61 protein-coding genes, 1 pseudogene and 1 riboswitch (2 of these 63 only partly in view) are annotated in these 54,102 nt (G+C 72.0%); of the genes and pseudogenes, 39 read left to right on the top strand and 23 right to left on the bottom strand.

From position 1 onward, the window contains the following. Positions 1–224 (top strand): annotated as a pseudogene (locus ACFOX0_RS21310) (pirin family protein) (its annotated part extends 254 nt beyond the left edge of the window); the annotation flags it as partial. 61 nt (positions 225–285) lie between these two features. Here the strand turns inward: ACFOX0_RS21310 and ACFOX0_RS21305 are convergent. Further along, positions 286–714 carry a nuclear transport factor 2 family protein gene (locus tag ACFOX0_RS21305; protein WP_377548731.1) on the bottom strand — a complete coding sequence of 143 codons (429 nt, stop codon included), beginning with the start codon at positions 712–714 and terminating at the stop codon, positions 286–288. 135 nt (positions 715–849) lie between these two features. Between ACFOX0_RS21305 and ACFOX0_RS21300 the strand changes: the two genes are divergently transcribed. Beyond that, positions 850–1,449: a TetR/AcrR family transcriptional regulator gene (locus tag ACFOX0_RS21300; protein ID WP_377548728.1), complete on the top strand. Its 600-nt coding sequence runs from the start codon at positions 850–852 to the stop codon at positions 1,447–1,449. Between the two features lie 18 nt (positions 1,450–1,467). On the opposite strand, the gene ACFOX0_RS21295 is transcribed toward ACFOX0_RS21300, so the two are convergent. After that, the gene (locus tag ACFOX0_RS21295) at positions 1,468–1,764 is read right to left on the bottom strand and encodes an MTH1187 family thiamine-binding protein (protein ID WP_377548725.1); all 297 of its coding nucleotides are present in this window, start codon (positions 1,762–1,764) and stop codon (positions 1,468–1,470) included. A 276-nt stretch (positions 1,765–2,040) separates the two neighbouring features. Here ACFOX0_RS21295 and ACFOX0_RS21290 point away from each other — a divergent pair, with 276 nt between their 5' ends. Then, positions 2,041–2,310, top strand: a complete 270-nt coding sequence (locus ACFOX0_RS21290; RefSeq protein WP_377548723.1) for a hypothetical protein — start codon at positions 2,041–2,043, stop codon at positions 2,308–2,310. A gap of 65 nt (positions 2,311–2,375) precedes the next feature. Here ACFOX0_RS21290 and ACFOX0_RS21285 read toward each other — a convergent pair whose 3' ends face one another. Beyond that, complete coding sequence (locus tag ACFOX0_RS21285) at positions 2,376–2,612, bottom strand: winged helix-turn-helix domain-containing protein (protein WP_377548763.1); 237 nt, start codon at positions 2,610–2,612, stop codon at positions 2,376–2,378. Positions 2,613–2,792: 180 nt separating this feature from the next. Here ACFOX0_RS21285 and ACFOX0_RS21280 point away from each other — a divergent pair, with 180 nt between their 5' ends. Beyond that, positions 2,793–3,041: a hypothetical protein gene (locus ACFOX0_RS21280; protein ID WP_377548721.1), complete on the top strand. Its 249-nt coding sequence runs from the start codon at positions 2,793–2,795 to the stop codon at positions 3,039–3,041. 415 nt (positions 3,042–3,456) lie between these two features. Here ACFOX0_RS21280 and ACFOX0_RS21275 read toward each other — a convergent pair whose 3' ends face one another. Beyond that, positions 3,457–3,744: a hypothetical protein gene (locus ACFOX0_RS21275; protein ID WP_377548718.1), complete on the bottom strand. Its 288-nt coding sequence runs from the start codon at positions 3,742–3,744 to the stop codon at positions 3,457–3,459. Positions 3,745–3,765: 21 nt separating this feature from the next. Beyond that, complete coding sequence (locus ACFOX0_RS21270) at positions 3,766–4,221, bottom strand: hypothetical protein (RefSeq protein ID WP_377548715.1); 456 nt, start codon at positions 4,219–4,221, stop codon at positions 3,766–3,768. Between the two features lie 456 nt (positions 4,222–4,677). Here ACFOX0_RS21270 and ACFOX0_RS21265 point away from each other — a divergent pair, with 456 nt between their 5' ends. Then, positions 4,678–4,965: a hypothetical protein gene (locus ACFOX0_RS21265; RefSeq protein ID WP_377548713.1), complete on the top strand. Its 288-nt coding sequence runs from the start codon at positions 4,678–4,680 to the stop codon at positions 4,963–4,965. Between the two features lie 159 nt (positions 4,966–5,124). Here ACFOX0_RS21265 and ACFOX0_RS21260 read toward each other — a convergent pair whose 3' ends face one another. The 3 genes from ACFOX0_RS21260 to ACFOX0_RS21250 are packed head-to-tail and all read right to left on the bottom strand — an operon-like array spanning position 5,125 to position 8,189. Then, the gene (locus ACFOX0_RS21260) at positions 5,125–5,925 is read right to left on the bottom strand and encodes an energy-coupling factor transporter transmembrane component T family protein (protein WP_377548711.1); all 801 of its coding nucleotides are present in this window, start codon (positions 5,923–5,925) and stop codon (positions 5,125–5,127) included. Beyond that, positions 5,922–7,562, bottom strand: a complete 1,641-nt coding sequence (locus ACFOX0_RS21255; protein ID WP_377548760.1) for an ABC transporter ATP-binding protein — start codon at positions 7,560–7,562, stop codon at positions 5,922–5,924. Before ACFOX0_RS21255 ends, ACFOX0_RS21260 begins: the two co-directional genes overlap by 4 nt. A gap of 54 nt (positions 7,563–7,616) precedes the next feature. After that, positions 7,617–8,189: an ECF transporter S component gene (locus ACFOX0_RS21250; RefSeq protein WP_377548708.1), complete on the bottom strand. Its 573-nt coding sequence runs from the start codon at positions 8,187–8,189 to the stop codon at positions 7,617–7,619. 75 nt (positions 8,190–8,264) lie between these two features. Next, positions 8,265–8,370: riboswitch (TPP riboswitch) on the bottom strand. 76 nt (positions 8,371–8,446) lie between these two features. On the opposite strand from ACFOX0_RS21250, the gene ACFOX0_RS21245 reads away from it, so the two are divergent. From ACFOX0_RS21245 to ACFOX0_RS21195, 11 genes are all read left to right on the top strand, one after another. Next, a complete protein-coding gene (locus ACFOX0_RS21245) occupies positions 8,447–9,283 on the top strand; it encodes an alpha/beta fold hydrolase (RefSeq protein WP_377548705.1) in 837 nt (278 codons plus the stop codon). An 81-nt stretch (positions 9,284–9,364) separates the two neighbouring features. Further along, on the top strand, positions 9,365–10,114 hold the full coding sequence (locus tag ACFOX0_RS21240) for a sugar isomerase domain-containing protein (protein ID WP_377548702.1): 750 nt from the start codon (positions 9,365–9,367) through the stop codon (positions 10,112–10,114). 235 nt (positions 10,115–10,349) lie between these two features. Further along, a complete protein-coding gene (locus ACFOX0_RS21235) occupies positions 10,350–11,489 on the top strand; it encodes a hypothetical protein (protein WP_377548699.1) in 1,140 nt (379 codons plus the stop codon). Positions 11,490–11,509: 20 nt separating this feature from the next. Beyond that, the gene (locus ACFOX0_RS21230) at positions 11,510–12,487 is read left to right on the top strand and encodes a radical SAM protein (protein WP_377548696.1); all 978 of its coding nucleotides are present in this window, start codon (positions 11,510–11,512) and stop codon (positions 12,485–12,487) included. Continuing rightward, positions 12,484–13,293, top strand: coding sequence for an inositol monophosphatase family protein (locus ACFOX0_RS21225; protein ID WP_377548694.1), 810 nt, complete (start codon positions 12,484–12,486; stop codon positions 13,291–13,293). The genes ACFOX0_RS21230 and ACFOX0_RS21225 overlap by 4 nt, the downstream gene beginning before the upstream one ends. Further along, positions 13,290–13,907 carry a nucleotidyltransferase domain-containing protein gene (locus ACFOX0_RS21220; protein ID WP_377548757.1) on the top strand — a complete coding sequence of 206 codons (618 nt, stop codon included), beginning with the start codon at positions 13,290–13,292 and terminating at the stop codon, positions 13,905–13,907. Before ACFOX0_RS21225 ends, ACFOX0_RS21220 begins: the two co-directional genes overlap by 4 nt. A gap of 2 nt (positions 13,908–13,909) precedes the next feature. Further along, positions 13,910–15,094 carry a phosphotransferase family protein gene (locus tag ACFOX0_RS21215; RefSeq protein WP_377548691.1) on the top strand — a complete coding sequence of 395 codons (1,185 nt, stop codon included), beginning with the start codon at positions 13,910–13,912 and terminating at the stop codon, positions 15,092–15,094. Beyond that, entirely contained in the window at positions 15,094–15,549 is a 456-nt protein-coding gene (locus ACFOX0_RS21210) for a pyridoxamine 5'-phosphate oxidase family protein (RefSeq protein WP_377548688.1), read from the top strand. The genes ACFOX0_RS21215 and ACFOX0_RS21210 overlap by 1 nt, the downstream gene beginning before the upstream one ends. Positions 15,550–15,639: 90 nt before the next feature. Further along, on the top strand, positions 15,640–16,206 hold the full coding sequence (locus ACFOX0_RS21205) for a DUF6328 family protein (protein WP_377548685.1): 567 nt from the start codon (positions 15,640–15,642) through the stop codon (positions 16,204–16,206). Between the two features lie 130 nt (positions 16,207–16,336). Further along, positions 16,337–17,725 carry an IS607 family element RNA-guided endonuclease TnpB gene (tnpB, locus tag ACFOX0_RS21200; protein ID WP_377548682.1) on the top strand — a complete coding sequence of 463 codons (1,389 nt, stop codon included), beginning with the start codon at positions 16,337–16,339 and terminating at the stop codon, positions 17,723–17,725. 14 nt (positions 17,726–17,739) lie between these two features. Further along, positions 17,740–19,716: an acyl-CoA dehydrogenase family protein gene (locus tag ACFOX0_RS21195; protein ID WP_377548679.1), complete on the top strand. Its 1,977-nt coding sequence runs from the start codon at positions 17,740–17,742 to the stop codon at positions 19,714–19,716. 51 nt (positions 19,717–19,767) lie between these two features. Here ACFOX0_RS21195 and ACFOX0_RS21190 read toward each other — a convergent pair whose 3' ends face one another. The 8 genes from ACFOX0_RS21190 to ACFOX0_RS21155 all read right to left on the bottom strand — a co-directional run bounded on the left by ACFOX0_RS21190 (position 19,768) and on the right by ACFOX0_RS21155 (position 24,295). Further along, positions 19,768–19,938 carry a hypothetical protein gene (locus ACFOX0_RS21190; RefSeq protein ID WP_377548676.1) on the bottom strand — a complete coding sequence of 57 codons (171 nt, stop codon included), beginning with the start codon at positions 19,936–19,938 and terminating at the stop codon, positions 19,768–19,770. Between the two features lie 27 nt (positions 19,939–19,965). Next, positions 19,966–20,571, bottom strand: a complete 606-nt coding sequence (locus ACFOX0_RS21185; protein WP_377548673.1) for a hypothetical protein — start codon at positions 20,569–20,571, stop codon at positions 19,966–19,968. A gap of 64 nt (positions 20,572–20,635) precedes the next feature. Next, entirely contained in the window at positions 20,636–21,037 is a 402-nt protein-coding gene (locus ACFOX0_RS21180) for a Fur family transcriptional regulator (protein WP_377548671.1), read from the bottom strand. Further along, entirely contained in the window at positions 21,034–21,336 is a 303-nt protein-coding gene (locus tag ACFOX0_RS21175; RefSeq protein WP_377548669.1) for an ArsR/SmtB family transcription factor, read from the bottom strand. Before ACFOX0_RS21175 ends, ACFOX0_RS21180 begins: the two co-directional genes overlap by 4 nt. A 28-nt stretch (positions 21,337–21,364) precedes the next feature. Beyond that, positions 21,365–22,240: a metal ABC transporter permease gene (locus tag ACFOX0_RS21170; protein ID WP_377548667.1), complete on the bottom strand. Its 876-nt coding sequence runs from the start codon at positions 22,238–22,240 to the stop codon at positions 21,365–21,367. After that, positions 22,240–22,998 (bottom strand): metal ABC transporter ATP-binding protein, encoded by a 759-nt coding sequence (locus ACFOX0_RS21165; protein ID WP_377548665.1) that lies wholly within the window; start codon positions 22,996–22,998, stop codon positions 22,240–22,242. Before ACFOX0_RS21165 ends, ACFOX0_RS21170 begins: the two co-directional genes overlap by 1 nt. Continuing rightward, positions 22,995–23,939, bottom strand: coding sequence for a metal ABC transporter substrate-binding protein (locus ACFOX0_RS21160; RefSeq protein ID WP_377548663.1), 945 nt, complete (start codon positions 23,937–23,939; stop codon positions 22,995–22,997). The genes ACFOX0_RS21165 and ACFOX0_RS21160 overlap by 4 nt, the downstream gene beginning before the upstream one ends. 95 nt (positions 23,940–24,034) lie before the next feature. After that, positions 24,035–24,295 (bottom strand): hypothetical protein, encoded by a 261-nt coding sequence (locus ACFOX0_RS21155; protein ID WP_377548661.1) that lies wholly within the window; start codon positions 24,293–24,295, stop codon positions 24,035–24,037. Positions 24,296–24,360: 65 nt separating this feature from the next. Between ACFOX0_RS21155 and ACFOX0_RS21150 the strand changes: the two genes are divergently transcribed. The 3 genes from ACFOX0_RS21150 (at position 24,361) to ACFOX0_RS21140 (ending at position 26,818) form a co-directional block, all read left to right on the top strand. Continuing rightward, complete coding sequence (locus ACFOX0_RS21150; RefSeq protein ID WP_377548659.1) at positions 24,361–24,702, top strand: antibiotic biosynthesis monooxygenase family protein; 342 nt, start codon at positions 24,361–24,363, stop codon at positions 24,700–24,702. 25 nt (positions 24,703–24,727) lie between these two features. After that, positions 24,728–25,321, top strand: a complete 594-nt coding sequence (locus ACFOX0_RS21145; protein WP_377548657.1) for an Rv0361 family membrane protein — start codon at positions 24,728–24,730, stop codon at positions 25,319–25,321. Positions 25,322–25,438: 117 nt separating this feature from the next. Continuing rightward, positions 25,439–26,818, top strand: a complete 1,380-nt coding sequence (locus tag ACFOX0_RS21140; RefSeq protein WP_377548655.1) for a glycine--tRNA ligase — start codon at positions 25,439–25,441, stop codon at positions 26,816–26,818. A 39-nt stretch (positions 26,819–26,857) separates the two neighbouring features. On the opposite strand, the gene ACFOX0_RS21135 is transcribed toward ACFOX0_RS21140, so the two are convergent. Then, a complete protein-coding gene (locus tag ACFOX0_RS21135) occupies positions 26,858–27,208 on the bottom strand; it encodes a hypothetical protein (protein WP_377548653.1) in 351 nt (116 codons plus the stop codon). Positions 27,209–27,386: 178 nt separating this feature from the next. Between ACFOX0_RS21135 and ACFOX0_RS21130 the strand changes: the two genes are divergently transcribed. The 8 genes from ACFOX0_RS21130 to ACFOX0_RS21095 all read left to right on the top strand — a co-directional run bounded on the left by ACFOX0_RS21130 (position 27,387) and on the right by ACFOX0_RS21095 (position 36,518). Further along, positions 27,387–27,776, top strand: a complete 390-nt coding sequence (locus ACFOX0_RS21130) for a hypothetical protein (RefSeq protein WP_377548650.1) — start codon at positions 27,387–27,389, stop codon at positions 27,774–27,776. A 12-nt stretch (positions 27,777–27,788) separates the two neighbouring features. Further along, positions 27,789–29,321, top strand: coding sequence for a WXG100 family type VII secretion target (locus ACFOX0_RS21125; RefSeq protein ID WP_377548648.1), 1,533 nt, complete (start codon positions 27,789–27,791; stop codon positions 29,319–29,321). Then, complete coding sequence (locus ACFOX0_RS21120) at positions 29,318–30,058, top strand: hypothetical protein (protein ID WP_377548645.1); 741 nt, start codon at positions 29,318–29,320, stop codon at positions 30,056–30,058. Before ACFOX0_RS21125 ends, ACFOX0_RS21120 begins: the two co-directional genes overlap by 4 nt. A gap of 158 nt (positions 30,059–30,216) precedes the next feature. After that, positions 30,217–31,344: a tRNA dihydrouridine synthase DusB gene (dusB, locus tag ACFOX0_RS21115; RefSeq protein WP_449288864.1), complete on the top strand. Its 1,128-nt coding sequence runs from the start codon at positions 30,217–30,219 to the stop codon at positions 31,342–31,344. Between the two features lie 277 nt (positions 31,345–31,621). Further along, positions 31,622–31,882 (top strand): acyl carrier protein, encoded by a 261-nt coding sequence (locus ACFOX0_RS21110; RefSeq protein ID WP_377548642.1) that lies wholly within the window; start codon positions 31,622–31,624, stop codon positions 31,880–31,882. Beyond that, a complete protein-coding gene (locus ACFOX0_RS21105; RefSeq protein ID WP_377548639.1) occupies positions 31,872–33,227 on the top strand; it encodes a beta-ketoacyl synthase N-terminal-like domain-containing protein in 1,356 nt (451 codons plus the stop codon). The genes ACFOX0_RS21110 and ACFOX0_RS21105 overlap by 11 nt, the downstream gene beginning before the upstream one ends. Further along, entirely contained in the window at positions 33,217–34,251 is a 1,035-nt protein-coding gene (locus tag ACFOX0_RS21100; RefSeq protein ID WP_377548636.1) for a beta-ketoacyl synthase N-terminal-like domain-containing protein, read from the top strand. The genes ACFOX0_RS21105 and ACFOX0_RS21100 overlap by 11 nt, the downstream gene beginning before the upstream one ends. Then, entirely contained in the window at positions 34,221–36,518 is a 2,298-nt protein-coding gene (locus ACFOX0_RS21095) for an AMP-binding protein (protein ID WP_377548633.1), read from the top strand. The genes ACFOX0_RS21100 and ACFOX0_RS21095 overlap by 31 nt, the downstream gene beginning before the upstream one ends. Positions 36,519–36,573: 55 nt before the next feature. Here ACFOX0_RS21095 and ACFOX0_RS21090 read toward each other — a convergent pair whose 3' ends face one another. Continuing rightward, positions 36,574–38,454, bottom strand: coding sequence for a beta-N-acetylhexosaminidase (locus ACFOX0_RS21090; protein ID WP_449288863.1), 1,881 nt, complete (start codon positions 38,452–38,454; stop codon positions 36,574–36,576). A 249-nt stretch (positions 38,455–38,703) separates the two neighbouring features. Between ACFOX0_RS21090 and ppdK the strand changes: the two genes are divergently transcribed. Continuing rightward, positions 38,704–41,361 (top strand): pyruvate, phosphate dikinase, encoded by a 2,658-nt coding sequence (ppdK, locus tag ACFOX0_RS21085; RefSeq protein WP_377548751.1) that lies wholly within the window; start codon positions 38,704–38,706, stop codon positions 41,359–41,361. A gap of 39 nt (positions 41,362–41,400) precedes the next feature. Here ppdK and ACFOX0_RS21080 read toward each other — a convergent pair whose 3' ends face one another. Beyond that, complete coding sequence (locus tag ACFOX0_RS21080) at positions 41,401–41,922, bottom strand: roadblock/LC7 domain-containing protein (protein WP_377548629.1); 522 nt, start codon at positions 41,920–41,922, stop codon at positions 41,401–41,403. Between the two features lie 194 nt (positions 41,923–42,116). On the opposite strand from ACFOX0_RS21080, the gene ACFOX0_RS21075 reads away from it, so the two are divergent. From ACFOX0_RS21075 to ACFOX0_RS21065, 3 genes are all read left to right on the top strand, one after another. After that, positions 42,117–42,470 (top strand): VOC family protein, encoded by a 354-nt coding sequence (locus ACFOX0_RS21075; RefSeq protein ID WP_377548627.1) that lies wholly within the window; start codon positions 42,117–42,119, stop codon positions 42,468–42,470. A gap of 37 nt (positions 42,471–42,507) precedes the next feature. Continuing rightward, positions 42,508–43,740: a deoxyguanosinetriphosphate triphosphohydrolase gene (locus ACFOX0_RS21070; protein WP_377548624.1), complete on the top strand. Its 1,233-nt coding sequence runs from the start codon at positions 42,508–42,510 to the stop codon at positions 43,738–43,740. A 103-nt stretch (positions 43,741–43,843) separates the two neighbouring features. Further along, the gene (locus tag ACFOX0_RS21065; RefSeq protein WP_377548622.1) at positions 43,844–45,109 is read left to right on the top strand and encodes an NAD(P)/FAD-dependent oxidoreductase; all 1,266 of its coding nucleotides are present in this window, start codon (positions 43,844–43,846) and stop codon (positions 45,107–45,109) included. Positions 45,110–45,212: 103 nt separating this feature from the next. Here ACFOX0_RS21065 and ACFOX0_RS21060 read toward each other — a convergent pair whose 3' ends face one another. Then, complete coding sequence (locus tag ACFOX0_RS21060; RefSeq protein ID WP_377548620.1) at positions 45,213–46,067, bottom strand: PaaX family transcriptional regulator C-terminal domain-containing protein; 855 nt, start codon at positions 46,065–46,067, stop codon at positions 45,213–45,215. A 38-nt stretch (positions 46,068–46,105) separates the two neighbouring features. Between ACFOX0_RS21060 and ACFOX0_RS21055 the strand changes: the two genes are divergently transcribed. Together ACFOX0_RS21055 and ACFOX0_RS21050 are read left to right on the top strand one after the other, a co-directional pair. Next, entirely contained in the window at positions 46,106–46,849 is a 744-nt protein-coding gene (locus ACFOX0_RS21055) for a VC0807 family protein (protein WP_377548618.1), read from the top strand. A 10-nt stretch (positions 46,850–46,859) separates the two neighbouring features. Next, positions 46,860–47,699, top strand: coding sequence for a siderophore-interacting protein (locus ACFOX0_RS21050; protein ID WP_377548616.1), 840 nt, complete (start codon positions 46,860–46,862; stop codon positions 47,697–47,699). A gap of 58 nt (positions 47,700–47,757) precedes the next feature. On the opposite strand, the gene ACFOX0_RS21045 is transcribed toward ACFOX0_RS21050, so the two are convergent. Both ACFOX0_RS21045 and ACFOX0_RS21040 read right to left on the bottom strand, forming a co-directional pair. Beyond that, complete coding sequence (locus tag ACFOX0_RS21045; protein ID WP_377548614.1) at positions 47,758–48,441, bottom strand: hypothetical protein; 684 nt, start codon at positions 48,439–48,441, stop codon at positions 47,758–47,760. Positions 48,442–48,505: 64 nt separating this feature from the next. Then, positions 48,506–48,631 carry a hypothetical protein gene (locus tag ACFOX0_RS21040; RefSeq protein WP_377548612.1) on the bottom strand — a complete coding sequence of 42 codons (126 nt, stop codon included), beginning with the start codon at positions 48,629–48,631 and terminating at the stop codon, positions 48,506–48,508. Positions 48,632–49,155: 524 nt separating this feature from the next. On the opposite strand from ACFOX0_RS21040, the gene ACFOX0_RS21035 reads away from it, so the two are divergent. From ACFOX0_RS21035 to ACFOX0_RS21020, 4 genes are all read left to right on the top strand, one after another. Beyond that, a complete protein-coding gene (locus ACFOX0_RS21035) occupies positions 49,156–49,362 on the top strand; it encodes a hypothetical protein (protein ID WP_377548610.1) in 207 nt (68 codons plus the stop codon). Positions 49,363–49,775: 413 nt separating this feature from the next. Further along, positions 49,776–50,663 (top strand): ABC transporter ATP-binding protein, encoded by an 888-nt coding sequence (locus tag ACFOX0_RS21030; RefSeq protein WP_377548748.1) that lies wholly within the window; start codon positions 49,776–49,778, stop codon positions 50,661–50,663. Then, positions 50,660–51,508 (top strand): ABC transporter permease, encoded by an 849-nt coding sequence (locus ACFOX0_RS21025; RefSeq protein WP_377548607.1) that lies wholly within the window; start codon positions 50,660–50,662, stop codon positions 51,506–51,508. Before ACFOX0_RS21030 ends, ACFOX0_RS21025 begins: the two co-directional genes overlap by 4 nt. Positions 51,509–51,552: 44 nt before the next feature. Beyond that, a complete protein-coding gene (locus tag ACFOX0_RS21020; RefSeq protein ID WP_377548746.1) occupies positions 51,553–51,777 on the top strand; it encodes a helix-turn-helix transcriptional regulator in 225 nt (74 codons plus the stop codon). A gap of 14 nt (positions 51,778–51,791) precedes the next feature. Here the strand turns inward: ACFOX0_RS21020 and ACFOX0_RS21015 are convergent, their stop codons facing one another. Further along, positions 51,792–52,007, bottom strand: coding sequence for a hypothetical protein (locus ACFOX0_RS21015; protein ID WP_377548604.1), 216 nt, complete (start codon positions 52,005–52,007; stop codon positions 51,792–51,794). A gap of 101 nt (positions 52,008–52,108) precedes the next feature. Here ACFOX0_RS21015 and dnaG point away from each other — a divergent pair, with 101 nt between their 5' ends. Further along, positions 52,109–53,989 (top strand): DNA primase, encoded by a 1,881-nt coding sequence (gene dnaG, locus ACFOX0_RS21010; RefSeq protein ID WP_377548602.1) that lies wholly within the window; start codon positions 52,109–52,111, stop codon positions 53,987–53,989. Positions 53,990–53,991: 2 nt separating this feature from the next. Beyond that, on the top strand, positions 53,992–54,102 hold the beginning of the coding sequence (locus ACFOX0_RS21005; RefSeq protein WP_377548743.1) for a hypothetical protein. Its footprint extends 435 nt past the window's final position; only the first 111 of its 546 coding nucleotides appear in the window; its start codon is at positions 53,992–53,994; its stop codon lies beyond the right edge, outside the window.

Below are 54,102 nucleotides of genomic sequence, written 5' to 3'. Positions count from 1 at the left end.
CGCTGCACGCCGCCCGGCTGCTGCCCGGCGCCGAGGTCACCCTCCCGGACGCGCCCTTCCTACACCTGTACGTCCCGACCGGCACCGTCGCGCTGGAGGATGCCGGCGAACTGACCGCCGGCGACGCGGCCCGGATCACCGCCGTCGGCGGTCAGCGGGTCACCGCGGTCGAGTCGGCCGAGGTCCTGGTCTGGGAGATGCACGCCGCCCTCAGCCCGGCCTAGGGCCTGGCGTCGAGTCGGTCGGCCCGGGACGTCTTTCGCGGGTGCGCAGACCGCCGCCGCCTCATGACAGCCGCGCCGCCTCAGCCTGCTGGGTCCCGGGGACGCGGGTGACCTGGTCGATCCGCCGGAGTCGGCCGTCCGGCGCCAGTTCGCCGAACATGTAGATCTCGGTGACGGTGGCCTTTCCGCCCAGCACTGCCGTCAGCGTGTAGCGGCCGGCCACCTGGGCGCCGGCCACCAGGGTCTGGTGGACGTCGACGCGGCAGTCGGTGATCTTGCCGCGCCGCACCTGCTTCCGTACCGGCCGGACATGGTCGAGCAGCCGCTGCCGGTCCAGCGGCAGTCCGTCGTTGTGCAGGACGAAGTCCGGCGTGTGGTACCTGTCCAGGATGGTTTCCGGTTCCTCCGCTCCGAACGCCATCTCCTGCGCATAGCTGGTCAGGTAGCCGGCGAGATCGTCGCCGGGGGTGAGGTCCGTCCTGGTGTCCATTCGGGTCCGTCCTTTCGTCGCCGGGTCGCTCGGGCACGTGACTGTCCCTGTAGACCCGGCACGTGACCGTCCGTAACGATGCTTAGCTCTGACAGCAGTGTCAAGGCTAAGCCTCGACACGTATCCTTGACAACCGTGTCGGACCTGACGTCACCCGGACGCTCACGCCGCCGCCGTTCCGAGGCCGGTCGCAGCATCGCCGCGATTCTCGACGCGGCGGTCCGGATCCTGGGCACGCGGCCGCAGGCCTCGGTTGACGATGTCGCCGCGGCGGCCGGGGTCTCCCGGCAGACCGTCTACGCCCACTTCGCCTCCCGCGACGCCCTGCTCGCCGCGGTGATCCGGCATCTCACCGAGGAGACGGTGGCCGCGATGGACGCCGCACGGCTCGACGAGGGCGCGGCGGCCGAGGCGGTCGTGCGGTTCTTTGACGCCAGTTGGCGCACGCTGGAGCGTTACCCGCTGCTGCTCACGATCGAGGGTCCAACGAGCCCGGAGGAGGACCGCGAGGTCCACCGCCCGGTGCTGGACCGGCTGGACCGGCTGGTCCGGCGCGGCCGGGATGCCGGCGAGTTCGATCGTGAGTTTCCCACCGAGTGGCTGGTTACCGCCGCCGTGGCCGTCGGCCATGCCGCAGGGGCAGAGGTCGCCGCCGGCCGGATGTCCACGGCCGAGGCCCGGAGCGTGGTACGGCGGAGCGTGCTGCGCCTGCTGGGTGCCGAGCCCGCCAGGTGAGTGACGAACCCCGGTGGTTCAGCCCTCGGCCAGTCGGGCCTCGACGTGCGCGACCTTGGCGGTCAACGCGTCCGTGACGCCGGGCCGGACGTCGGCCTTGAGCACCACGCTGACCCGGGGTGCCCGCTCGGCGACCACGTCGACCGCCCGTTTCACCACCGCCATCACCTCGTCCCACTCACCCTCGACCGTGGTGAACATGGCATCGGTCCGGTTCGGCAGGCCGGACTCGCGGACCACCCGTACCGCCTCGGCGACCAGGTCGCCCACCGATTCGCCGACGCCGAGCGGAGTCACCGAGAACGCGATCAGCATGCCGTCGATGGTCGCACAGGACCGGTCGGTAATTCGGCTGCGCGGGCCAGGGCCGGTGGGCTAGCCTCACCGGTATGCGTAACTGACGCCCGTTCCTCATCCGAGCCGGCCCGCCGCCTTCGACGCGCGGGGCCGAGCGCTCCGGGCGTCCGCACATCCCGTCTGCTCCTCGCATCGGCGGGTACCCGTTTCGGCGTCGCCCGGGGGAGTCCCTTTCCCATGTAGCCGCCGATCGCTGTCGCGAGGCGGTTCCCCGAGCAGCGAAGGAGGCAGCGGATGGCTGCCAAGCGCACATCCCGTAACGGCACGCGCCGTACCGGTGGCCGGCCGGCCGTGACCGTGGACCGGCAGGACCTGGATTCCATCGAACTGGCCGCGCCGGTCGACGTACCGGTGCCGGGCGCCGCCACCGCCGACGCCGGCTCGCCCGACGGCCGCAAACCGGCCGCCGGCAAGGGTCCCCGGACCGGTCGCGGCGGCCTCCCCGGCGTCGGCCGCACCCAGGCCGCGACCCAGACCCGCCGGTACGCCTTCCGCCGCAGCTGACAAACAGGTACGCCTGGGGTCGTTCCGTTCGGGGACGGCCCCAGGCGTCGTCCGCCAGGTCCAGCCTATTCAGCGACGAAGACGCCCACGCCGGGGAGTGTTTCGGTCATCCCTTTGATCCGAAGAACCTGCATGGCGCGGTCGATCACCGGCTCGGTGACCTCGTAGTGCTCGATCAACTCTCGCCGGCTGGGCAGCTTGGCGCCGGGCGAGAACTCGCCGGAAGCGATGCGTTCGGCGAGGTCGTCGGCGATCTGCTCGTAGCGGTAGCGCGGTGGCACGGTGTTCCCCTCGGTTGGCATCACGAGTAGACCACCTACACCAGCCCTTGACTACCCAACGGTACCTGTGGGGGCTTGCTCGGGAGGTCGTTCCCCTCGGTTGGCGCTGTCGGGGTCGTCCTCGTCGGGCGTGGGTGCCTGAGCGAACCCGACGTACGGGCACCCACGCCTCCGGACAACTGCGGCACAAGGGAGGAACGAATGATCCTGTCGACCAGGTCGTCCCGGCGACTGCTGTTCCGAGCGCGGTACGGCCGCCCCGCCCGGCGACTCTCCCACGACGAGTACGTCCTGGCCGTCGCCTTCAACCTCGCGCGCCTGCACCGGCCGGTCTGGTCCTTACGGCGATGGCGCCGGGTGTGTCGGTGCGGCGCGGACCTGCCGTGCCGGAGCCGCTACCTCGTACCGGTCAACCACGGCCACTGGCCCAGCCAGGGAAGCCAGCGATGATGGTCCGCCGGCCGTCGACGCCGGCCCGGACGTGAGGTGGCGGGTCACGTTGAGCGTGCTACGCCCTGGTGACGAGAAGTTCCACTACAGCGACAGCTCGCACAAGTGGATCCCGCCTGATCCCGACTATGACCAGCAGGCATGGGACGAGCAGGTTCGCCAGCACCAACAACAACACCTGCTTTTCGAGCGGCCCAGGCGAGTCCGCCGGGTGCCGGGTAACCGGCGGCGGTGTTGATCCCCTACCCGCAGTGGGTGTCGTTCCTGATGAACGGCCGAGCCGTCACGTGGGCGCAGTTGACCTACTTTCCCGCGCTGACGGTCACGCTCGCCGTCGTGGCGGCGGCCGGGGCTGGCGACCGTCGCGGCGCGGCTAGTCCGGCCGCGGTCGGGCGAGCCTGGCGAGCGCCTCGGTTCAGGCCGCGCAGCGCTCTTGCGGGATGGCCGCCGGTAGAGCGTGCGCCTCGTACTGAGGGCGCAGTTCGTTGAGGAGCGAGGCGCGGAGCACGGACTTCGAGAGTAGTGCGGTTCCCTCACCCAGCGCGTCCATGTCAGTCTCGTCAATGGCGGTGGAAGGCCGGGCAAGGATGCGATCGATAAGCTCGCGGAGCTGTGCCGCCCTGAGACGGACCTCCATGTCGTTCGGCTGAAGGTGGCGTCCGGTTGGCCGGGGTGCCGGACGAAGCTCAAACTCGATGATCATTTCATCCCCTTAGGACGCTGACTACTTGTTGCGGCACCGATGGATCAGCGGTGCGACCAGCAGGTACATAAGGCTGAAAAGCAGCACGCTGCCACCGGTGATGGCTGACAGGGTGATACGAGTGCTGTCGGAGGCTTCTGTGGTCAGCGCCAGCGGAAGCACAAAGGCGCCGACGGCTATCAGGGCGATGAGGACCACCGTGCCGGTCCTACCCGCGTCCCGGCCGGCCTCGGCCAGACCGAGGCGGAGGTCAACCCACTCCCGGATGCGTAACTTGACGGTCGTGTTGGACGAATCGGAGTGAGCGGCCGTCACGGAGGCCTCCGTCGGCACTTCGGCAGCGGCGAGAACAACTTCGTCACCTGGCGGCAACTCTATGTGCCTGGAAGAGGCCAACCTGCCTCCACCGGATGGCAGGGCCTGCTGCGGGTCGGATGATCCGGCGAGGTCCAGTTCCTGGTCGTGCTCTTTCCGCATCGTGCTCTGCTCCGCCCTCGGGTTACAGAAGGTGACGCTTGGGGGTGTCAACGTACCCTCTCGGCCCGTGTGACCGCTACATCCTGTGCAAGGAAAGTAAGCATGATTGCTGCATGAAGGTGTGGCCTTCGTTACAAGTAACGATCACATGTTACAAGGTCGCTTACCAAGGAGCTGAACCAGCGATGAATTTGATACGTGCTATCTAGCGAAGGACCGGGCTGACCTCTGGCGCCTCGTGCAACCGGATGAAAGCATGGGCTCTTACAGTACGGAGGTACTGCTTCTAGATGGCTACTGAGAGGTATATAGTCACGATGGTTAGATGCACATGTTACGTTAAGTAGTCAACTACTGAAGGTGGTTGACTACTCTACGTATCGTCGCAACGCTCACCAGGAGGGGGCGCGAGCTATGGCGAGGACGGACGTCCTTGGAACTCGGTCGGGTAATTTGGTGGCCTCGGATTCGTCGGCAAAGAAAGGTGCGGCGGTTGGCCCCCCGGCGGATACGCCGGAGGGTACGCATGGCGGAAGTGGTCTGACGAGGGTCACCGTCAACCTCAACCGCCAGGCGATCCAGGCCCTGGAGCAGATCAGTGCCGACACCGGATACAGCAAGACGGACACGATCAATCGCGCTTTGCAGGTCTACGCGATCGTGAACGAGATCATGCAGCGCGATGCGGGCGTGCTCCGGGTGAAGCATCAGGATGGCGAGTTGGAGCGAATCCACATCGTCTGATCCACGCGTAACGGGTAGCCCGGGGAGCACACCCCCGGGCTACCCGGCCCACGGAGCCAAGCCCAGGAGGACGACTCCGGGCGCTAACGGAGAGTATTTTTAACATCTCTCTAAGTCAATGGATGCGCAAAGTTCCGACAGAGCTACTTTCGGATTGTGCTATCCGGTGATCGGGCGGAAGACGTCCAGGGCGATGCTGACCGTCAGGGCGGCGCCGGCCAGTAGGGTCGCGCCGGCAATCAGGGCCGCGTCGGCGGGGGTGAATCGCTGGACCCGGGCCACGCTGCGGGGCAGGCCCGAGTCGAAGCCGCGGGCGTCCATCGCGGTGGCCAGCCGGGTGCCCCGCCGGATCGCCCCGACCAGCAAGGTGAACCCGGTGGAGACGAAGAGCCGCAGCGCGGCCACCGGGTTGCGGCCGGCGTCCACCCCGCGCGCCCGGCGGGCCATGCTGATCATCTGCCATTCCTGGCCGAGCAGCGGCACCAGCCGGAACGCGGCGAGGGTGCCGATGGCGAATCGGGCCGGCGCCTTCACGTTCTGGATCAGCGCGTCGGCCAGGTCGGTCGGGTCGGTGCCGGCGAACACGAGCACGCCCGGCAGCGCCACCGCGATGATCCGCAGGCCCAGGCCGAGCGCGGTGGTCAGCACGCCGGTGGTCACCACCACCGGACCGGCGGTGGCCAGCACGGTGCCGGACCGGTCGGCGGCGAACAGCAGCAGGCTCACCGTCACGCCGAGCGCGCTGAGCAGCAACGGCCAGGCCATCCTCCGCAGCGTCCGGTAGCGCACCCCGAACAGCGGCAGCACCGCCAGTTCCACGGCGATGGCGACGGCCGGCGTGACCGGGTCGAGCGTGGCGATCACGGCCAGCGAGAAGACCAGCGCGGCGGCGACCTTGGCGACCGGGTTGCGCCGGGCCAGCGGTGCCGTACCGCTCGGGGCGGTGGCGAGGTCGATCACGACCGCCCCCGCGCCGTACCGCCGGGGGATCGGCCACGGGCGGCGCGCGAGCCGCCGTCGGTGGCCGGCGCGGCAACCACGGTGGGCGTCGGGTCCGTGCCGGCCGGGCGGTCCAGCGTGAGGCGGCGGTCGGCCAGGGCGGCGACGAAATCGGCGTCGTGGGTGACGGTGACGATGCCGTGGCCGGCGGCGCGCAGCTCGGCGAAAAACTCGACGAGTTCCCGCCAGGTCCGCCGGTCCTGGCCGAACGTCGGCTCGTCGCAGACCAGCAGGCGGGGCGCCGTGGCCAACGCCGTCGCCACGCTCAGCCGCCGCGCCTCACCCCCGGACAGGGTGTACGGGTTGGCGCCGGCCAACCGGTCCAACCGCAGCCGGGTCAGCAACTCGTCGACGGTGGTCCGGACCGCCTCCTCGGGCCGGCCGGTGCGGCGGGGGCCGAGCGCCAACTCGTCGAAGACCGTGCCGGTGACGAACTGGTGTTCGGGATTCTGGAACACCGACCCGATCCGACGGGCCAGCGCCGGTGCCCGCCAGCGGTGCGGTGGCGTACCGGCGTCCCGACCGGCCAGGGCCGGGCTCGCCGACACCCGGCCGGTCCCGGGCCTGAGCAGGCCGCCCAGCAGCAACGCGAGAGTCGACTTGCCGGCGCCGTTCGGGCCCAGCACGGCGAGCGCCTCGCCGGCCCGTACCGTCAGATCGGTCGGCGCCAGCCGGCCCGGCAGGCCGACCCGGCCGGCGGTGATCAACACCTCGCCCGGTGCCGCCGCGATCGGGTGGGCGGCGGCCCGGCCGTCGGGGCCGGGGTGCCCGTGCTGGCCCCGGATGTCGGTGCCCGGGCGGTCCGGGACCCGGGCGCCCGGGCCGGCCCGGCGGGGAACCCGGACGCCGGTGCCTGGCTGATCAGGTACCCAGACGCCCGCGGCGGCGAGGGCGGCGCCGTGCTCGGTGAAGACGGTGTCGGGCGGGCCGTCGGCCCGGACGCCGCCGCCGGGTTCCAGCACGACCACCCGGTCGACCAGCGGCAACGCCTCGGTGACCCGGTGCTCGACCAGGATCAGCGTGGTGTCCGGGGCGAGCGCCCCGGCGATCGCCGCGCGGACCAGGGCGGCGCCGGCCGGGTCGAGGTTGGCGGTCGGTTCGTCCAGCAGCAGCAGGCCCGGTCGCGGCGCGAGCGCGCCGGCCAGCGCGAGCCGCTGCTGTTCGCCGCCGGAGAGCGCCACGGTGGGCCGGTCCCGGCGGTACGGGAAGCCGACCCGGCGCAGCGCCTCGTCCACCCGGGGCCAGATCCGCTCGGTCGACAGCCCGCGGTTCTCCAGCCCGAACGCCACGTCGTCGCCGGCCCGGCTCATCACGAGTTGGGTCTGCGGGTCCTGGAAGACGATGCCGACCCGGTCCCGGGCCGCCCGCGGGTCGAGCCCGTCGATCTCGACGGTGCCCTCCCGCTCGCCCGAGTCCTCGGCGAGCAGGCCGGCCAGTGCCGCCAGCAACGTCGACTTCCCGGCTCCGGACGGGCCCAGCAACAGCACCCGCTCCCCGGCGTCGATCCGCAGGTCGACGCCCCGGCAGGCCCAGGCCCGTCGGCGCGCGTGCCGCCAGCCGAACCCGCTGACCCGTACCCGCCCGGTGGGCCTGACCATGAGATGGGTGGCGGGTCCCGTCCCCCACCCCATGATCGACTCAGCCATCGGGGGTCAGACCGTGGGGCGGGTACGGGCGGCGGGGAAACGGTCCAGGACGCCGGTGTCGGCCAGGGCGCGGGTCAGGGCGACCCCGCCGAGACCGGCGATCACCACGGAGCTGACCACGACGATCGCGATGTACGGTATGCCGAAGCTGGTCCACGAGTTGCCGACGTACCAGACGAGCATGTCGTAGACGGCGGCGGCCAGCCCGGCCAGCGCGGCCGACAGCAGCGCCACCGGCAGCCGGTACGACCGGTACGCGAACAGGGCGAAGCCCAGCTCGGCGCCGAGCGCCTCCAGTGGCCCCTGCACCACGATGGTCCAACCCCAGCTCGTGCCCAGCGCCACCGAGACCAGGGCGGCCACGGTCAGGGTGAAGAAGGCGGCTCCCGGCTTGCGGACGACCAGCGCGCCGAGCACCCCCGGTACCAGCCACATGCCGTAGATGGCCGCCCGACCGGGCAGCGGGATCGCCTCGGCGGGGCCGTTCCACAGCACGCCCCAGGCCCAGAAGATGACGCCGAACGCGACGCCGAGCACCGCCGCCACGACGATGTCCACGGTGCGCCAACGGTTGTTCACGATGTTGCCTCCCAGTTCTCGTACGAACCAGGCAAGACGCACGCCGCGTCCGGTTTGTCACCGGAACACGGCGCGGCTGGAGGTCGACCGAACTCCCTGCGCTGGCATTACCCAGATCAGGTTCGAGGGTCTGCGGTCGTCGACCGCACTCTCAGCGCTGTGCGCTCCCCTGTCGGATGTGAAGTTGTTCCGCAGACGCTAGCACTGACCTGCGCCGGGAGACCAGCGCGGACCGGGCGTGGGTAGGGTGATGTGTCATGCCCCTCAACCTGACGCCGATCGACGCCCGTGGCCTGACGTTCGACGTGGCGGCCGCCGGCCCCGAGGACGGTCCGGCGGCGCTGCTGCTGCACGGCTTCCCGCAGCACGCCGGCGAGTGGGACGCGGTGGTCCCGGCCCTGCACGCCGCCGGGCTGCGCACCTACGCGCCGAACCAGCGGGGTTACTCGCCGGGCGCCCGACCGGCCGCGGTCGAGGACTACCGGCTGGCCGAGTGCGTGGCCGACGCGCTGGCGGTGCTGGACGCGCTGGGGGTGGACGCCGCGCACCTGGTCGGTCACGACTGGGGCGCCATCGTCGCCTGGGCCCTGGCCGCCCGGCACCCCGAGCGGGTGCGCACCCTGACCGCGGTGTCCGTGCCGCACCCGACGGCCTTCGCGCACGCCATCTCGACCGACGCCGAGCAGCGCGAACGCTCGTCGTACATGCGGTTGTTCCGGGAGCCGGGCAAGGCCGAGCACGTGCTGCTGGCCGACGACGCGGCGGCGCTGCGCGGGGTGCTGGCCGGGGTCGGCGCGGGCCGGGTCGACACGTACGCCGCGCCGCTGCGCGAGCCGGGCGCGCTCACCGCCGCCCTGAACTGGTACCGGGCGATGTCCGCCGAGGAGATGGCCGGCACCGGCCCGGTCACCGTGCCCACCACGTACGTCTGGAGCGACGGCGACGTGGCGGTCGGCCGGTTCGCCGCCGAGGCGTGCGCCGCCCACGTGACCGGCGACTACCGGTTCGTCGCGCTGGCCGGGGTGACGCACTGGATCCCGGACGAGGCGCCGGCCGCGCTCGCCGAGGCGATCCTGGCCCGGATCGCCGACTGACCGGCCACACAACCGATGAGTCCCGCGATCGATGAGCCCGGAGACTGGTGAGCCCGGAATCGACGAGCAAGGAGTCCTCAGATGACGTTGACCCCCGAGAACTACCTGGACGTGGTCACCGCGACCATGCGGCGGGTGTCGGACAGCCAGCGGGACGCGGTGCGCCGGGCCGCCGACCTGATCCTCGCCGCGCTGCGGGCCGACGGGATCGTGCACGCCTTCGGCACCGGGCACTCCGAGGCGCTGGCGATGGAGATCGCCGGCCGGGCCGGTGGCCTGGTGCCGACCAACCGGATCGCCCTGCGGGACGTGGTGCTCTTCGGCGACGAGCCGGCCAGCGTGCTCGGCGACAAACTGGAACGCGACCCGGCGGTGGCCCGCCGGGTGCTCGACCTGGCCCCGGTACGCCCGGCCGACGTGTTCGTGATCGCCTCGAACTCGGGCGTGAACGGCGCGCTCGTCGAGTTCGCCTCGCTGGTCAAGGAGCGCGACCACCCGTTGATCGCGATCACCTCCCGGGAGCACTCGGCGCGGGTGGACTCCCGCCACCCGTCCGGCCGCAAGCTCACCGACTTCGCCGACGTGGTGCTGGACAACGGCGCCCCGTACGGCGACGCCACCCTGGATCTGCCCGGCGGGGGCGCGGTGGGCGCGGTCTCCTCGATCACCGCGGCGTTGTTGGCCCAGCAGATCGTGGTGGAGGTGGTGGGCCGGCTGGTCGACGCCGGCGAGGTGCCACCGGTCTACCTGTCGGCCAACGTCCCGGCCGGCGACGAGCACAATCGGATCTTGGAGGAGCGGTACGCCGGCCGCATCCGCCGGGGCGCCTGACCGGCGCCGGATGGCTGTCATTGGCTGAACGGCCCGGCCCGGACCGCCGAACTCCGTGGCCGGGCGATCAACGTTCCGCACTCCCGCTGCGAAGCCGCGGGCGCCGTGTCTGATCGGCTGGCAGCACTGGCTCCTCGGCCACTTACCGGTGTCGGAGCACGACCGGCAGAATCGCTGCAATGTGATCATTCTTCGCGCCGATCCACTGATGGGTAGGAGGACCCAGGTGCACGCGGTGACTGCGATTCTTCTGTTGTTGGCAGGCGGTTTGCTGGCCTATTTCGGGGAACGGATCGGTGCGCTGGCGATCGAGCGGGCGGCCCGCATCCGGGCTCATCCGACAAGCTTCAGCGATCATTTCCGGGGCCTGCGTTCCAGCGGGACGGACTATTTGGCGTACACGCTCACAGCCCGTCCGCACCTGCCGTTGACGGACGTGCTGTACTTCGAGCTGATCCGCTACCTGCTTCGCGAGAACCGTGTGCAGGCCGTGCTCATCACCATCTGGTGGCCGCGTACGGTGGCGCCGAAAAAGTCGGACGAGGGCGAGCGTCGACTCGACGAGACAATTCCCTACGTGCGATATATCCGGCACCTGGAGACCGAGTTCCTGGAGCGGCTCGAGTTCCTGCACCAGTTCGCCGACGGCGAAGAGACCAGCCACACTGACAGTCGCCGGATCCCCGGAGACGCCGGATTGCCCGACATCTTCTGGTCCGCGCTGAAGCAACTCACCAGCAGGGAGTACTACTCCTGGGTGCGGAACCTCGGGGTTCCCGCCCGGCGCTTACGCCACCTCAACCGGGCTCGCCCGGGCGACCAGGTCCTCGAGGGACTCGTGGCGCACACGATCCACAATTCCCGACTGGCGCCGGTCGTCGTCGAGCGGCTTCGGCGACTCGGCCCACGATACGGCTCCGAACTCGTACTCAGCGTGCTCTTCTGGGAGTTGGAGGTGGACCGACTCGCGGTCTACTACGAGCTGTACGACGAGCAGAAGAACCAGCCGTCCGCTATCCGTTTCACCCTCAATCCGATCGCCGGTCGAACGATCCGTACGTCGCTGCGACGAGCGAGTGACAACCACACCCCGGGGGTCGCCCTGTCGCTCGCCAAGTCGTCGGCCACCCAGGTCGAGCGGCTCAGCCGGCTTACCCGCGGCGAGGCTGCCGCCTACGTCCGGGCACTGACCACGGTTCTGACCCTGAACTACGGCCTCGACGTCGGGCGGGGGCGGTGGGCCTCGGAGGCGGTCAACCGGCTCAACGAGTGGAAGACCGCGGAGCGGGTCTCCCGGTTGCCCCGGCTGAACAGAAGGCAGCTTCAGCTCATGTTCCTGATGGACGAGTGGCGGCGGCGATGGCCGACCAAGTGAACTCCTCCCGACCCGGATCCATGAGCGCTCCCGCGCGGCCGTCGGACCGTGTCGACGCCGGGCGGTGGTGGGATGTGGCGGAGGCTTCGTCCGATGCCGTGGCGTCGGAGGCTGCGTTCGTCGGCCGGTACTGCCGGGGCAAGATTTTCCTTTTCGTGCCGAACGTCTGCGACGCCGAATGCCGCTTCTGCTACGTCAGCCCGGCTCGGGTCAGCACGGCTCGACTCTCGGCGGGAGTGCTGCGGCGAACGGTGGACCTGATGGCCGAGCTCCGGCACTGCGGTCTCCGCGAGGTTCGGATAACGGGTGGCGAGCCGTTCGTCTTCGAGAATCTGGTGGATCTGGTGACCGCGCTGCGGACGGCGGACCTCGACTACACCGTACTGACGAACGGCATCCGACTGCCGAGGGCGGTGCCCTGGTTGCTCGCCACCAGGCCGTTGAAGATCACCGTCAGCGTGCACAGCCTGCGTCGCGCGGATCAGGTCTTCGGCCGTCCGGTCATGATCGAACAAACCGTCGCGGCGATTGCCGCGCTGGCGGCGGCCGGTATCGGCGTGAGTGCCACAGTCGTCTGCCTGCCCGACGTCATCGCCGAGATACCGGAGACGCTGGCCCGGCTGTACCGAGCCGGCGTGCGGGAGTACAAACTTATCCATGCGAACGACAGTCGGTACCGGGTCGGGATCGAGACGTTCCGGGCCGTCGCGGAGCGGGCCCGGGAGGCCCTGCCCCCGGACAGCCGGCTCAGGTTCTCCGACACGGCGGAAACGTCCTGTCTCCTCACCCGGCAGGGGGAGCTCTCCGTCGCACTGCCGAGATTCGAGTGGAGCTCGTGTTGCGCGACCGTGGGCGAAACCTCTCTCGGGACCGCGACGACCCGACGGGAGTTCGGCCGGGTGACCCTTGCCCTGCGTGAGCAGCTCTCCGGGATCATCGGTCTACCCTGCAGCAATCAGGGCTTCTGTCCAATTGCGTTGACGGAGTTGGAAAAGTGAGCCAGGCCCAGCCCGTGTTGTCATCGGTCGCCGATCTCATGCTTCTCGTCGGGGAACACATCCGGCGGTCGCTCGCCACCCAGCTGCACGTCAGGGGTTCCGACGGCACCGTGGTGACCAACGTCGACCTGGAAGCGGACGCGATGATCAGGCGCGGGCTGGAGGCCCTCACTCCCGCCGTCACGATCTTCACCGAGGAGGCATCGCCGCGCCTCACCGGTAGCGACTCGCGCTGGGTGGTGGATCCGGTCGATGGTACGCAGAATCTGGTTATCGGACTTCCGCTGGTCGGTTCCAGTGTGGCCCTGATGGACAAGGAGGGCCACTGCCTGCTGGCGGTCGCGGCCGATCCGGTGGGCGGCCGGGTCCTGGCGGCCGACAGCGACACCGTCTATTCGCAGTCCTGGGCTGGTGGTGGACTGAAGCCGCTCACGCCGGACGAGCTGCCCCGAGCGGAGGGAGTCCGCCGGTTGGCCCTGTTGCGGGGGAACTCCCTCGCCCGCGCTGACGCCGAGTTCTCCCGGCTCAACCAACAGCTGTCGTTACGGGTGAGCCGGGTCCTGCAGACCCGTAGTCCGATTGTCGACTTGTTCCTGTTGGCCAACGGTGGCCTGGATGCCCTGGTCTGCCTCGGTTGTGACGGCTTCGAGATGCCGGCCGTGGTGCATCTGGCCCAGCGCCTGGGTCTGCCCCTGACACCCGGCCCGATCGACGGCGAGGGCGCCTGGGGGCATCCCTTCTCCTATCTGATCTGCCATCCCGCGAACCGGAAGGAACTGGTGGAGCTCACCGGTTGGCGACCATGATCGGCGCCGTTCTCCCGTCCGAGGCCGTCGACGACCGGACGGCGCTGCTGCGGGGTGCGCTCCGCGGCGTTCGGGCGAGGTGGCGGACGCCGCATGCGATCGTGTACGGCAGCGTTCTGCGTGCGGACTTCGGTCCGGCGTCCGACGTCGACATCCTCGTCGTTGACGATGATCTGAATGAGCCGTTCCGGTCGATGTTCCACTTCGCCGGTAAGGCGGTGTCGGTCAACCTGGTCCCCACCCGCGCGATCTTCGCGGATGCCGGCCGGCTCACCTATGGCGGCTATTACGCGGCGAAGTTCGCGCTCCCCGCAGTCGCGATGTCGTACCGGTCGGCGGCGGTCGTGAGTCGAAGTCGGGATCTCCTCATGCACACCAGTACGGGCGCCACCTCGCCCGCACAGGCGGCGGTGCGGCTCTTTCCGGCCTACCGCGCGTTCCTGTCCACCAGGCTGATGCGATCGGCCCGGCGTCGGATCCAAGGAGCCCTGACCCCGGACGAACAAGTGCTCCTGGCCCGGTTCCGAGCCGAGGGGCGACGGATGCACGCCTCGGATCCGGGATGGTGGCGCCGCTACAAGACACGTACCGGGATTCCCGAGAGCTGGGACTGACGGTGTCGCGCGAGGTCAATGTCGAACTTGTCGACCGGTTCGGCACGCCGGTCGGCCGGCTGCCTCCCTTCACGGTGCGGGAGCCGTGGTGGCAGGATGTCACCGAGGTCGTTGGCCGTGCGCGGCAGAGATTTGGCCTGGAGATCACGGTCCTGCGGCTACTCCGGGCGAGTCGACCGATCCCGCCGGGTGGTTCGGTGACCTATCTCGCGGAGATCTCCGGCGGCGGGGTCGACGGGTCGGCGCAGGCCCGGTCCCCAGACGAGCCACGGCGGTTGGCCTATGCCCGGCCGGGCGGCCCGGCGGCGACCGCGCGGTGGGCGAGGGCCGCCCTTGATAGGCGCGGAATCGAGCTTCTCCGACAGCGCCAGTTCCGGACCTGGAACCTGTCCGCGATCTGGCAGCTGACGACCTCTGTCGGCGAGCTGTGGCTGAAGGAGGTGCCACCCATTCTGTCGTTCGAGTCGACGCTGGTCGTTCGGCTCGGCGCGGAACTCGACGGTCCGGTCCCGACAGCGGTCCATGGCTGCGGCACCCGGTTCATCCTGCGGCACGTTGACGGGTTCGACTGTTACGGAGCCTCGGCGGCCCGGCGGGTGGAGATCGCCAGCACCATCCACCAGATCCATGCCGGGGCTGCACGGCTCATCCCCGGTCTCCTCGACGAGGGTTTACCCGACCGGCGGGGTGAGCGGGCTCTCGCTGGCCTAGAGGAACTGTCCGCGTTGGTGCCCGCCGTCGAACGGCACCGCGAACAGTTGCGGGAGACGGCCCTTGACCGGTTGGCGTGGGCCGAACGGGACGGCCTACCGCCGGTCCTGCTCCATGGCGATCTGCACTGCGGAAACGTGCGAAGTACGGCCACCGGGCACGTGATCCTGGACTGGTCGAACGCGTTCCTCGGGCATCCCGCCTTCGACGTCGTCCGGCTCACCGAGGATCTCCCGCCGCAGCAGGCCGGTCACGTGGTGCGAGCGTGGGCCGAGCTGTGGCGTGGGGCGTCCGGGCGCCGGGAGATCGGGCGGTCGGTCGACCTTCTCCGACCCGTGCATTTCCTGTTGAGGGCGATCGTCTGTGCCGGCTACCTCACGAACTTCGAGGAGTCCGAACACAAGTATCACCGGCATAACCTCGACAACTACGTACGTCTTCTGCTGTCCTCCCAGGGATTCGGAATCAGAGACTGATGGACCTCTCACAGGCGCGGTCGATGCTCACGGACGGCCGCCAATGCGTGCTGGCTTCGCGGCGGCCCGACGGCTCGCTCCAGCTCAACCCGGTGGTGGTAATCGGCGGGCGGGGAGACGTGGCGTTGATCGCCACCCGGGCCGCGGCCTACAAGATCAAGAACATCGCCCACGATCCCAGGGTCGGTCTCTGCGTCCCGCCGCGTCGGACCTGGGGTGGGGACTGGGCGCAGATCGACGGTTACGCCACGGTCCACCGACCACCGGCCGCGACGGACGAGATAGCCGAGTACTACGAGCGGGTCGACCGGCCCGGGTTCACGCCCGAGACGGTCCGGCGGCTGTGTGCAAGGGGTGAACTGGTGCTGATCCGGATCCTCTTCGAGCGGGCTGTGCCGGACACCCCGCCCGGGATCCTTGAGGGCGGGCGGGACAGGTCCGACAGCGACCGCTGATTCGCCGTCGCGACCGCCGGTCCTCGCGTTTCACCGGTCCTGGGCCAGGGGATGTATCCGTCGGTTCATCGCTCTACGGAGGTGGCGGGCGTGTCCCACGAGACGGAGAAGAAGCGCTGGCAGCGGAACTTCGCGGACCTGCTGCAGGAGTTGCGGGTGGCGCAGACCGGTGTGCAGATCCTCTTCGCCTTCCTGCTCACCCTGCCGTTCAGCGCGCAGTTCGGGAAGACCACCGAACTGCAGAAGGACACGTACGTCGTGGCGCTGCTGGCCGCCGCCGCGGCCGCCGCGTTGATCATCTCCCCGGTGGCCTTCCACCGGGCGCTGTTCCGCCAGGGTCGCAAGCCGGAACTGGTCGTCTACTCGCACAAGATGGCCAGCGGCGGGCTGTTCTTCCTGTTGATCGCCATGGTCAGTTCGGTCTTCCTGGTCACCGACTTCGTCCTCGACCAGACGGTCGCGCTGATCCTCAGCGCCGCGACCGGGGTCTGGTTCGTCACGTTCTGGGGTGCGCTGCCGTTCCTGCGACGCAACTGGATGGACGAGGACGTCGATCAGGAGGAGTTCGCCGACGAGCAGGAGGCGGAGGCCGACGAGGCGGCCGACCGGGCCGGTCGGGTCGACCGGGCCGGGCGGACCGGGGACCCGACGGATTGACGACCCCTACCGATGGGTAGCGCCGAGGAGTAGCGTTCAGCGCAGGAGCGTTGGCGTAGCCGTACCCGGGACGAGGACCTGCTGGCGGAAGTGTCGTACCCCGGGCTGATGCTGGTGGTGTCGGCTGGGGGTGGTGGGTGTGAGGGTGGTGCAGGCGTATCGCTTCGCGCTTGATCTGTCCCCGGTTCAGGAGCGTGCCGTGTTGGCGCATGCCGGTGCTGCTCGGTTGGCGTACAACTGGGCGTTGGCGCGGGTGCGGGCGGTGTTGGACCAGCGGGCGGCTGAGCGTTCGTACGGTGTGCCTGATGACCTGCTCACTCCCGCGATCGGGTGGTCGTTGCCGGCGTTGCGTCGGGCGTGGAACGCGGCGAAGGATGTGGTGGCGCCGTGGTGGCGGCAGGTGTCGAAGGAGGCGTTCAACACCGGTCTGGACGCTCTCGCTCGCGCGCTGAGGAACTGGTCGGACTCCCGGTCCGGCAAGCGCGCTGGTCGGCGGGTGGGGTTTCCGCGGTTCAAGTCCCGCCGCCGGACTGTGCCGTCGGTGCGGTTTACCACCGGCGCGATCCGAATCGAGGCGGACCGTAAGCATGTGGTGTTGCCGCGGTTGGGGCGGTTGAAGCTGCACGAGTCCGCCCGTAAGCTCGCCCGCCGACTGGAGGCCGGCACGGCGCGGGTCATGTCCGCGACCGTGCGCCGCGACGGCGGTCGGTGGCCCGTGGCGTTCACCGTCGAGATCGACCGCACCCCACAAACCCCGTCGCAGCCGAACGCTGTGGTCGGGGTGGACGTGGGGATCCGACATCTGGCGGTGTTGTCCACCGGTGTGCTGGTCGACAACCCACGCCACCTGGTCACCGCCAGGCAGCAGCTGCGGCGGCTGAACCGGGCGTTGTCGCGTAAGACTGGGCCGGACCGGCGTATCGGACGACGCCCGTCGCGGCGGTGGCAGCGCGCGTCCGCCCGGCTTGGCCGGGCGCATGCCCGGGTCGCGAACCTGCGCCGCGACGGGCTGCACAAACTCACCACCCGCCTTGCCCGCGAACACGGCACGGTCGTGGTGGAAGACCTCAACGTCGCCGGCATGTTGCGCAACCGGCGGTTGGCCCGGCACATCGCTGATGCGGGGTTCGCCGAGATCCGCCGGCAGTTGGGATACAAGACCGGGTGGAACGGTGGCCGGCTGCTGGTGGCCGACCGCTGGTATCCGTCCTCGAAAACCTGCTCGGGTTGTGGTGCGGTGAAAACCAAACTCGCCCTGCACGAGCGTGAATACACCTGTGAAGTGTGCGGTTTGGTCGTCGACCGGGACCTCAACGCCGCACGTAACCTGGCCGCCCTGGCGGCCGAGTTCGACACCGCCGGGAGTGGTCCGGTGGCAGCACGTGGAGCCGACCAGAAGACCCGCGCCCGCGGGCAGGTGGCCGTGAAACGTGAACCCGGCACGGCAACCGCCGACAAGACCGGGACCGTCCCACCGCAAGGCGGGACTACCAACCGTCCGCTTACCACAGCGCACTGAGAGGTAACGGAGCGATGACCACGACGCAGAACAACCGACCCGCGACCGACGGATCGGACGGCGCGGGTCCGCTGCCCGCCGAGGCCGGCCAGGTCTCCGAGAAGGAGGCCCGGCAGGTCGCCGAGGCGGCCCGGGAGTCCGAGTGGGGCAAGCCGAGCTTCGGCAAGGAGTTGTTCCTCGGCCGGTTCCGGCTCGACCTGATCGACCCGTTGCCGGCCGCCGACCCGGGCCGCGCCGCCAAGGGCGAGGAGTTCCTCGGCCGGCTCGCCGACTACGTGCGTACCGAAGTGGACGGTGCCCGGATCGAGCGGGAGGCGGCCATCCCGGACGAGGTCTTCCAGGGCCTGGCCCGGCTCGGCGCGTTCGGCATGAAGATCGACGAGAAGTACGGCGGCCTCGGGCTGAGCAACCTGGACTACTGCCGGGCACTGATGCTGGTCGGCTCGGTCAACCCGGCGATCAGCGCGCTGCTGTCGGCGCACCAGTCGATCGGCGTACCGCAGCCGCTGAAGATGTTCGGCACCGACGAGCAGAAGCAGAAGTTCCTGCCCCGGCTCGCCGCCGGCGAGGTCTCCGCCTTCCTGCTCACCGAGCCGGACGTCGGCTCGGACCCGGCCCGGCTGGCCACCACCGCCGAGCCGACCGCCGACGGCGCCGGCTACCGGCTCAACGGCGTGAAACTGTGGGCCACCAACGGCACCGTGGCCAACCTGCTGGTGGTGATGGCCCGGGTGCCGAAGTCGGAGGGACGTCGCGGCGGCATCACCGCGTTCGTGGTGGAGAGCGAGACCGAGGGCATCACCGTGGAGCGTCGCAACGCGTTCCTCGGCCTGCGCGGCCTGGAGAACAGCCTCACCCGGTTCCACGACGTGTTCGTGCCGAAGGAGAACGTCATCGGCGGTGAGGGCAAGGGCCTGAAGATCGCCCTGACCACCCTCAACACCGGCCGGCTGTCGCTGCCCGCGATGTGCGTGGGCGCCGGCAAGTGGTCGCTCAACGTGGCCCGCGAGTGGGCCGCCGAACGGGTCCAGTGGGGCCGGCCGGTCGGCGAGCACGAGGCGGTGGCGGCCAAACTGTCCTACATCGCCGCCACCACGTACGGCATGGAGGCCATGCTCGACCTGTCCTGCCGGCTGGCCGACGACGACCGCAACGACATCCGGATCGAGGCGGCGCTGGTGAAGCTGTACGCCAGCGAGATGGGCTGGAAGATCGTCGACGAGCTGGTCCAGATCCGGGGCGGTCGGGGCTACGAGACGGCCGACTCGTTGGCGGCCCGGGGGGAACGCCCGGCCGCGGTCGAACAGATCCTGCGGGACATGCGGATCAACCGGATCTTCGAGGGCTCGACCGAGATCATGCATCTGCTGATCGCCCGGGAGGCGGTGGACGCCCACCTGTCGGTGGCCGGCGACATCATCGACCCGGACGCCGACCTCGGGCGCAAGGCCCGGGCCGGGGCGCGGGCCGGCGCCTTCTACGCGAAGTGGCTGCCCACCCTCACCGTCGGCAAGGGGCAGAGCCCTTCCGCGTACGCCGAGTACGGCCCGCTCGCCGGTCACCTGCGGTACGTCGAACGGGCGTCCCGCAAGCTGGCCCGGTCGACGTTCTACGCGATGTCCCGCTGGCAGGGCAAGATGGAGCGCAAGCAGGCGTTCCTGGGTCGGGTGGTGGACATCGGCGCCGAGCTGTTCGCGATGTCGGCGGTCTGCGTCCGGGCCCGCGCCGAGCGCGAGACCCGGCCCGCCGGGGTGGAACTGGCCGACCTGTTCTGCCGGCAGGCCCGGCTGCGGATCGAGCAGCTGTTCGGTTCCCTGTGGGACAACACCGACCAGCTGGACGTGACCGCCGCCAAGCGGATCCTCGCCGGCCGGTACGCCTTCCTGGAGGACGGCGTGCTCACCCCGGACCGGGACCGGGCCTGGGTGGCCGGCTGGGAACCGGGACCGTCCTCGGCACCGGACGTCCGGCGCCGCATCCCGCCGGCCTGAGCCGGCTGACGGCGGGCCCCGCCACGCTGGGCCGGCGGCCCGCCGGCCGGTTCAGCGCCTGGCGACCATCCAGGCCAGCAGGGCGGCGATCAGCACGCCGTTGAGCCCGACCAGGCCGAGATATCCCACCGGCGGGATCTTCCGACCGCGGCGGACCATGACGAGCAGGCCGACCGCGTAGGCCAACATGAGGAAACCGACGACCGCGAGAACGATGGGCACCCGCCGACCTTACCGGTCGGCGGGTGGTCACCGTCCGGGACGCAGCCCCAGTCCACGCAGCTCCAGCGCGGCCAGCGCGTCCAACGCCCGGTCGTCGCCGCGCCGCCAGGCCGCCGCCACGTCCGGGTCGATCCGGGTCAGCTTGCGCAGCGGCTGGGTGGCCAGCGCCCGCAGGGCGAGCAGGTCCCGGCCGGCCGGCGCGGCGCGCAGCGAACTGGCCGCGCTGGCCCGGCGGATCCAGCGCACCCGCAGCGGCAGCCAGCCGAACAGCACCAGACCCAGCGGAAACACCAGTACGGCCAGCGACAGCGCCAGCGCGAGCTGGGCGACCAGTTCCTGCTGGTCCCGGCCGGCCTCGGCCATCGACCGGGCGGCGTCGGCGGCCTTGGTGAACGGTGCGGTCAGGTCGTCGCCGACCACCGGCACCCGGCGTACCTTGCCGCCGGCGTCGGCCAGGTTGCCGGCCAGGGAGTTGCCCGCCCCCTCCAGCTTGCGTCCGGGTACGGCGAGCTTCTCGACCAGGTCGTACAGCCACATCGCGAAGCGGACCGACAGGTAGACCCAGGCGAGGACGAGCAGATCGGTGAGGAGTTGGCGGAGGGCGGTCGGAAAACGGTCGGCGTAAATCTTCACGCCGGACAGCGTGCCAGAACCGCGGCCACCCGGCAGCGGTCAGCGGGCAGCCGGCACGCGCCCGTCAGCCGGCGCAGCGCGGGCAGGTGCCGAAGATCTCCAGGGTGTGGCTGATGTCGGCGTACCCGTGCTGGGCGGCGATCCGGTCGGCCCAGTTCTCCACGGTCGGGCCCTCCACCTCGACGGTGCTGCCGCAGGCCCGGCAGACCAGGTGGTGGTGGTGCCCCTGGCTGCACCGGCGGTAGCGGTGCTCGCCGCCGGGCGGCCGCATGACGTCCACCTCGCCCGCGTCGGCCAGCCCTTGCAGGGTGCGGTAGACGGTGGTGAGGCCGACCCGCTCGCCCCGGTCCCGGAGCATCGCGTGCAGTTCCTGCGCGCTGTGGAAGCCGTCCACCTGGCCGAGCAGCGCGCTCACCGCGCTGCGCTGCCGGGTGTTGCGGACCGAGGTGTTGTCGCCGCCGGTCACGCGGCCTCCCGGGCGTGGCTCACCGCGTCCGCCACGATGTTCGCGACGTGCTCGTCGACCAGGGCGTAGGCGATCTCCCGGCCGCGCCGGGAGCCGTGCACCACCCCGGCTCCGCGCAGCACCCGCAGGTGCTGGGAGACCAGCGGTTGCGGAGCGCCGAGCTTGTCCACCAGCTCGTGGACGCAGCGTTCCCCGGCGGCGAGCTCGGTGACGATGGCGACCCGGATCGGGGCGGACAGCGCGCGCAGCAGCTCACCCGCGCCCTCGTACGCCTCGTAGCCGTTGCTGGTGGTAGTCACCCCGAAATGGTAACCAGTTCCACCAGGATCAGCGATTCAGTACCACCTCGGGCGGCTCGGACCCGACCGGCGGCGCGGTCGGCACCGACGGGCGGCGCAGCCGGCGGGCGATCGCGGTGCCCACGGCCACCAGCAGGAAGACGGCGATCGCCAGCACCACCACCGAGGCGCCGGGAGCGGTGTCCGCGACGCCCGCGACCCACACCCCGGCACCGGCGGCCAGCAGGCCGAGCGCCATGGCGGCGGTCATGGTGCCGCGGAAACCCCGGGTCACCTGTTGGGCGGTGGCGACCGGCACCACCATCAGGGCGCTGATCAGCAGCAGCCCGACCGCGCGCATGGCGATGGTGACGGTGACCGCGGTGGTCACCGCGAGCAGCAGGTTGAGGCCGCGCACCGGCAGGCCGGACACCCGGGCGTACTCCTCGTCGTGACAGACGGCGAACAGCGCCGGGCGCAGCGCCAGCATGGCGACCAGGACCAGCGCGCCGAGCACGGCGATGGTGACCAGGTCGGCGCCGGAGGTGGTGGTCAGCGAGCCGAACAGGTACGACATCAGGGCCGCGTTGCTGGAGTTCCCGGAGAGTCCGACCAGCACCACCCCGCCCGCGATGCCGCCGTAGAACAGCAGCGCCAGCGCCATGTCGCCGGAGGTCCGGCCGCGCTCGCGGATCAACTCGATGGCGACGGCGCCGATCGCCGACACGATCACGGCGGCGATCACCGGCGACCGGTCGAGCAGCAGGCCGACCCCGACACCGGTCAGCGCGACGTGCCCGATCCCGTCGCCGATCAGGGACATCCGGCGCTGGACCAGGTACGTCCCGAGGGCCGGCGCGGTGACGCCGATGATCAACGCGCCGATCAGCGCCCGGATCATGAACGGGTAGGTGAAGATCTCCATCAGCTCCACATCCCGGCCGGCTCGTCGGCGCAGTGCGGGTGGACGTGGTCGTGACCGGGCTCCGCGTGGTGGCCGGCCGGTTCCGGCACCGGCCCGTCGTGCGCGATCCGACCGTCGTGTACGACCAGCGCGCGGTCGATCAACGGGCGCAGCGGGCCGAGTTCGTGCGCGACCAGCAGGACGGTGCCGCCGCCGGCGACGAACCCGTCCAACGCCCCGGCGAACGCCTCCTGGCTGACCATGTCGACGCCGGCGGTCGGCTCGTCCAGGACCAGCAGCTCGGGTCGGCCGGCCAGCGCGCGGGCGATCAGGGTGCGTTGCTGCTGCCCGCCGGAGAGGGTGTGCACCGGGTCGCCGGCCCGGTCGGCGAGGCCCACCGCGCGCAGCGCCTCGGCCACCGCGGTCCGGTCGGCCGCGCCGGGCGGGCGCAGGACGCCGCGCCGGGCCAGCCGCCCGGAGCCGACCACCTCGGCCACGGTGGCCGGTACGCCGCTGCCGGCGCCGATCCGCTGCGGTACGTAGCCGATCCGGGCCCACTGCCGGAACCGCCGCAGCGGGGTGCCGAACAACTCCACCGTGCCACCGGTCAGCGGGACCAGGCCGAGCACGGCGCGGATCAGCGTCGACTTGCCCGAGCCGTTGGCGCCCAGCACGGCCACCACCTCGCCGGCGACCATGGTGAACGAGGCGTCCCGGAGCACGGCGCGGTTGTCGTAGCCGACCACGCCGTGGGTGACGGTGACGACGGGCTGGCTCACGAGCACCCCAGGGCGGTCTTGAGGGCGGCCAGGTTGCCGCGCATCACTGAAAGGTAGTCGCCGGTGCTGCCCGGCTCCAGGCCCTCGATCGGGTCGAGCACCGCGGTCGTCGCGCCCACCTGTCGGGCGATCGTCTCGGCGACCTTGGGGCTGACCAGCGTCTCGAAGAAGATCGTGGTGGCGCCGTGCTCCCGGGCCTCCTTGGTCACCTCGGCCAGCTGCCCCGGCGGCGGCTCGTTCTCCGGGGTCAGCCCGCTGATCCCGACCTGGGTCAGCCGGTAGCGCTCGGCGAGGTAGCCGAACGCCTCGTGGCTGGTCACGATCTCCCGGCGCTGGCAGGTGCGCAGCCCCTGCTCGTACTCCGTGTCCAGGGCCGTGAGGTCGGCGTGCAGGGCGGCGGCGCGGGTGGCGTAGTCGGCGGCGCGACCCGGGTCGGCCTCGCCCAGCCGCGCGGCCAGCCGGTCGGCGATGGTGGCCAGCCGGGTCGGGTCGAGCCAGACGTGCGGGTCCTTGCCACCGTGGGCCGCCGGCTCCCCGGCACCCTCGCCGGCGTGCCGGTGACCGGCCGCGCCGGCGTCCAGCAGCGGCTGCACGGTGCTCACGTCGAAGCCCCGGTGCTCGCCGTTCTGCTCGACGGCCTCGTCCACGGCGGGCTGGAAGCCCTTGAGGTAAACGATCACCTTCGCGTCGCTGATCCGGGCCACCTGGTGCGGGTTGAGTTCGAGGTCGTGCGGCTCGGCGCCCGGTTTGACCAAGTTTGTCACTCGGACGGCGTCCCCACCGATCCGCTCGGCGATGAACTGCAACGGGTAGAAGGCGGCGACCACGTCGGTCCGGGACGGGTCGGCGTCGGTCACCCGGGTCGTGCAGCCGGCCGCGCCAACGACGGCCAGTAGCGCGGCGACGGAGGCGGCGGTACGCCAGGCGGGGCGGATGTGCATGACATCCACTCTCCGTGCAAATGATAATGATTGTCAAAAACGCATGATTGCATGTGCGGACCGGCCGGCCCGCGGTTGGCGGCGCCCGGCCCGCGTCAGGCCATGATCTTGAGTAGCGCGCCCGCCACCAGCAGGGTGAGCAACAGCAGCCGGACCGCCCGGGTGACCGGCGTCTGCACCGGCCAGGTGGCCACCAACAGCGCGGCCAGCCCGGCGGCCAGCGCCAGCAGCAGGACGCCGCCGACGATGCCCGGGGCGAACAACGCCACCAGGACCAGAACCAGGGTGCCGAGGAACGCCGCGGTCGGGTTGACCCGGGCCAGCCGGGTCAGCAGGGCGGGCTGCGTACGCTGCATCCGGCTGACTGTATTCGCAGTCGCCGGTTGTTCGCAGTCGCGGGTCGACACGAGGAGGAACCCGGGTGCTCGTCACGAACCGGTTCGTGCTGGACGAGGACGCCGCCGCGTCGTTCACCGAGCGGGCGCACGCGGCCCTGGCGGCGCTCGCCGACCGGCCGGGCTACCTGCGCGGACGGCTGCTGCGGGCGCTGGACGACCCGCGGCACTGGACGCTGCTGACCGAATGGGAGTCGGTGGGCAGCTACCGCCGGGCGCTCGGCGCCTTCGAGGTGAAGATCGCCGCCGTACCGCTGCTGGCCGAGTCGGTCGACGAACCGTCGGCGTACGAGACGCTGGCCAGTGCCGGGCCGGCCGGTCCGGTGGTGGTCGGGGTCAGCGATCGGGCCACTGACCCGCATCGCTGAGTGCCGGCGCACTACCCTTGCCTGCATGACCGCTCCCGGACCGGCCGGCCCGTCGACCCCGTACCCCGTCCGACCCGGACCGGAGAACCCGGCGCCGGCGTATCCCGCGCCACCCGTACCGGTCGGTCCCGGGCCGGACGGCACGCCGGCGCCGCCGCCCGGACCGGGCGTGACGCCGCCGTTCGCCGCGCCGCCGACCGAGGGCCGGACGGCCCGGTTGTGGATCGGCCTCGGGGTGGCCGGCCTGGCCGTCCTGCTGTGCTGCGGCGGTGGCCTGGCCGCACTGGTCGGCCTGGTGGTGGCCGGCAACCAGGCGGTCAACGAGCAGGCCCGGGCGGTGGTCGGCAGCTACTACGAAGCGGTCAAGGACCGGAAGTACGCCAAGGCGTACGGCCTGCTCTGCGCCTCCGCCCGCAACCGGGAGACGCCCCGCGAGTTCGAGCGGCGGGTGGCCGCGGAGCCGGAGATCTCCAGCTACCGGATCGGCGAACCCGCGGTGGCCGGTCAGGTCACCGTGCCGGTCGACGTGACCTACGCGAGCGGCCGGCAGACCCGGCAGGAGGTCAGCCTCGACCAGAACACCGGCACGGGCAAGCTGGAGGTCTGCGGGGTCGGCTGACCCCGGCCGGGTAATCTCCTGGGCTCGGGACCGTCGGTAACCGTACCGTTGGACCCGCAGTTGTCTCATCTGTCCCCGAAGCGCCCCCGCCGACCGCCAGTCGGCGTAGGAGGAAAAATGCCAGCCGACCGTATCGACGCCGTCGTCAGCCTCGCCAAGCGCCGAGGCTTCGTCTTCCCGTCCAGCGAGATCTACGGGGGCACCCGGTCGGCCTGGGACTACGGTCCGCACGGCGTCGAACTCAAGGAGAACGTCCGCCGGCAGTGGTGGCGGACGATGGTGCAGCAGCGGGACGACATCGTCGGCCTGGACTCCGCCGTCATCCTGGCCCGCCAGGTCTGGCAGGCCTCCGGCCACATCGCCGAGTTCGTCGACCCGCTGACCGAGTGCCAGTCCTGCCACAAGCGGTTCCGGGCCGACCACATGGAGGAGGCGTACGAGGCCAAGCACGGCCGTCCGCCGACCAGCCTGGCCGAGCTGAACTGCCCGAGCTGCGGCGCGAAGGGCTCGTTCACCGAGCCGAAGATGTTCAACGGCCTGATGAAGACCTACCTCGGCCCGGTGGAGAGCGAGGAAGGCCTGCACTACCTGCGGCCGGAGACCGCCCAGGGCATCTTCGTCAACTACAACAACGTGGCCACCGCCGCCCGTAAGAAGCCGCCGTTCGGCATCGCGCAGGTCGGCAAGTCGTTCCGGAACGAGATCACCCCGGGCAACTTCATCTTCCGGACCCGGGAGTTCGAGCAGATGGAGATGGAGTTCTTCGTCGAGCCGGGCACCGACGAGCAATGGCACGAGTACTGGCTGCGCGAGCGCTGGAACTGGTACGTCGACCTGGGCCTGTCCGAGGACAACCTGCGGATGTACGAGCACCCCAAGGAGAAGCTCTCGCACTACTCGAAGCGCACCGTCGACATCGAGTACAAGTTCCGCTTCGGCGGCACCGAGTTCGCCGAGCTGGAGGGCATCGCCAACCGGACCGACTTCGACCTGACCACGCACAGCAAGCACTCCGGCGTCGACCTGTCCTACTTCGACCAGGAGAAGCAGGAGCGCTGGGTGCCGTACGTGATCGAGCCGGCGGCCGGCCTGACCCGGGCGGTGCTCGCCTTCCTGCTGGAGGCGTACGACGAGGACGAGGCGCCGAACACCAAGGGCGGCGTGGACAAGCGCACCGTGATGCGGTTCGACCCGCGGCTGGCGCCGGTCAAGGTGGCGGTGCTGCCGCTGTCCCGCAACGAGGCGCTGTCGCCCAAGGCGAAGGGCCTGGCCGCCCAGCTGCGCAAGCGGTGGGTGGTCGAGTTCGACGACTCGCAGGCGATCGGCCGACGCTACCGGCGGCAGGACGAGATCGGCACCCCGTACTGCGTCACCGTCGACTTCGACACGCTGGACGACAACGCCGTCACGGTCCGAAACCGGGACACCATGACCCAGGAACGGGTCTCCCTCGACCAGGTGGAGACGTACCTGTTGGAGCGCCTCCCCGGCTGCTGAGCCGCCGGCCCGGGTCCCGTCGCGCGCCGGCGGGACCCGTCAGGACCAGATGTACTCCTCGGCGATCGCGCCGTCACGCCACTTGGCCACCGTGACCATGCGGCTGCCGTTCTCGAACTCCCCGATGACACAGGTCCACTCCCCGGACCCGAACGCGATGGGATGGGACGTGATCCGGGGCGGTGTCCCGCCCGCCGAGTCGGTGTAGGCCTTCATGGCGTCGATGTGCTGCTGGATCCCGTGCGTCGGTTCCTGACCCTTCCAGTCCACCAACACATCCTCGGTGTGGTGGTCAGCGAACACGCCGTTCCAATCGGCGTTGTTCCAGCCCTGGAAATCAAGATCATCCATGCTCTTCAGGTTGCCTTCGACGTGCTGATCGCTCTTCATGAGGTCCCGCCTTCCCGCAGGCGTGGTGAACAAACCCGCCGAGCAGGTGGAACAGCGGATCCAGGCGGGAGAGATCGTCGGCGCGGGGTCTGTTGCCGGCCCTCCTCGCGGTCCTGCCGGCGGCCCGTACCCATTGACCCGCCTGGCTACGCTGTCTCCCGACCGACTGGGGGAGACCGTGCCTGAGACGTACGCGGAACCGGCACACATCCGGCGCACCGGCGGGTCCGTCTGCGACCTCGCCGAGGAACTGCGGGCCGCGGCCGCCGGCTGGGAACGGGACCTGGCCGATCCGGCCGCGACCGTGCAACTGACCGAGGCGACCCGGGCGATCGAGGCGATGCGCACGGCCTGGGCCGCCGACTTCCGGGTCTACCAGGCCGTGCTGGAACGCTGGTGCGTCGCCGCCCAGGCCGCGGCGGCCGGCTTCACCAGCGTGGACGAGTACGTGGCGTCCCGACTGCGCCCGACCGGCCCGTCGCCCGGCCCGTCGCCGGACCCGTCGCCCGGCCCGTCGCCGGACCCGTCGCCCGGCCGGGTGCCCGGTCAGTCGGCCGGGCCGCGATAGGGGGGCGCGGCCATGACCTCCGACGACCGGCGGCAGGTGAGCACCGTCCTGGTCCGGCTGCGCGACGCGGCGGCGGCGCTGGCGACGGTGGGCGACCCGGTCGCGCTGGCCGGTCTGCTCGCCTCGCTGTGGCACGAGTTGACGTCGATCACCCGGGACGTCCCCGGCGACCCGGCCGGCATCGACGCCCAGGCGGCGGCCTGCCGGCGGATGGCGTCGGCCCTGGACGGCACCCACGGCGCCCTCGACGCGGTGGCCGGCTCGGTGCCCGCGGTCTGGCGGGGCGAGTCGGGCACCGGGGCGGTGGCCGCGCTGACGGCGACCCAGACGCTGATGGAGCAGGCCGCACCCGCGATGCGGACCACGGCGGGCCTGCTGGAGGTCTACGCCGACGAGGTGCGCCGGCTCGACCGGGAACTGGCCGACCACCGCCAGGCGCTCGCCGACGTGGGCCGGGAGCTGGACAGCCTGCTGGAGATCGGCCGGGCCCTGGTCGCCACCGTGGCGCGCTGGTGGGACGAGGACGGCTTCGACGACCTGCTGCGCCGGGCGCTGGCCGCGGTGCGCGCCGCGATCCGGGTGTTCGAGCAGCTCCAGGCGGCGCAGGACACGCTGCGCCGGGGACTGCGGGACGTGACCGGCAAGGCCCGCGCCGGGGCGTTCGGCGCCTCGGCCGGGTCGCCGTTCGACACGGTACGACTCGCCGCGGCGGGCATCTCCGGTTCGGGTGCCGAGGACAACGGGATCCTCAGCACCGCCCAGCTGCGGCGGGCCGGTGACCTGCTGGACGCGCTCCCGCCCGCCGAACGGCAGCGGTTCGACGAGCTGCTGGCGCGGGCCGGTTCGTCGGTGGAGCGGGCGTACCTGATGAAGGCCCTCGCGGCCGGCCACGGCGTCGAGGAGATCGACTCGTTCGCCGACCGGATCCGGGGCCGGTCCGAGTACTGGCTGCGCACCCAGCTCAGCCTGGTCGACCCCGGCGCCCGTGGGCCGGTCACCCACGGTGGCACCGCCGTCCGTCAGGTCGACGGCACCACCTGTGGCTCGACCTCGATCCTCATCGCCCGGGCGATGAACGACCCGATCTACGCCTTGAGCCTTACCGGCACCGGCGAGGACGGTGAGGTGCCGACGTTCGCGGACCGGCTCAGGGCCGAGGAGTTGCGGATCCACGACGCCACCAACACGACCTGGCCGCAGCGGTTGGGGACCAGCCCGTGGGGAGTCAGCGACGAGTTGAACGAGCACGCCGACTCGTTCGGAGCCCGCTACGACTGGCGGCTGGTGGACGACACCAGCCCGGGGTCGGTCAATCCCGCCCTGGACGACGCCATTGGTGCGGTGGATGCCGGGCACACCGTGCCGGTGCTCATCGGCGACTCGTATCCGGCGCACTACGTGCTGCTGGTCGGCCACGAGGGCGGCAACCTGATCTTTTACGACCCGTCCGGGAACATGGCGGTGGTCAGCGAGGACGACTTCCGCAACGGGAACACGTCCGCGCTCGGGTACCACCACGTCCAGGGAGTGATCGTTCCGTCATGATCGGGCGGCGTCTGCGTACCGCCGTGGTGGCCCTGCCGGCGGTGGCCCTGCTGGCGGGTTGTCCGGCCGATACCACCGACCTGGACCGGGACCGGGTGAAGGCCATGCTGGCCGACCCGTTGGTGGCCCGGGATCGGAAGCCGCACGCTGAAGCCGGCTACCTGGCCGGCAGGACGCCGGTTCGTAACACCGTCGTGGCCGACGTGATCGGGATCCGGTCGACGGACCCTGCGACTGCCGCCCGGATCGAGTCCACGAAGATCCTCAACGACCTGCGCGGCGACGGATGGGTGATGTACTTCGCCGCCTGCGTGCCGCCCCCGCCCCACGGCGGCACGGCGAAACCAGGTGCCGCCGTCACCGGTGGCCCGAGCTCCGGCCCGTCGCCCGAGGCCAGGTGGTCGCTGGTGCCGAAGGCAAGAAGCGAGTGGTGGCAGTACGCCGCCTACGGCTACAAGATCGTGGACGGGGTGTCGTACTTCGTACGGATGGACGGAGTGGGTCGGATCGATACGCACACCACCAACGTCAGCGTCGACCTCAGAATGATCGCGCCGCACTCGACCGAGTCGGTGGTGGACCTCTTCCCGGACCGGCCACCGGCCATCCCCGCCGGCAGCGGTTGCCTCGAGTCCGCGACCGTTCCCACCGGCTACCAGGAAACCGGCCTGCGCACCCTGATGAACAGCAACGGGCCCCTCCCGAACGGACAGCCCAACCTCCCCGGCCTCCGCTGAGGTGGCCCCGAACGTACGCCGCTTCGCCGCCCGGGACGCGGTCGCCGGTGTGACGGGCGGCCCACCCGGGGCCCGACGAGTGCGACCGCGCCGGAACCCCTCCGTACACTCGTGCGGTGGGTATCGGGGTCGGGGTGACGGAGCCGGGGCAGGTCGGGGTGCTGCCGCCGCTGGCGCTCGGGCAGCACCGGGTGTCGCCGCCGGTCGTGCTCGCCCCGATGGCCGGGATCACCAATGTCGCGTTCCGGCAACTGTGTCGGGAACAGGGTGGCGGTCTCTACGTCTGCGAGATGATCACCACCCGGGCGCTGGTCGAGCGGAACCCGAAGACCCTCCGCATGATCGCCTTCGGGGCCGACGAACGGCCGCGCAGCCTGCAGCTCTACGGCATCGATCCGGAGGTCACCGCCGCCGCCGTGCGGATGGTGGTGGAGGAGGACCTGGCCGACCACGTCGACCTCAACTTCGGCTGCCCGGTGCCCAAGGTCACCCGCAAGGGCGGCGGCTCCGCGCTGCCCTGGCGGCGCCGGCTGTTCGCCCGGATCGTCCGGGCCGCGGTCGCGGCGGCGGCGCCCGCCGGGGTGCCGGTCACGGTGAAGATGCGCAAGGGGATCGACGACGACCATCTGACGTACGTCGAGGCCGGGCTCGCCGCGCAGGACGCCGGGGTGGCCGCGGTGGCCCTGCACGGGCGTACGGCCGCGCAGCGCTATTCGGGCACTGCCGACTGGGACGCGATCGGGACGTTGAAGCAGGCGCTGTCCGTACCGGTGCTCGGCAACGGTGACATCTGGGAGGCCGACGACGCGCTGCGGATGGTGGCGCACACCGGGGTCGACGGGGTGGTGGTCGGCCGGGGTTGCCTGGGCCGTCCGTGGCTCTTCGCCGATCTGGCCGCGGCCTTCGCCGGTCGGTCGGACCGGCGGTTGCCGGCCTTGGGTGAGGTGGCCGTGACCATGCGCCGGCACGCCGAGTTGCTGGTCGACTGGCTGGGCGACGAACGGGACGGCTGCACCGACTTCCGTAAGCACGTCGCCTGGTACCTGAAGGGCTTTCCGGTCGGCGGCGACCTGCGCCGCGCCCTGGCGATGGTGAACGGCCTGACCGAGTTGGACGACCTGCTGGGCCGACTGGACCCGGCGGAGCCGTTCCCGGTGAGCACCCTGGGTCAGCCGCGCGGGCGGACCAACGCGCCCGGCAAGGTGCTGCTGCCCGAGGGCTGGCTGGCCGACCGGGACGCCGACACCGTGCCGGACGGCGCGGAACTGGCCGACTCCGGCGGCTGAGCGGTCCCCGGCCGGCTCCGGCACGCCCGGTCGATCTTCATTCCAACCAGGTTAGTCCGGTGGCCACCAGAGTCAACGGGTCAGGCGGTACGGGCGTCATCGGTACACAGTGGAAAATCCACCTTTCAGGGCCGTCCACTCTGGCTGGTCGCGGTGATGTCCGGTCGACGCTTTCAACATATCGACTGATACCAAAGTTGAACCCCTGGCTGCGACGATTGTCCCAACGCCGTTCGCGGGCGCCCGCGTCCGAGTGGGGACCAGGAAGGAGCCGGGAATGCCGCGGATGAATGAGATGTCGGCCGCCGACCTGCGCGCACTGGCCGCGGACACGTTCGAGGTGGAGACCGCGGACGTGACCGAGGACGCGGCCTTCTACGAGGACCTGGGCATCGACTCGCTTCAGAAGATCGAATTCGTGGTACGCATCGAGCGGCAGCTCGGCGTGCGGCTCACCGACACCGAGGCCGCCGGGCTGAACAGCTTCGGCGACGTACTGGCCGTGCTGCGTACCCGGGGGGTGACCCTTGCCGACTGACGCGGGCCGACCTCCGGCGGTGGCGGTGGCCGGGGTCGGCGCGGTCAGCGCGGCCGGACTCGGCGCGGACCGGCTCTGGTCCGCGGTGACCGGCGGCCGGGTGTTGACCGGGCCGGTGACCCGGTTCGACGTGTCGGGCTATCCGACCCGGCGGGCCGGCGAGGTACCGGCCGCCGCGCTGGCGGCGCTGGCCGGCCCGGTCCCCGCACACGAGTCGCTGGTAGGCCCGGTGCCCGGGCTGGAGTCGCTGGCCGGCCCGGTGCCCGGGCCGGAGTCGCTGGCCGGCCGGTACCTGGCGGCGGCCGTGCTGGAGGCGCTGGCCCACGCCGGCCTGGCCGCCGATTACCGGCGCGAGGTGCTCGGCCTGTACGTCGGCACGGTGATGGGCACCCGGCCGCTGCTGGACCGGGGCATCGAACCGGGCCGACTGCGGGTGTCGGGCTCCGGTTGGGCCCGCGCAGACGGCCTGCTCGACCCGGTCCGGGCGGTGGTCCGCGGGATCGGGCCCGCCGTGCTGGTCGGCCCGGGTTGCTCCAGCGGCAACGCGGCGATCGCGGCCGGTTTCCGGGCGGTCCGGGCCGGCGAGGTGGACGTCGCGGTCTGCGCCGGGGTCGACGAGTTGTCGTTGGAGGTGTTCGCCATGTTCACCTCGCTGCGTGCGCTGGCGCCGGACGTGGTCCGGCCGTTCGACGCCGACCGGCGCGGCACGATGCCCGCCGAGGGGGCCGGGGTGCTGGTCCTGGAGCGCGCCGACCGGCTCGCCACCCGGGGCGGTCCGGTCCGGGCCCGGCTGCTGGCCTGCGCGTCGGCGGCCGACGCGTACCACCCGACCCAGCCGCACCCGGACGGTGCGGCGCTGGTGGCGACGATGCAGGCGGCGCTGGCCCGGGCCGGCCGGCAGCCGGACGACGTCGACTGGGTCTGCGCGCACGGCACCGGGACGCCGGCCAACGACGGGGTCGAGGCGCGGGCCACCGCCAAGGTGCTGGCCGGCCGGGACCGGCCGGTGGTCTCCTCGGTGAAGGGGCAGCTCGGCCACGCGGTCGGCGCGGCGGCGGCGCTGGAGGCGGTGCTCGTCGTCCGGGCGCTGGCCGAGGACTTCGTCCCCGGGAACGTGACGCTGCACCGACCGGATCCGGAGTGCGACGGGATCGACCTGGTCCCGCCCGAGGGCCGGCGGACCCGGCTGGACCTGGTGGCCAGCCCGGCGTTCGGGTTCGGTGGGGCGGTGACCACCCTGCTTTTCGGGAAGGGCGACGGCCTGCCGGTCGGGAGGGGCGACGGCCTGTCGGTCGGGAGGGGCGACGGCCTGTCGGTCGGGAAGGGTGACGGCGATGTCGGCTGACGGGAGCTTCGCGGTCCGTGGCCTGGGCCTGCGGCTGGCCGGAGTGGCCGGACCGGACGACCTGCTCGACCAGGTCACCGGCCGGGTCGCCGTGCCGGCGGCCGACCGACGGTTCGTCGCGCCGGACACCGACCTCGCCCCGCTCGACCGCCGGGTGCACGGCCCGGTCGAGGTACGCCTGCCGGACCGGCTGCCGACCCGGGGACTGCGCGGCTGGCCGCACGAGTCGCTGCTCGCGCTCGCCGCCGCCGCGCAGGCCACCCCGGACCGGCACACCGGGCCGGACCCGGCGGCCGTGCTGTGGGCCAGTTCCACCGCCGGGCTGGCCGAGTACGCCGCCATCTGCACCGACGCCGCGCTGCTCGAACCCGGGCTGAGTAGCCCGCTCGTCGCGCCGGCCTCGGCGCACAACGGGCCGGCCTCGACGGTGTCCGTCCGGCTCGGTCGTACCGGACCGGTCGAGACGCTGCTCGGCGGCCCGACGGCGGGGTTGTCGGCGCTGGTCGAGGCGGTCCGGCTGCTCGCCGCCGGTGAGGCGCCGCGGGCGCTGGTCGGCGCGTCCGCGTCGCTGAGCCGGTGGAGCCTGGCCGGCGCGACCGGCGACCACGTCCCGGCCGAGGGGGCCGTCTGCCTGGCCGTCGAGCCGGCGGATGCCCCGGACGCCTCGGACGGCTCGGCGGTCGTGCTGCGCGGCGCCCGTCGGGTCGGTCTGGACCCGGACCGGCTCGGCGGCCGGCTCCGGGATCTCGTCGACGCGGCCGGCCCGGTGGACGCGGTGGTGCTGTCCACGCCCGACCCGGCCGTCGTCGACGCGCTCGCCGGCCGGCCGGTGTGGCACGTCGAGCGGCGGTTGGGCGACCTCGGCGCGGCCGGCGGACTGCTGGCGGTGGTTTGCGCGGTGGCCCGCTGCCGCGTCGCGGACCGACCGGCGAACCTGCTCGCCCTCGCGGTCGAGCCGACCGGCAACGCATCCATCGTGGAGGTCTCGTCGTCGTGCCAACAAATCTCGTCGAGCGATTGGTAGGTGCCCGGGTCACGACCGGCGGGGGCGGGGCGACCGCCCTCGTCGACGCGGACGGCTCGATCACCTACGCCGAGCTGTACCGGGCCGTCCGGGGCTACGCGGCCCGGCTGGACCGGGCCGGCGTCCCGGCCGGGGCGTGCGGCCTGGTGGTGGCGGACGACGCGATCGCAACCGTGGTGGCGGTGCTCGCGCTGTGGTGGCGGGGCATGGTCGCGGTGCCGGTCAGCTCGATGCTGACCCCGGCCGAGGTGTCCTTCATCGCCGGTGACTGCGCCGCCGGGTACCTGCACCTGGACGACCGGGCGGCCCGGGCGCTGCCGGCCGCCGGGCCGCTCGACGTGCCGCGCGGCGGACCGGACCGGGCCGGTCCCGCCCCCGACGAAGACGGCACGCCCGGCGACGGCACGCCCGGCGAGGACCTGGCGCCGGCGGCACCGCAGGCACCGGCGGACGTGGTGCTGATCCAGTACACCTCGGGCAGCACCGGCGTGCCGAAGGGCGTCCGGCACACCGTCGCCGGCATCGACGCGGTGCTCGCCGGCTTCGCCCGGCTGCTCGACCTCACCCCGGCCGACCGGGTGTTCTCCACGGCGAAGCTCTCCTTCGGGTACGGCTTCGGCAACTCGCTGCTGTTCCCGCTGGCCGCCGGGGCCAGCGCGGTGCTGCGCCCGGGCCCGCCCGACGTGTACGGGGTGGTCGCCACCGTCGCCCGGCACCGCCCGACGGTGCTGTGCGCGGTGCCCCGGATCTACGCGGCGCTGCTGGACCGGGCCCGGCACGGCGACCCGCCGGACCTGGGCTCGGTGCGGCTGGCGGTGTCCGCCGGGGAACACCTGCCGGGTCCGGTCTGTGCCGGGTTCACCGAGAGCTTCGGCGTGCCGCTGTGCAACGGGCTGGGCGCCACCGAGGTGCTGCACATCGTGGTGGCGACCCGGGGCACCGAGCCGGACTCGACCGGCACGGCGGTGCCCGGGGTCACCCTCACGGTCCGCGACGACGAGGGGCGGGTGCTGCCGGACGGCGCCGAGGGGCGGCTGCACGTGGCCGGCGGCTGCGTCGCGGCCGGCTACCTGGACCGGCCCGAGGCGCAGGCCCGGACCTTCGCCGACGGCGGGGCGTACCCCGGTGACATCGTCCGCCGCCGGCCCGACGGCGCGATCGAGTACGTCTGCCGGCGCGACGACCTGCTCAACATCGGCGGCTACAAGGTCGCGCCGGTCGAGATCGAGAACGCCGTACGCGGCCTGGCCGGGTTGGCGCAGTGCGCGGTCGTCGGGTCCCGGGACCACAGCGGGCTGGAGCAGGCCGTGGCGTACCTGGTGCCGGCCGACGGCACCGAGTCGGCGGCGCTACGCCGGGCGGCGTGGAAGGCGTTCCGGGCCGGCCTGCCGCCGTTCAAGCGGCCGGTGGCGGTGGAGGTGGTCGACCGGTTGCCGGTCACCTCGACCGGCAAGCTGGCCCGGTTCAAGCTGCGCGCGGCGGGCGTCGAGCCGGTGCCGGTGACGCTGCGGGTGCTCCGCGCCGGCCGGCCCGACGCCCCGGACCGACCCGACGCTACGGCCGCGGACCGGACCGACGCCTCGGGCCGACCCGGCGGGGGTGGCGGTGGGCCGGGTCGCACCCTGGTCTGCGTACCGCACGCCGGTGGTTCGTCGGGGTCGTTCACCCGGCTGGCCGGCCAGTTGCCGCCCGGCTGGCGGGTGGTGGCGGGCGAGGCGGACTACGCCGACGGGGTCACCCTGGACCGGGCGGCCCGTGGCTGGTGGCGGGCCGTCCGGCCGTACCTGGGGGAGGGGTCGGTGCTGCTCGGCCACAGCCTGGGCGCGGCGCTGGTGGCGGCGATCGCCGAGGTCGCCGGCGCGGACCTGGCCGGGGTACGCCTGGTGCTCGCCGCCCCGCCGCTGCTGGCCGGACCGGTGCTGCGGGACCTGCTGGCCGAACCGGACGACCACCGCCTGATCGCCGGCCTGACCCGGCTCGGCCTGCTGCCGGCCGGCACGTTCGGCCCGGACGAGATCGCCCGCCTGCTGCTGCCCCGGTTCCGTCGGGACGTGGCGTTGCTGCCGGACGGCTTCGACCTGCCGGTGACCGTGCCGGTGCATGTGCTGCTCGGGGCCGAGGACCCGCTCTGCACGCCGGCGGAGGTGGCGACCCGGCTGCCGGCCGACCTGGTCGCCGGCTGCCGGACCGTCGAGGGCGGGCACTACTTCGTCACCACCCACGCCGCGCAGACCGCCGCCGCCCTCACCGCGTTCTTCCCCGACTGAGACCGCGCGGCGGAGCCGGCCGGCCGCACCGCGCGTTCCCGGTCGGGTCGGCGACTCAGCCGGCGGTCACGGCGTCGCCCGAGGCGCGGGGGCCCGGCAGGGCATCGGCCCGGCCGTCCGCGGGCGGCTCGGTCGCGCCGTGCGCGTCGTCCGTCCACGGCACGTCGGCGCTGCGGTGGAAGACGATGCCGGCGGCGGTCCACCGGGGCGCCTGGGCGGCCAGCCGGGCGGCGAAGTCCGCCCAGTCGTGCCGCTCGGCGGGTGACCAGCCGAGTTCGGCGACGGCGGGCAGCCGGGGGAAGGTCATGAACTCGATGTCGCTCATCGAGTCGACCGTCTCGGTCCACAGCGGCGCCTCGACGCCCAGCACCGCCGACCCGGGTACGCCGTCGAGGTGGCCGCCCGGGTCCCAGTCGTACGCGGCGCGGACGTCGATCAGTCCGGCCCAGTCCTTGCCCAGCGGAGTCCGCTCGCTGTACTTCATGTCCAGGTAGCTGCGGTTGCCGGGGGAGAGGATCAGCCGGGCGCCGGCCCGTACCGCGGCGGCCACGGACTCGTCGGCGGTGGCGGTGCCCCAGTACTGGATCACCCGGCCCGGCTCGTGCCGCACGTCGGCCGCGGCCAGCTGGTGCCAGCCCAGCACCGTCTTGCCGGTGGCGGAGACGATCGGCTGCAGGCGGTTCATGAAGGTGGCGTACTCGGCCGGCCCGAGGGTGAACGCCTCGTCCCCGCCGACGTGCAGGTACGGCCCCGGGGTAAGCGCCGCCACCTCGCCCAGCACGTCGGCCAGGAAGTCGTAGCTGACGTCGCCGTGGACCGCCACCGAGCTGAAGCCGACGTCCTCGCCGGTGTACGCGGGCGGGGCCACCCCGTCCGGGGCGAGCTGCCCGTACGCGGTGAGGGCGGCGTTGGTGTGCCCGGGCACGTCGATCTCGGGCACGACGGTGATGTGCCGGGCCACCGCGTACGCGACGATGCGGCGGTAGTCGGCTCCGGTGTAGTAGCCGCCGGGGCCGCCACCCACCTCGGTGGCGCCGCCGACCTCGGTCAGCCGGGGCCAGGACTCGATCTCGATCCGCCAGCCCTGGTCGTCGGTGAGGTGCAGGTGCAGGTGGTTGATCTTGTAGCGGGCCAGGTGGTCGACGAAGCGCAGCACGTCGGCCACGGGGAAGAAGTGCCGGGCCACGTCGAGCATGGCGCCGCGGTAGGCGTACCGGGGGTGGTCGACGATCCGGCCGGCCGGCACCTCCCACGGGCCGTCCTGCGGGGTGTCCCGGTCGATCGCGGCCGGCAGCAGTTGGCGCAGCGTCTGGACGCCGTGGAACAGCCCGGCGGCGGTGTCGGCCAGGATGCCGACCCCGTCCGTACCGCTGGTCAGCCGGTACCCCTCGGCACCGAGCCGCTCCGGGGCCTCGCCGGCCGGCCCGCCCTGGTCGGGACCGCGGGGGCCGTCGGGCCCGGCGGCGGTCCCGGTGAGCGACAGGGTGATCCCGGCCGCCGGACCGGTCGCGGCGGTCGGGTCGGCGTCGGTGACCGGGAGGGTGAGCCCGGTGGCCGGCCGGAGCAGGCCGGCGAGGTACTCCCCGACGGCCCGTACCGCCGGCTCGGGGCCGGTGCGGATCACGGTCCCGGCGGTCAGCCGGTAGCCCGGACCGTCGGCCGGTTCGACCTCGACCGGCGCCGGCAGTACGGCGTCGAAGCCGCCGCGGGCGACGCGCGGCCCGCCGGCCCGCGGACGGGGGACGGGCGCGGCGGCGGTGTGCTCGGCGGGGTCCTGGGGGATTCCGGCGTGCGTGGTCACGGAGGGGTCCTTTACCGGGGGGAGGGGTAACCAGGGAGGGATGTCGGGGGTGGAACTGGCCGGACGACCGGGTCGGGTACCGGACCAAATGTACCCGCCCGAAATGCGCGGTCCTGCTCGTGAGATCGCTCCCATGGACCGCTCCGGACCAGGGCACGGAGGACGGCTGTGCACATTGTCACCGAACGCTCCCGGGCCGGCCCGGCAGCGCTTAGCCTTCGCCCACCGGCGGGACCAGAACTCCTGGTACGGGACCCGACGCGCAGGGTATGAACCCAACTAAACCATCGTTCAGTGTTGAGCGGCACATGGGAGGCTCCGGTGGCATCGGAACAGACGGCGCGGCAGAAATACGTGTACGACTTCGCCGAGGGCAACAAGGACATGAAGGATCTGCTGGGCGGCAAGGGTGCCAACCTGGCGGAGATGACCAACCTCGGCCTGCCGGTGCCACCCGGATTCACCATCAGCACCGAGGCCTGCAAGGCGTACCTGGACTCCGGCGACGCCCCGGACGGGCTGGCCGAGGAGGTCGACAGCCACCTCGCCGCGCTGGAGCGGGCCATGGGCAAGCGGCTGGGTGACCCGGCCGACCCGCTGTTGGTCTCGGTCCGCTCGGGCGCCAAGTTCTCCATGCCGGGCATGATGGAGACCGTCCTGAACGTCGGCCTGAACGACGAGAGCGTGACCGGCCTGGCCGCCCAGGCCGGCGGCAACGAGCGGTTCGCCTGGGACTCCTACCGCCGGTTGATCCAGATGTTCGGCAAGACCGTCTGCGACGTGCCGGGGGACGAGTTCGAACACGCCCTGGAGGGCGCCAAGCGGGCCAAGGGCACCACGAACGACCTGGACCTCGACGCGAACGACCTGCGGGTGCTGGTCGACGCGTACAAGACGATCTTCATCAAGCACACCGGGCGGGACTTCCCGCAGCACCCGCGCGAGCAGCTCGACCTGGCCGTCAACGCGGTCTTCGAGTCGTGGAACGCCGAGCGGGCGGTGCTCTACCGCCGGCAGGAACGGATCCCGGCCGACCTCGGCACCGCCGTCAACGTGGTGGCCATGGTCTTCGGCAACCTCGGCGCCGACTCCGGCACCGGCGTCGCCTTCACCCGCGACCCGGCCAGCGGCCACCAGGGCATCTACGGCGACTACCTGGCCAACGCCCAGGGCGAGGACGTGGTGGCCGGCATCCGCAACACCGTGCCGCTGCAGGACCTCGAACGGCTCGACAAGCGGTCGTACGACGAGCTGCTCGGCATCATGGCCCGGCTGGAGGAGCACTACAAGGACCTCTGCGACATCGAGTTCACCATCGAACGCGGCAAGCTGTGGATGCTGCAGACCCGGGTCGGCAAGCGCACCGCCGCCGCCGCGTTCGTGATCGCCACCCAGCTCGTCGACGAGGGGCTGATCGACCTGGACGAGGCGCTGCACCGGGTCAACGGCGTGCAGCTCGCCCAGTTGATGTTCCCCCGGTTCGGCGACAGCACCGACGCCGAGCTGGTCACCCGGGGCATGAACGCCTCACCGGGCGCCGCCGTCGGCCGGGCGGTCTTCGACTCGTACACGGCGGTGAAGTGGTCCCGGTCCGGGGAGAAGGTCATCCTGGTCCGCCGGGAGACCAACCCGGACGACCTGGACGGCATGATCGCCGCCCAGGGCATCCTCACCTCGCGCGGCGGCAAGACCTCGCACGCCGCCGTGGTGGCCCGGGGCATGGGCAAGACCTGCGTCTGCGGCGCCGAGGAACTCAACGTCGACACCAAGGGGCGCCGGCTCACCGGGCCGCACGGCCTGGTGGTCGAGGAGGGCGACCTGATCTCCATCGACGGCAGCAGCGGCGCGGTCTACCGCGGCGAGGTGCCGGTGGTGCCGTCCCCGGTGGTCGATTACTTCGAGGGGCAACTCGACCCGACCGACGAGCAGGCCGACGACCTGGTCCGGGCGGTGCACCGGATCATGTCGCACGGCGACCGGGCGCGCCGGCTGGCGGTCCGGGCCAACGCGGACACCCCCGAGGACGCCGAGCGGGCCCGCCGGTTCGGCGCGCAGGGCATCGGCCTGTGCCGGACCGAGCACATGTTCCTCGGCGAGCGTCGGCAGTACGTCGAGCGGCTGATCCTGGCCGACTCCGACGACGAGCGGGACGAGGCGCTGGCCGCGCTGCTGCCGTTGCAGCGGGAGGACTTCATCGGCATCTTCACCGCGATGGACGGCCTGCCGGTGACCGTACGGCTGCTCGACCCGCCGCTGCACGAGTTCCTGCCGAACATCACCGAACTGTCGGTGCGGGTGGCGGTGGCCGAGGCGCGCGGCGAACGGCACGAGAACGAGCTGCGGCTGCTACAGGCGGTGCACCGGCTGCACGAGCAGAACCCGATGCTGGGGCTGCGCGGTGTCCGGCTGGGCATCGTGGTCCCCGGCCTGTTCGCCATGCAGGTCCGCGCGATCATCGAGGCGGCGGCCGAACGGCGCAAGGCCGGCGGCGACCCGCGGGTGGAAATCATGATCCCGCTGGTCGACGCGGTGCAGGAACTCGAACTGGTCCGGGACGAGGCGGAACGGGTCGCCCGCGAGGTCTGCGAGCGGGAGGGGATCGAGCTGCCGTACCTGATCGGCACGATGATCGAGCTACCCCGGGCCGCGCTGACCGCCGGGCAGATCGCCGAGGCGGCCGAGTTCTTCTCCTTCGGCACCAACGACCTGACCCAGACCACCTGGGGCTTCTCCCGGGACGACGTGGAGGCGGCGTTCTTCTCGGCGTACCTGGAGCGGGGGATCTTCGGTGTCTCGCCGTTCGAGACGCTGGACCGCGACGGCGTGGGCCGGCTGGTCCGGATCGGCACCGAGGAGGGCCGGGCCGCCCGGCCGGACCTGAAGGTGGGCGTCTGCGGCGAGCACGGCGGCGACCCGGACTCGGTGCACTTCTTCCACGAGGTCGGCCTGGACTACGTGTCCTGCTCGCCGTTCCGGGTGCCGGTGGCCCGACTGGAGGCCGGCCGGGCCGCGATCACCACGGCCGGCTCGGACAGCCGCTGACCGGCGTACCGGTCCGATCCGACCGCCCGTCGCGCCGCGTCACCCGCGCCGCGGCGGGCGGCCGCCGTAGTTGCCGTTGTTGCCGTTGTTGGACCGGTAGGTGCCGGGCAGGGTGGACATCGGGGTACGCGCGGCGAGCGGTGCCTGCGGGTCGGCACGCGGCGGCGACTCGACCAACGGCGGCTGCGGCCAGAGCGAGTCGACGAACTCGCCCAGCCGACGGGCCACCGCGCGCGCCTCGTCGTGCAGCAGGGTCAGCTCGGCGTCGACCACGGTGACCAGGCTGAGCAGGGCCTGCCGACCGGCCGGGTAGGTGACCACGCACCCGCCCGTGCCGCGGACGACGTACTCCCGCAGCGGCCCGTGGCCGAGCGTGGTGGTGAACCGCTGCCCGAGGCCCGCGCTGGCGGCGGCCAGCGCCGCCACGTGGTCCGGTTCGAAGCCGGGCAGGTCGCTGGCGACGAGCAGCCCGTCGACCCCGGCCAGGACCGCGCCGGACACCTCCGGCCGGTGCCGACGCAGTCGGTGCAGCTCACCCTGCATGGCGCCTTCGGCGTCCACCGGTGCCCCCTCGCTGTCGACGTGTGACGGGGTGTCTCCGGCACGTTACACCGCCGGTTCCCGGCGGTGGGGTGCCCGTCCGGTGGTACCGGAACGCGGACCTCCGGCCGTCCGTGGGCGTTTGCCGTACCGCGCCGCGGGTTAACCTGATCGGAATCCGCTTTTCACCGTGACGTACGACGGAGGTACCGATCGTGGGCAGTGTCTGGGAGAGCCTGGTCGTCGACTCCCACGACCCGGCGCGGCTGGCGCGCTGGTGGGCCGAGGCACTGGGTTACCGGATCGTCCACGAGGAGGCCGACGAGGTGGAGATCCGCCAGACCCCGGACGCCCTGCCCGGACTGGTGTTCCTGTCGGTCGCCGAGGACAAGGCGATCAAGAACCGGTTGCACATCGACCTGCGCCCCACCGACCGGGAGGCCGAGGTCGAGCGGCTGGTCGACATGGGTGCCCGGCACGTCGACATCGGGCAGCGGGGTGACGAGCCGTGGACGGTGCTGGCCGATCCGGAGGGCAACGAGTTCTGCGTCCTGGCCGGGCGGGACTGATCGTGGGCGGAACGGTCGTGCCGGGTGACGGTGCCGGTTGATCAGTGACGACCCCGACGCCGAGCGCCTGGTCGCCGAGCCGGCCAAGGACGCCGGGCACGGCCGCGGCCCGTACGAGCGGGACCGGGCCCGGGTGCTGCACTCGGCGGCGTTCCGACGGCTGGCCGCCAAGACGCAGGTGCACGTGGCCGGCACCGACGACTTCCTGCGGACCCGGCTGACCCACTCGCTGGAGGTCGCGCAGATCGCCCGGGAGATGGGCGCCCGGCTCGGCTGCGACCCGGACGTGGTGGACGTCGCCGGGCTCGCCCACGACCTCGGGCACCCGCCGTTCGGGCACAACGGCGAGGACGCGCTGGACGACCTGGCCCGGCCGTGCGGCGGGTTCGAGGGCAACGCGCAGACGCTGCGCGTGCTGACCCGGCTGGAGGCCAAGGTCTTCGCGCCGGACGGCTCGTCGGCCGGGCTCAACCTGACCCGGGCGGCCCTGGACGCCACCGGCAAGTATCCCTGGCCGCGCCGGCCCGGGCAGCGCAAGTTCGGCGTGTACGCCGACGACACGGCGGTGTTCGACTGGTTGCGTCGGGGCGCCCCGGCGCAGGCCCGCAGCCTGGAGGCGCAGGTGATGGACTGGGCCGACGACGTCGCCTACTCGGTGCACGACGTGGAGGACGGCGTACACGGCGGCTACCTCACCCTGGACCGGCTGCTGGACGACCCGGACGAGCGGGCGGCCCTCTGCGCGGACGTGGCGGCCGTCTACTCCCCGGAGTCGGCCGTCGACCTGTCCGCCGTACTGGTGGATCTGCTCGGTGACCCGGTGCTGGCGCCGCTGGCCGACTACGACGGCAGCCACCGCGCCCAGGCCGCGGTGAAGGCGACCACCAGCGTCCTCACCGGACGGTTCGTCGTGGCCGCGGTGTCGGCGACCCGGCGGCGCTTCGGCGCCGCACCGCTGCGCCGGTACGCCGCGGACCTGGTCGTGCCCCGGGACATCCGGGCCCAGTGCGCGCTGCTGAAGGGCATGGCCCTGCGGTACGTGATGCGCCGCCCCGGCGCCGAAAGCCGGTACGCCCGGCAGCGGGAGATCCTGCGCGACCTGGTGCACCGACTGACCGAACGCGCGCCGGACGTCCTCGATCCGGTCTTCGCCCCCTGGTGGAAGGCCGCGCCGGACGACGCGGCCCGGCTGCGCGTGGTGATCGACCAGGTCGCCTCGCTGACCGACCCCGGCGCGACCGACTGGCACCGCCGCCTCAGCACCTCCTGACGCCCTCGGCGGCTCGCCCGCCGGCCGGTGTCCGCCGGTCCGCTGACCAACCGTGCTCGGCGGTCTGCTTGCCCGGCTCGCCGATCCGGAGCAGGCTGGTGTCATGACCGATTCGAACGAGCCGACCTTCGTCATCGTCGGGGCCTCGCTGGCCGGCGCCAAAGCGGCCGAGACCCTGCGGTCGGCGGGCCACCGCGGCCGGGTGCTGCTGATCGGCGAGGAGATCGACCCTCCGTACGAACGGCCGCCGCTGTCCAAGGGCTACCTGCTCGGCACGCAGGAGCGGGACGCGGCGTTCGTGCACGAGCCGTCCTGGTACGCCGAGCACGACGTCGAACTGCTGCTCGGCCGCCGGGTGACCGGCCTGGACCGGGACCGGCACGAGGTGCTGGTGGACGGGGTGGACCGGGTCGGCTACGACAAACTGCTGCTGGCCACCGGCTGCCGGGTCCGGCCGCTGCCCGTACCGGGAATGGGCCTGGCCGGGGTCCGCCAGCTGCGCACGCTGGCCGAGGCCGAGGAACTGCTGCCCGCGCTGCGGCCCGGCACCCAGGTCGTCATCATCGGTTCCGGCTGGATCGGTCTGGAGGTGGCCGCCGCGGCGCGGCAGCGCGACTGCCGGGTGACCGTCGTCGGGCGGGGCGCCCTGCCGCTGCGAAGGGTGCTCGGCGACGAACTGGGCGCCGTCTACCGGGACCTGCACGCCGCGCACGGGGTGGAGTTCCGGTTCGACGTCGAGGTCACCGAGTTCGGCAGCCTGGACGAGCGCCGGCTCAGCCACGTGGTGCTGGACGACCGCACCGAACTGCCGGCCGACCTGGTGCTGGTCGCCGTCGGCGTACGGCCGAACGTGGAACTGGCCGAGGCCGCCGGCCTGCCGGTGGACGACGGCGTCGTCACCGACGCGGCACTGCGCACCGCGGACCCGGACGTCTACGCCTGCGGCGACGTGGCGGCCTTCCACCACCCGCTGTTGGACGCCCGGATCCGGGTCGAACACTGGGCCAACGCCCTGCACGGCGGCCCGGCCGCCGCCCGGTCGATGCTCGGCCAACAGGTCAGCCACGACCCGCTGCCCTACTTCTTCTCCGACCAGTACGACCTGGGCATGGAGTACGCCGGCTGGGTGCCGCCGGACGGCTACGACCGGGTGGTGTTCCGGGGCGACCCGACCGTCCGGCCCGGCGGGGCACCCGAGTTCCTCGCCTTCTGGGTCCGCGACGGCCGGGTGCTGGCCGGGATGAACGCGAACGTCTGGGACGTGCAGGACGACATCCAGGTCCTCGTGCGGGCCGGCTGGGCGGGCCACCGGGTCGACCTGGACCGGCTCGCGGATCCGGGTACCCCGCTGGCCAAACTCGCCGGCTGAGCCGGGCGTCCCGGGGCCGCACCGAACCGGGCCACTCGGTCGGGAACAGCCCGACCGCCGACCGAGGTCCGGCCCGTCCCCTGGCCGATGGCAGGGCCGGCCGTTACCCGCCGGGGCCGGCAGCCCCGCCCGCCTCGGCGACCAGGCTCCGCGCGTAGCCGACGGCGGGTACCCCGTACATCCGGTGGACCTCGTGGATGGCGGCCTGGAGGTCCGGCATCGGCCAGTCCGCCGGCAGCAGCGGCGCGGGCAGGCGCGGGCTGCGCAGTATGTCGAGCATCGGGTCGCGGAGCAGCTCCGCGTACCGTCGGAGGGTGGCCGGTGTCGCCGCGGGTGGCGTCCGGACCTGTCGTACGGCGTCCCGTAACGTCCGGGCGTGCCGGGCGTGCCGGGCGGTCAGCTCGTCCAGCGACCAGGCGTGCCGGGCGGCCCGGGCCGCCTCCGCCGCCGGCATCGCCAACCGCGCACGGTGGACCGTCGCGCCCGCCGGCGGGTCGGCCAGCGGGGCGAGTTGGTCGGCGCGGTCGGTCAGCGAGATCAACACGCCCTGTTGCAGGATCCCGTACCCGGACATCACGGCGGCGCGGCGCAGCGCGTCGCGGAACGCCCGGTCGCGCTCCGGCACCTGGTACAGCAGCGCGTGAAAGGCGCCCGTCCATTCGGTCGCGGTTGGCCGGTCGCTGGTCCGGACGCGGTCGAATCCGCGCGCGGTGTTCCCGGCGAGTCGGTAGTCGACCCCACGGCCGCGGCGGGTGCGGGCGAGTTGCCCGTCCCGGCACATCCGTTGCAGCAGGGCGCGGGCCGCGGCCTCGGTGAGCCCGAGGTCGCCCAGCAGCCGGGTGAGGGCGATCCCCGGTAACTCCGCCTGCCTGGTCACCCCGAAGAGGAACGGGACCAGTCCCACGGAGCGTGCACGGGACACGCTGAGCGGCGCCTCTGATGCTACATTCTCGCTCACGTACGTGAGCATAGTTGTCGTATATCTGGGAGACGGCGATGGCACGGTTCCGGGCACTACTCCTCCACTTCGGCCCCACGATCGTGTTCAACGTCGTGTTGCCCTACCTGACCTACGCCGTCCTCGTCGACCGGGGGACGGGCGTGGTGGCCGCACTGGCGATCAGCGCGGTCTGGCCGGCGGTCGAGATCCTCGGGAGTTATCTGATCCGACGCCGGATCGACGACTTCGGCGTGCTCACCCTCGTCCTCATCGGCCTCGGGGTGGCCAGCTCGGTGATCTTCGACAGCGAGCGGTTGGCGCTGGTCAAGGAGTCGGCCGTGACCGGGCTGTTCGGTCTCGTCCTGCTCGGCTCGCTGCTGATGCCCCGGCCGCTGATGTTCTACTTCGGGCGCAAGTTCGCCACCGACGGGTCCGCCGAGCGGCTGGCCTGGTGGAACGGGCTCTGGCGGTACGCCGGCTTCCGGCGTACCCAGCGGGTGCTGACCCTGGTGTGGGGGACCACCTTCCTGGTCGAGGCGATCATCCGGATCGTGCTCAGCTACCAGCTGCCGGTCGGCACGATGGTGCTGGTCTCGAACATCCTGCCGTTCGTGGTGATCGCCGCCCTCGTCTTCTGGACAGTCGGCTACGCCCGGCGCAGCCGGGCCAGGGCGGCCGCGGCCGATCCGGCCTTCCCCGTGTCGGGCGGCCCGTCGGCGCCGGACCCGCTGGCGCCGGGTGCCCCGGCCAACGGTCGGGTGCCGGGGGCGGCGACCGCCCCGGCCGGCGACTTAGGGTAACCTAAGTCGCATGGCGGAGCAGCGGAAGAAGAAGGTCCATGCGGCCCGGGTGGTGCGCACCGAGCGACTCACCCCGCATCTGATCCGGGTGGTGCTCGGCGGCGACGGGCTGGCCGGGTTCGCGCCCGCCGACTGGACCGACAGCTACGTCAAGCTGCTGTTCCCGCCGCCCGGCGTGACGTACCCGGAACCGGTGGACATCGAGGCGATCCGGCGCGACCTGCCCCGGGACCGGTGGCCCCGGCTGCGCAGCTACACCGTTCGCGCCTGGGACCCGGCCACCGGCGAGTTGACCATCGAGTTCGTGTACCACGGCGACGAGGGCCTGGCCGGTCCGTGGGCCGCGAACGCCCGCCCCGGTGACGTGATCAACCTGCTCGGCCCCGGTGGCGCGTACGCGCCGGACCCGACCACCGACTGGCACCTGCTGGTCGGCGACGAGAGCGCGCTGCCGGCCATCGGCGCGGCCCTGGACCGGCTGCCCGTCGACGCCGTCGCCCGGGTCTTCGTCGAGGTCGACGGTCCGGCGGAGGAGATCAAGTTGGCCGCCGGCCCGGCCACCGAGATCGTCTGGCTGCACCGCGAGGGTCGTACCGTGGGGAAAGCCCTGGTGGCGGCGGTGCGCGCGGCGGAGTTCCCAGCGGGTGCGGTGCACGCCTTCGTGCACGGCGAGGCCACCTTCGTCCGGGAGTTGCGCCGGCTGCTGCGGATCGAGCGCGGCGTGCCGCTGGACCGGCTGTCCATCTCCGGCTACTGGCGGCGCGGCGTCGACGACGAGGGCTGGCGCTCGTCGAAGCCCGACTGGAACCGCCAGATCGAGGCCGAGGAAGCCGGCCGGACCGACGTCTGACCGGGCCGGTTTCTCGCCGGCTCCGGCTGACCGGGCCCGGTTGCTCGTCCGTTCCGGCTTAGCCGGCGGGATCCGAGGTGCTGACCATCGCGGCGGTGCTGGTCGGGACGGCGTGCCGCTGGCGTACTGCGGCCCGGATGCGGCGGGCGGCCCATGCGGTGCGCCGGCTGACGTACCAGACGTGCGCGGTCGCCGAGACGACCAGCACCAGGCCGCCCACGGCGGCCGTCAGCCAGCGGGCCGAGCCGGTCCCGTGCGTCGCCCAGCCCGCGCCGGCGCCGATCAGCACGCTGTTGACCAGGCCCACCGTGCCGGCCAGCCCGATCGCGTCGCGCAACCACCGTCCACCGGGCGGTCGCTGCCGGTCCGCGCCGGGATCGTCGAGCGTCGGCATCAACAGGTACGGCGTGACGTCGGATGCTCGCCGGGCCAGGTAGGTGCGCATCGAGTCGAGGGCGATTCCGTACAACCGGGACCGGTTCACGAATTCGACCTGCCGGATGAAAACGGTCAGCCCGAGCAACAGCACCAGCCCGCCGAGCCCGGCCACCGCTCCGGTACGGGCCGCACCGGCCTCGGCGCCGCCGAGCAGGCCACCGGCAACCGCGGTCGCACCGGTGGCCACCACCAGGAAGAAGTTGAACCGGGCGGTCGACATCTCGTCGTTGGCCCGCCGCGCCTCGCGTAGGTGCTCGTACTCGGCGAGCGCCACGGTCAGCGAGACGTCCTGCTGGTCGGTCACCCAGTCCTCCTGACGGCCCGGTCGGGTCGATCTCCATTGTGGCTGAATGTCACAACAGTGGGCTTCACTTGTTCCGCTGGAGGCCCTCCAGCTGGACGAAAATCTCCCGTTTCTCCAGGGCCTCACCGGTCGCGCTGAGCACGTAGCCGGTCAGCCAGACCCAGCCGTGACAGGTCAGCCGTTGCTCCACGGCCGTGAGCCGGAAGAGTAGGGCGCACTCTCCGTCGAACTGGACCGACGCGCGGCGGTCAACCCTGAAGACCTGGCCTGGCCGGAGGTCCAGCCGGAGCTGGCAGCATGGCTCAACGCACGTCGGGACCGCGTCCGGCCGTGGCCGCCGGGGGACGGGCATTCTGGCCGCCACTACGGCTGGTCCGTTCCGCCGCTGGCCGTACGGAACGCGCGGAGCCGGCTCCGCGCCCAGCTCAGCGTTTCGCATGTCTCCATGGAGCCGGTACGGCATTTGTTGCAGTGCCCCACGTCCCGGTGAGCGGTGATGATCCTTTTGGCAAGCGCCGGTATCCAGACCTCGCGGGGGACCGGTTGCTCCACGTGCTCCTCCTCCAGGAAACGGGCAGGCCCGGCCACGGAGTCTGAGTGCGCGTGGCCGGACCGCTACCCCTCGTGTTGCCACTCCAGCCTCCCCTGCCACGTGCACACCGTCAAGGTTGGAAGTGGCAACGTGTGCGGGTTGCACGTACATACGGTCAGGGCGTGAGACTGGTGGCCCTGTCCGACATCGCGGAAATGCTCGGTGGCGTGTCGCGCACGCGGGCCACGGAGATCACGAACCGTGCGACCTTCCCCGTCCCCGTGGACACCGTGGCCAGCGGGAAGGTGCGGGTCTGGGAGCGCGCGGCGGTGGAGGAGTGGATCAGGACCTACCGCCCCCACCAGGCCGCTCCCGAAGAGGAGCCCTGAACGGCCAGCAGACACGCAACGGCCCGGACCGATCGGTCCGGGCCGTTTTCCGTAGCGCTCAGCCGGCGGCCTTCGCCTTCCTGGCCGCCGGAGCGTCCTTCCCCGCGTACCAGGGCAGGGGGCTGGCGGGGGAGGGGGCGGCCAACGGGCGGCCTTCACACCTCCTCGCCGTCCTCCAATGCCTCCTTCAGGGCCTGAGCGTGCGCGTCGCCGGTGGCGCCGCCCTCCCGTGGCGCCGCTGACGGAAAACCGACCCAGTTCGACCCGCTTCCAAATGTAGTATCCATGCTACATTCTGCGGTATCACTTGAGCGGCTAGGGGGAGAGCTGTGACATCGCTACAGGCGGCGGACGCGCCTCGGGTGGCCGAACCACCCGATGACGGCGTCGCGCTCGACGTCCGTGACCTGCGGATGCGTTACGGGACCAAGGACGTTCTCGACGGCGTCAGCTTCACCGCCCGGCACGGCGAGGTGCTGGCCCTGCTCGGGCCGAACGGGGCCGGCAAGTCCACCACCATCGAGATCCTCGAAGGCTTCCGGATGCGCTCGGCCGGCGAGGTGCGGGTGCTGGGCGTGGATCCAGGCCGGGGCGACGAGCACTGGCGGGCCCGGCTGGGTGTGGTGCTGCAGTCCTGGCGGGACCACGGCAAGTGGCGGGTCCGCGAACTGCTCGCGCACCTCGGGTCGTTCTACTCGGCGTACTCCACCGACCGGATCCGCCGGCCCTGGGACGTCGACGACCTGCTCGCCACGGTCGGGCTGACCGAGCAGGCCCGGCAGCGGGTGTCCCGGCTCTCCGGCGGTCAGCGCCGCCGGCTGGACGTGGCGGTCGGCATCGTCGGCCGGCCCGAGTTGCTCTTCCTCGACGAGCCGACGGTCGGCTTCGACCCGGCGGCCCGGCGGGAGTTCCACGACCTGATGCACCGGCTCGCCGACCTGGACGACACCACGATCCTGCTGACCACGCACGACCTGGACGAGGCGGAGAAGCTGGCCGACCGGATCCTGATCCTGTCCGGCGGCCGGATCATCGCCGACGGCTCGGCCGACGAACTGTCCCGGCGGGTGGCCGGCGAGGCCGAGGTGCGCTGGACCCAGGGCGGCGGCCGGTTCGTGCACGCCACCGCCGATGCCACCCGGTTCGTGCACGACCTGTTCAAGCAGTACGGCGACGGCATCGGCGAGTTGGAGGTGCGTCGGGCCAGCCTGGAGGACACCTACATGACGCTGGTCTACGAGCAGGAGTCCGGTGGCCGGGGCGACGCGGCGGCCCACGCGTTGGAAGGGAAGAACGGATGAACCCCATCATGGTCGCCGTCCGGGCGGGACTGTTCCGCGGCCGGACCGAACTGCGCAACAGCTTCACCAACGCCCAGGATCTGTGGACGTACTTCTTCCCCACGGTGATCCTGCTGGTCGTGATGTTCTTCATGCGGGACGCGACGGTGCCCGGCACCGGCTTCTCGCTCGGCGCCCGCACGTTGCCCGGCACGCTGGGCATGGGTCTGGTGTTCAGCGGACTGCTCGGGGTGGGGGGACAGCTCACCGTCGAACGCGAGGACGGCACCCTGCTGCGGGCCAAGGCGATCCCCAACGGCATGCTGGGCTACCTGATCGGGAAGATCGTGGCCATCGCCGGGATGGCGGTGATCGGCCTGCTGCTGCAGTTGATCCCCGCGATGTTCTTCCTGGACGGCCTGCACCTCGGCCTCGGCAACTGGCTGACCCTGCTGCTGGTCCTGGTGGTCGGCCTGGTGGCGACGCTGCCGCTCGGCGCGGTCCTGGGCGCGGTCTTCGACAACCCGCGCAACATGGGACTGATCAGCCTGCCGGTGATGGGCGCGGTCGCCATCTCCGGCATCTTCTATCCGATCAACGGCCTGCCCGGCTGGGTGCAGGGCATCGCTGAGGCATTGCCGATCTACTGGCTAGGGTTGGGGATGCGCTCGGCGCTGCTGCCCGACAACATGGCGGCGGTCGAGCTCGGGCACTCGTGGCGGCACCTGGAGACGTTCGGCATGCTCGGCCTGTGGGCCGCGCTCGGGCTGGTGCTCGCCCCGATCGTGCTGCGCCGGATGGCCCGGCGCGAGTCCGGGTCCAGCGTCGCGGCGCGTCGCGAGAAGGCCATGCAGCGGATCAGCTAGGAGAGCGCGTGTCGACGAGTGAGACGGTCTACAACCGGATCGCCATGCTGCGCGCCGAACGCGGGATCTCCCGCCGCCAGTTGGCCGAGGCGCTCGGCGTGCACTACCAGACGGTGGGCTACCTGGAACGCGGCGAGTTTCGGCCCAGCCTCTATCTGGCGCTGCGGCTCGCCGCGTACTTCGAGGTGCCGGTCGAGGTGATCTTCTCGGTCGAGCCGTTCCCCCGGCTCGGCGAGGCCAACTCGACTGGCACCGCCCGCCCCGCCTGAGCGGTCCGCTCCGGTCAGCTTTCCGGTTCCCGTTCGCGTTCGGCGAGAAGTGCGTCCAACGGTGACACGTCGTCCGGGATCCGGTACCGCGGCAAACTATCTAGGTCGCTGGTCGTTGTGGCTTTGAGCTTGATCACGCCGCGTGCCATCAACGCCGCGTACAGGTTCGACGCAGTCGGGTCGGGCTCGGGGATATTGGACACTCGGCCCCTCTCAGCACGCGCCGACATTCCCGCCATCCTATCTGTGCGGCAGGGCGGCCCAGGTACTCCGACCCGGGCGGGGCGGGGTGGGTGGGGCAGGGCAGGATGTCAGGGCGAGGGGGTGGGCGATGGCTGGGCGGATCCGGGACGAGGACATCGCGCTGGTCCGGGAGCGTACGTCGATCGCGGACATCATCTCCGAGACGGTGACCCTGCGCTCGGCCGGTGGCGGCAACCTCAAGGGCCTGTGCCCGTTCCACGACGAGAAGTCGCCCTCGTTCAACGTGTCGCCCGCCCGTAATGTCTGGTTCTGTTTCGGCTGCGGCGCCGGTGGCGACGCCATCAAGTTCCTGATGGACGCCGAGCATCTCAGCTTCGTCGAGTCGATCGAGCGGCTCGCCGCCCGGGCCGGCGTGCAACTGCGCTACATCGAGGGCGGCCCGGCCCCGGCCCGCGGCCAGCAGCAGGGCCAGAAGCAGCGGCTGGTCGCCGCGCACGCCGCCGCGGTCGAGTTCTACGCCGCCCAGCTCGGCACGGCCGACGCCCGGGCCGCCCGGGAGTTCCTGGCCCGGCGCGGCTTCGACCGGGCCGCCGCGCAGACGTACGGGTGCGGCTTCGCCCCGCCCGGCTGGGACCCGCTCACCAAGCACCTGCGGCAGCGGGGCTTCACCGCTCAGGAACTGGTCACCGCCGGGCTGGCCCGGGAGGCCCGGTCCGGCTCGCTGATCGACCGGTTCCGCCGCCGGCTGCTCTGGCCGATCCGGGACCTCACCAACGACGTGATCGGCTTCGGTGCCCGCAAGCTGTTCGACGACGACGACGGCCCGAAGTACCTGAACACCCCGGAGACGCCGATCTACAAGAAGTCGCACGTGCTCTACGGCATCGACCACGCCAAGCGGGAGATCGCCAGGCAGGGCCGGGCGGTCATCGTCGAGGGGTACACCGACGTGATGGCCTGTCACCTGGCCGGCGTACCGGTCGCGGTGGCGACCTGCGGCACCTCGTTCGGTGCCGACCACATCGGGGTGCTGCGCCGGCTGTTGATGGACACCGACGGCCGGGACGGCGAGATCATTTTCACCTTCGACGGGGACGCCGCCGGGCAGAAGGCGGCCCTGCGCGCGTTCGAGGACGACCAGCGCTTCGTCGGGCGTACCTTCATCGCGGTCAGCCCCGACAACATGGACCCGTGCGAGCTGCGCCTGGCCAAGGGCGACCTGGCGGTCCGCGACCTGGTCGCGCGCCGCGAACCGCTTGTCGACTTCGCGCTGCGCCAGGTGATCTCCCGGTACGACCTGGACACCGTCGACGGCCGGGTCGAGGCGATGCGCCGGGCCGCGCCACTGGTGGCCAAACTCAAGGACCGGGAGAAGCGCCCCGAGTACGTCCGCAAGCTCGCCGGTGACCTCGGCATGGAGATCGAGCCGGTGCAGCGCGCCGTGCTGGCCGCCGCGAACGCCCCGGCCCAGGGGCAGGGCCAGGGACGGACCGCACCCGCCCCGAGCCGGGCCACCCGACCCGACCCGACGATCGACAGCCCGCAGGCGCTGGTCGAGCGGGAGGCGTTGAAGCTGGCGTTGCAGGAGCCGGCGCTGGCCGGCCCGATGTTCGACGCGCTCGGCCCGACGGCGTACCTGAACCCCGTACACGTGGTGGTGCGGCAGGCGGTGGCCGAGGCCGGCGGCGCGGCCGCGGCCACCGGCGGCGCGGTCTGGATCGAGCGGGTCCGGGACGCCTGCGCCGACCTGGCCGCCCAGGCCCTGGTCGGCGAGCTGGCGGTGGAGCCGCTGCGGATCGACGGCGAGCCGGATCCACGGTACGTCTCGATCACGCTGGCCCGGTTGGAGTGGGGCTCGGTCATGGCGCGGATTCGGGACCTGAAGTCCAAGGTGCAGCGGATCAACCCGGTGGCCAACAAGGACGAGTACTTCGCCCTCTTCGGCGAGCTGCTGTCGCTGGAACAGCACGCCCGGGCGTTGCGCGAGCAGGCCGCGGGAGGGCTGTGACAGTGGGACTGTTCCGCCGTACGTCGAAGTTGCCGGCCGACCGGCGACCCGCGCTGGACCGCGACGAGCGGGTGCTGGCCTGGGCCGAGGCGTCCGGCACCGGCGAGGCCGGC

Origin of the sequence: Micromonospora zhanjiangensis, assembly GCF_042650605.1 — a bacterium.
Classification (GTDB): Bacteria; Actinomycetota; Actinomycetes; order Mycobacteriales; family Micromonosporaceae; genus Micromonospora_J; species Micromonospora_J zhanjiangensis.
Note: the sequence above shows the minus strand (reverse complement) of the source record. Positions and strands in the feature narration are given on the sequence as shown.

Excerpts from the sequence above, each read along its gene's own strand:
- ACFOX0_RS21305 (WP_377548731.1), bottom strand. The coding sequence starts at position 714 with ATGGACACCAGGACGGACCTCACCCCCGGCGACGATCTCGCCGGCTAC.
- ACFOX0_RS21295 (WP_377548725.1), bottom strand. The coding sequence starts at position 1,764 with ATGCTGATCGCGTTCTCGGTGACTCCGCTCGGCGTCGGCGAATCGGTG.
- ACFOX0_RS21290 (WP_377548723.1), top strand. The coding sequence starts at position 2,041 with ATGGCTGCCAAGCGCACATCCCGTAACGGCACGCGCCGTACCGGTGGC.
- ACFOX0_RS21285 (WP_377548763.1), bottom strand. The coding sequence starts at position 2,612 with ATGCCAACCGAGGGGAACACCGTGCCACCGCGCTACCGCTACGAGCAG.
- ACFOX0_RS21280 (WP_377548721.1), top strand. The coding sequence starts at position 2,793 with ATGATCCTGTCGACCAGGTCGTCCCGGCGACTGCTGTTCCGAGCGCGG.
- ACFOX0_RS21275 (WP_377548718.1), bottom strand. The coding sequence starts at position 3,744 with ATGATCATCGAGTTTGAGCTTCGTCCGGCACCCCGGCCAACCGGACGC.
- ACFOX0_RS21270 (WP_377548715.1), bottom strand. The coding sequence starts at position 4,221 with ATGCGGAAAGAGCACGACCAGGAACTGGACCTCGCCGGATCATCCGAC.
- ACFOX0_RS21255 (WP_377548760.1), bottom strand. The coding sequence starts at position 7,562 with ATGGTCAGGCCCACCGGGCGGGTACGGGTCAGCGGGTTCGGCTGGCGG.
- ACFOX0_RS21245 (WP_377548705.1), top strand. The coding sequence starts at position 8,447 with ATGCCCCTCAACCTGACGCCGATCGACGCCCGTGGCCTGACGTTCGAC.
- ACFOX0_RS21240 (WP_377548702.1), top strand. The coding sequence starts at position 9,365 with ATGACGTTGACCCCCGAGAACTACCTGGACGTGGTCACCGCGACCATG.
- ACFOX0_RS21230 (WP_377548696.1), top strand. The coding sequence starts at position 11,510 with ATGAGCGCTCCCGCGCGGCCGTCGGACCGTGTCGACGCCGGGCGGTGG.
- ACFOX0_RS21220 (WP_377548757.1), top strand. The coding sequence starts at position 13,290 with ATGATCGGCGCCGTTCTCCCGTCCGAGGCCGTCGACGACCGGACGGCG.
- ACFOX0_RS21210 (WP_377548688.1), top strand. The coding sequence starts at position 15,094 with ATGGACCTCTCACAGGCGCGGTCGATGCTCACGGACGGCCGCCAATGC.
- ACFOX0_RS21195 (WP_377548679.1), top strand. The coding sequence starts at position 17,740 with ATGACCACGACGCAGAACAACCGACCCGCGACCGACGGATCGGACGGC.
- ACFOX0_RS21170 (WP_377548667.1), bottom strand. The coding sequence starts at position 22,240 with ATGGAGATCTTCACCTACCCGTTCATGATCCGGGCGCTGATCGGCGCG.
- ACFOX0_RS21160 (WP_377548663.1), bottom strand. The coding sequence starts at position 23,939 with ATGCACATCCGCCCCGCCTGGCGTACCGCCGCCTCCGTCGCCGCGCTA.
- ACFOX0_RS21155 (WP_377548661.1), bottom strand. The coding sequence starts at position 24,295 with ATGCAGCGTACGCAGCCCGCCCTGCTGACCCGGCTGGCCCGGGTCAAC.
- ACFOX0_RS21145 (WP_377548657.1), top strand. The coding sequence starts at position 24,728 with ATGACCGCTCCCGGACCGGCCGGCCCGTCGACCCCGTACCCCGTCCGA.
- ACFOX0_RS21140 (WP_377548655.1), top strand. The coding sequence starts at position 25,439 with ATGCCAGCCGACCGTATCGACGCCGTCGTCAGCCTCGCCAAGCGCCGA.
- ACFOX0_RS21135 (WP_377548653.1), bottom strand. The coding sequence starts at position 27,208 with ATGAAGAGCGATCAGCACGTCGAAGGCAACCTGAAGAGCATGGATGAT.
- ACFOX0_RS21125 (WP_377548648.1), top strand. The coding sequence starts at position 27,789 with ATGACCTCCGACGACCGGCGGCAGGTGAGCACCGTCCTGGTCCGGCTG.
- ACFOX0_RS21120 (WP_377548645.1), top strand. The coding sequence starts at position 29,318 with ATGATCGGGCGGCGTCTGCGTACCGCCGTGGTGGCCCTGCCGGCGGTG.
- ACFOX0_RS21110 (WP_377548642.1), top strand. The coding sequence starts at position 31,622 with ATGCCGCGGATGAATGAGATGTCGGCCGCCGACCTGCGCGCACTGGCC.
- ACFOX0_RS21100 (WP_377548636.1), top strand. The coding sequence starts at position 33,217 with ATGTCGGCTGACGGGAGCTTCGCGGTCCGTGGCCTGGGCCTGCGGCTG.
- ACFOX0_RS21090 (WP_449288863.1), bottom strand. The coding sequence starts at position 38,454 with ATGGGAGCGATCTCACGAGCAGGACCGCGCATTTCGGGCGGGTACATT.
- ppdK (WP_377548751.1), top strand. The coding sequence starts at position 38,704 with ATGAAGGATCTGCTGGGCGGCAAGGGTGCCAACCTGGCGGAGATGACC.
- ACFOX0_RS21065 (WP_377548622.1), top strand. The coding sequence starts at position 43,844 with ATGACCGATTCGAACGAGCCGACCTTCGTCATCGTCGGGGCCTCGCTG.
- ACFOX0_RS21055 (WP_377548618.1), top strand. The coding sequence starts at position 46,106 with ATGGCACGGTTCCGGGCACTACTCCTCCACTTCGGCCCCACGATCGTG.
- ACFOX0_RS21050 (WP_377548616.1), top strand. The coding sequence starts at position 46,860 with ATGGCGGAGCAGCGGAAGAAGAAGGTCCATGCGGCCCGGGTGGTGCGC.
- ACFOX0_RS21030 (WP_377548748.1), top strand. The coding sequence starts at position 49,776 with ATGCGTTACGGGACCAAGGACGTTCTCGACGGCGTCAGCTTCACCGCC.
- ACFOX0_RS21025 (WP_377548607.1), top strand. The coding sequence starts at position 50,660 with ATGAACCCCATCATGGTCGCCGTCCGGGCGGGACTGTTCCGCGGCCGG.
- ACFOX0_RS21020 (WP_377548746.1), top strand. The coding sequence starts at position 51,553 with ATGCTGCGCGCCGAACGCGGGATCTCCCGCCGCCAGTTGGCCGAGGCG.
- ACFOX0_RS21015 (WP_377548604.1), bottom strand. The coding sequence starts at position 52,007 with ATGTCGGCGCGTGCTGAGAGGGGCCGAGTGTCCAATATCCCCGAGCCC.
- dnaG (WP_377548602.1), top strand. The coding sequence starts at position 52,109 with ATGGCTGGGCGGATCCGGGACGAGGACATCGCGCTGGTCCGGGAGCGT.